This window comes from Ochrobactrum soli (assembly GCF_003664555.1).
In the GTDB taxonomy this organism is placed as follows: Bacteria; Pseudomonadota; Alphaproteobacteria; order Rhizobiales; family Rhizobiaceae; genus Brucella; species Brucella teleogrylli.
The window spans coordinates 226,651-282,994 of sequence record NZ_RCHH01000006.1; the positions used below are offsets into that span (position 1 = coordinate 226,651).

Consider the following 56,344-nt stretch of genomic DNA (forward strand, 5'->3'; position numbering starts at 1 on the left):
GGAACGGATGCTTGTCGTGATAACGCTCGTGACCGATGGCCAGAAGTCGGGCGTGGAATGTGTCCTTGTCGGCAGCGTCTTTCATAAAGCGATCTCCTTGCCGTCAAAGGCGATTTCGAACCCGTTATCCTCGACCAGCTTCCGTTCGGGGCCATCACGCCAGACCGGGTTCGTATTATTGATATGGACATATATCTTGCGTCGCACGGCCACCTTGGCGAGCGCTTTCAGGCTGCCCTCGTTGCCCGAGATGGACATATGCCCCATGCGTTGACCGGTCTTGATGCCGGTGCCGGATTTGATCATCTCGTCATCGGTGAAAAGCGTGCCGTCGAAATAAAGAATTTCGGCGCCGCTGATCCGAGCCTTGAGATCGTCGCGCAGCAGCGCACAACCCGGAATGTAATAAATCCGGTGCCTGACCGTGATGAGTTCGACCCCAACCGTCTGCTCGCCCTCAAGTGCCGTGTCCGGGTTTTCGCTTTCCATGAAGAGCGGCACTTTTCCGGGCACGGAAAACAATCGCGCCTCGATGCCGGGCACCAGCATGAAGGGCTCATTCAGCGCCACGATTTCCTGCGTTACGAAAGCCGGATCGAGCGCATTGAAAATCGGATTTGCAGCGAGAATATCGCGAATGGCAGCAGTCATCACCAGCCGGAACGGCTGCTTTTCCCGCAGCGTCAAAAGACCGGCGATGTGATCTATATCGCCATTGGTCAGGAGCACGGTCTTGATCGGACTGTCACGCAACGCTCGCGGATGCAAGGCGGGTGTGTTGATCAGTTGCTGTCGCAGGTCGGGCGATGCGTTGAGCAGCGCCCAGCTGTCGCCATCCGATGTGACGGCCAGCGAGGACTGGGTTTGCGGCATAATTCCATCCGGCAGGCCCAATCGCGCCAGACGGCAGTTTTCACAACCACAATTCCACTGAGGGAGACCGCCGCCAGCGGCGGCCCCAATCACGATTGCGCGGAACTCCGTCATGAAACTGTTCCCGCGTCTGGGGAGACAGTTCAGAACAGGATTGGTTCGTCACCGTCTGCCGGTGCATAGCGATTGATTTCCATGCCGCAGCTAACTTCGATGAACTTCGGTGCATGCCAGGACAGAGATTTCGTCATGCGGCTTCTCCTTGGTTGGACGAATGATAACATTGTACCACCTATAAACTAGGAAGAGCCGCGCCGTTTGGTAGGCCAGATCAACCCAATTTTACCACAGGCTCAGCTATGTCGATAAACGCCTTGTCCTATCTTGCGCTATCCGTTCCGCCCTTCTTGTCCTTGATCGGCGCGTTGCCGTGGATGAGATCGCGCCCGGCATAAATGCCTTCGGTCAATTCGATTGTGAGGCGATCACTGTCGCGGCGGCGAACATCTTCCATGACACGCGCGCGCTCCTCTTCATCGACGTCCAGCATTTCCAGCGCTTTTTCGCCAAGAGCCAGCGCCGATTCAAAGGTCTCGCGGATTTGATATTCGACACCCGCATTGATCAGTTCGATGGCATGTTCGCGGTCGAGGGATCTTGCCAATACCGGAACAAGCGGAAATTCCGCCTTCACCAGTTCCGCGATTTTCAGGCTGGCTTCGCGGTCGTCAACGCTGATGACGATCAGTCGCGCATGATGTGCGCCCGCAGCATGCAGTATGTCGAGGCGCGAGCCGTCGCCGAAATAGACCTTGAAGCCGAAGTCCTTCGCGTTGCGGATGGCATCGGTGTTGGTTTCAATAATGGAAATCGAACAGCTGTTTCCAAGGAGCGGCTGGCTGACGATCTGCCCGAAACGGCCAAAGCCGATCAGGAGGACGCTGGCGGACAGATTGTCCGCCGTCTCGACATCTTCCATGGAAGGCACGGGTTTTGGCATCAGCCGGTCATGCAGGATGATCATGATCGGCGTGAGCGCCATGGAGACAATGATCGTCGCCGTCAGAATCGCATTGGCCTCGGCATCGATGATGTTGACCGCCGTGGCGGCAGCATAAAGGACGAAGGCGAACTCACCGCCCTGCGCCATCAGAACGGCCCGTTCGACGGCTTCACGGTTGCTGGCGCGAAACAAGCGGGCAACCGCATAGATACCGAACATTTTCAAGAGCATATAGGCGATGACCGCAACGATGATCAACTGCCAGCTGGCCGCAATCACCGCAAGGTCGAGCGACATGCCAACGCCGAGAAAGAACAGGCCGAGCAGCACACCGCGAAATGGTTCGACATCGGCTTCAAGCTGGTGGCGGAAGGTGGATTCCGACAGCAGTACGCCAGCAAGAAATGCGCCCATCGCCATCGATAGCCCGCCGAGTTGCATGGCAAGCGCTGCACCCAGCACGACGAAAAGTGCTGCCGCCGTCATCACCTCGCGGGCTTTGGCTTTGCCGAGAATGCGGAATAACGGGTCGAGCAGATAGCGCCCTGCCAGGATCAGGCCGACGATGGAGGCAAGCCCGATGGCAATGCCGGTCAGACGGTCGGCGAGCGTCGTTTCTTCGCCGCCCGGCGCCAGAAAGGCAACGAGCGCCAGAAGCGGCACGATGGCGAGGTCTTCGAGCAGCAGAATTGCAACGATGCGGCGACCTTTCGGCAGACCCATGGCCCGCCGTTCTTCCAGCATTTGCATCACGATGGCAGTCGACGTCAGCACGAAACCGGTGCCTGCGACGAAGCTTTGCGCAACCGGATAGCCAAGCGTAAGGCCGACGATAGTGAGAAGACCGATACAGAGTGCCACCTGTGCCAGACCGAGACCGAAGATTTCACCGCGCATAGACCACAGGCGCGAGGGCTGCATCTCCAGACCGATGATGAACAGGAACATCACCACGCCGAGTTCGGCAACATGCAGGATCGCCTGCGGATCGGAAAATAGTCCAAGACCGAACGGCCCGATGATCAGCCCGGCTGCGAGATAGCCGAGCACCGAGCCGAGACCGAGTCGTTTGAACAAAGGCACTGCAATGACGGCTGCGCCCAAAAGCACGACGATGGGGATAAGATCGAAACCGCCATGATGGGCGGCTTCGGCGGCGTGGGTTGCGGTTTCAGCAGCGGCCATTGGCTATTTCCTTGCCATTGCCAGCATTTGGCTGGCAAAAATGTGGGGGAGAGCAAAGATTACAAGAAGAATCGGGTGTTCCGAAGTCAATGTATCGCTACGCTTGACGAGGAGCGAGTCTCGGCATGTTCTGCACAAAGCAAATATTGCGGGGCTATGGTCTATTGAAATTATTTTTTGTAGTCTCCATGTAGTTTGTGCCCGCTAGAGGAAGCGGGCTATGGGGAGGTCCGCCGCAAGGCGGCTTTGCGTCTGATTTGGGAGGACATATGCGTAGGTTTATTCTGGCCGTAACGTCGGTCGCTGCTTTGGCAATGATGGGAGCCGGTTCGGCGTCGGCGGAAGATTACAAGCTGCTCGCGCCGGCTGCTCCGGGCGGCGGCTGGGACCAGACGGCACGCACGATGCAGAGTGTGCTTCAGGACGAAAAGATCTCCAGCAGCGTACAGGTTATCAACGTACCGGGTGCAGGTGGCACTATCGGTCTGGCGCAGTTCGTCAATCAGAACAAGGGCGACGCCAGCCAGCTGATTGTTGGCGGTTATGTGATGGTCGGCGCAATCCTGACCAACAAATCGCCGGTAACGCTGGATCAGGTCACGCCTATTGCGCGCCTGACAGGCGAATATGAAGCCATTGTTGTTCCCGCCGCATCCGATATCCAAAATCTCGGCGATCTCGTCGCCAAGCTGAAGGCCGATCCTGGTTCCGTATCCTGGGGTGGCGGTTCGGCAGGCGGCACCGATCACATCACGGCTGGCCTTTTTGCAAAGGCGGCTGGCGTCGATCCGACCAAGGTGAACTACATCGCGTTTTCGGGCGGCGGTGAAGCTCTTGCCGCTATTCTCGGCAATCAGGTGACGGTCGGTATTTCCGGTTACGGCGAATTCGACTCGCAGATCAAGGCCGGTACGCTGCGCATCATCGGCATTTCCAGCGATCAGCGTGTGGAAGGCATTGATGCGCCCACCTTCAAGGAAGGCGGCGTGGACGTCTCCATCCAGAACTGGCGCATGGTTGCTGCCGCTCCGGGCATCACGGCTGAACAGGAAGCCGCGATCAACGCCGATGTCGAAAAGCTCGTGAAATCGGAATCCTGGCAGAAGGCGCTGAAGGATAAGGGTTGGGCCGATACCTATCTCGCCGGTCCGGCATTCAAGGAACAGCTCGCCAAGGATGTCGCGGCGACTGAGACAATCCTCAAGGAAATCGGCCTCGTCAAATGACAGGGTCTCAACAGCACGATGAGCGTCGCCCTGACAGGGCGGCGCCGGATATCGCCGCTCTTGTCATCGCTTTCATTCTGGCTGCCGTTTCGATCGCCATTGCCTGGTCCACGGCCTATGGCAACGAGGTGACGAGTTACTCGCCGGTCGGCCCGAAAACCGTTCCGTATGTCGTTGCTGCAGGATTGTTCGGCCTTGCCATATGGACAGTTATCGAAGCGCTTCGCGGTGATTTTCCCGAAAGAGAGCATCAGGAAATTGCCCCCATGGCGTGGATCATCGGCGGTCTGGCTATCCAGATGCTGACGATGAAGACAGCCGGGTTTTCGCTGGCCACCGGATTGCTGTTCGCGGCAACCGCACGCGGCTTTGGCTATCGCAAGTTCTGGATCAGCGTTCCGGCAGGCATCATCTTTGCCTTCGTGATCTGGTTCATCTTCGCGCGTGGTCTTCAGCTGTCGCTGCCATCCGGCTGGCTTGAACGTTTCGTCTAACGGCGAGGGCACATTATGGATACTGTAGCACTTCTCGCCAACGGACTGCTGGTGGCGTTGGAGCCATCGAACCTCCTCTATGCTCTGATCGGCGTGACGCTCGGCACGGCAGTCGGCGTTTTGCCGGGCATCGGCCCGGCGCTGACGGTCGCGCTTCTGCTGCCGGTTACCTACAAGCTGGACCCGTCCGGCTCGCTTATCATGTTTGCCGGTATTTATTATGGCGGCATGTATGGCGGCTCGACCACGTCAATCCTTCTCAATACGCCGGGTGAAAGCGCCTCCATCGTCACCGCGCTGGAAGGCAACAAAATGGCAAGGGCCGGGCGCGGCGGGCCAGCACTGGCCACGGCTGCCATCGGCTCATTCATTGCGGGTCTTATCGCCACGCTTGCGCTCGCCTTCGTCGCGCCGTTCGTGGTGAAATTCGCGCTATCCTTCGGCCCGTCAGAATATTTCGCGCTGATGTTGCTCGCCTTCATGACAGTCTCGGCGGCTTTCGGCGATTCCACCCTTCGCGGCCTCACATCGCTGTTCATCGGACTTGCGCTTGGCCTGATCGGTATCGATCAGCTGACCGGACAGGCGCGCCTTGTGATGGGCACGCCGAACCTGCTCGACGGCATCAATGTCACGACGCTTGCCGTGGCGCTGTTTGCTATCGGTGAAACGCTCGCGGTGGTGTCGAAGAAGCTCGGCCCCGACGATGAAGTCATTGCCGTCAAAGGCTCGGTCTGGATGACCAAAAACGACTGGAAGCGCTCTTGGATGCCATGGCTGCGCGGCACGGCCATCGGCTTCCCGATTGGGGCCATGCCTGCGGGCGGTGCCGACGTATCAAGCTTCCTGTCCTATTCGGCGGAACGCCAGTTCTCCAAACATCCGGAAGAATTCGGCAAGGGCGCAATCGAAGGTGTTGCCGGGCCAGAAGCTGCCAACAACGCTTCGGCTGCCGGAACGCTCGTGCCACTTCTGACGCTTGGTCTGCCGACCACTGCAACAGCCGCGATCATGCTGGCTGGTTTCCAACAGTTCGGCTTGCAGCCGGGACCGCTTCTGTTCGTGACCAATGCTTCGCTGGTCTGGGGACTGGTTGCGAGCTTGCTCGTCGCCAATCTGATGCTGCTGGTTTTGAACCTGCCGCTGATCGGCCTGTGGGTGAAGATGCTCACCATCCCGCGCCATTGGCTTTATGCAGGCATTCTGGTGTTTGCGACGCTTGGCACGATTGGCGCCAATGCGTCCACGTCGATGCTGCTTGGACTGCCGGTTTCCTTCGAACTTGGCCTGCTCCTGGCATTCGGCCTGCTCGGCTATGTGCTGCGGCGCTTTTCCTATCCGATTGCGCCAGTGGTCGTTGGTCTGATCCTTGGGCCGATGGCGGAAAAGAGCTTGCGTCAGGCGTTGCAGATCAGTCAGGGCAACCCGATGGCGCTCGTCCATTCCTGGGTGTCGGTCGCGCTGATCGCGCTCGCAATTGCCGCTGTCGTCGTGCCGATGATCATGCGCCAGCGCGGCAAGGGCGATCTTTTGAAGCAGATGGCCACCGACGAAGATTGATCAAAAAAGAGGCTCCGGCAGCACCGGGGCCTCTTGATAGCTCCGATTTGGTGACACGGAGTTGGACATGTAGTCATCGGGACAAGAAGCTAAAATTGATCTCATTGAAAGGGAGATCATTATGCATAAGTATTTTTTATTTATCGTATTCGGCGCTGCTTTTTTTCCGAACACCGGTGCTTACGCCAACATCCGGACCAGCCTTCATAACCCGCCTGCAATGACACATATTCACCTGGCTCGCGATGCGAGGCAAGTAAATAAGCGGTATATAGGTGGTTTTGATACGGAAGATGAATGTAAGAAAGTTTGCCGTATCACTGCAGGAGATAACTACTGGTACTGCACGCGCTATTATACTATTTGGGATTGTCGTATATGGAGCAACTAGGGAAAGTATAGGTTGATTTTGATTGCTAGTAAAGATAAAAAGCCCCGGTGTTTGGCCGGGGCTGTTCAAAACGCGGATACTTGATACTCTTTACGCGAAAATTATCCGTGAATTTCGCGGAACTGCTTTGCATTGATGCCGAGCGTCTCGAGGTCTTTCGCGGCAGGCTGATGACCAACCCGCACCGCAGCCGAAGCGCGGACAGCGCTACCAAATTGCGCGAATGCACGACCGAAACGATTGTTAAAACGGGCAAACATTTTTCATCTCCAGTCCGGACAGTTTCTTCGTCCGTGACTTTTAAATGGCGATGAAGCCGGGCGTTTTGAAGAGAGTTCCGTGCATGCCTGCCATGCAGCACGTGCATGTGGTGGCCACCGCCATCAGGCGGTGGCTTTTCCCGCTGAATATCGTTCATCGCGAAATGAGACGTTATTGCGTGGGGTTTTCTTCCACGAGCGCAGGCGTCGGGTCGGATGTAGCGACGGCGGGCGGTCCTTCGACGCCGCGCTGGCGTTCGCGGATGAATGTGAACATGCCGGAAATGACGATCAGCACAATGCCGATCAGCATCGCCATATCGATATGATCGTGGAAGACGAAATAGCCGAACAGGATCGCCCAGATCATCTGGCTATATTGCGGCGATGCAATCGCACTGGCAGGCGCGTGATGTGCCGCCAGCATGAGCAGAATATTGGCGAGTGCTGCCAGCAGGCCATATCCAGCCAGATAGACCCATTGCATCGTATCGGGTGCCTGATAGGTCGGCAGCATCAGCGCGCCGCAGATGACGATGGGGCCGATGAGCCCGCTTGTATAAAGCGAGATGCGCTTTTCCTGTTTACCCATCACGCGGAAAATGATGATGCCGACTGCGCCACCTATGCCGCCGGCGAGCGCACCGAGATGGCCAATGGACAATTCGCGGAAGCCGGGCCGCAGAACCACCAGAACACCCGCAAAGCCGATGGCGACTGCCAGCCAGCGCCGCCAGCCGACCTGTTCCTTGAGGAACACGACGGACAATATAGTGACGAATGCAGGCAACAGGAAAATCAGGGCGAAAGCTTCCGCCATTGAAAGATGTGTAAATGCGGTGACGCTGCCGACAGTCCCCATCGTGGTCGTGACCATGCGCAGAAACCACATCTTCACATTGGTGGTTCGAAACATATCGAGCCAGCTGTCGGTGGCTTTCTTGGTGAAAGGGACGGCAAGCAAACCGAGCACTGCGCCGAAAAAGGCGGTTTCGTAGGGAGACAGCGAGCCGTCAATGAATTTGACGCAGGCATCACTGATAGCGAATGCAGCATAGGAAGCAAACGCGAGGAAAATTCCGTAAAGCATGACTATGTCCGTAAAGACGGGTCCGAAACCGCGGAGGCCGAAAAGAGGGGAGGAGGCTCTTGTCGATCCTCTAATCGATTGGAGACACATTGGCAAAAGACATTTTAGTAAAACTGCTGCTGAGCCAGTATAAATCGAGAGGTGCGATTTCGCCTTTTTCAAGGCTTGGAGCTCTCGCGAAAACGCATGCCTCATTTGCAATCATATCCGTGGTGGAAATTTAGACAAACGCCTATTTCATGCTCATCCAAACGAGGAGAGAGCAAATGAACATTCGTCAGAAATTCCAGCAGTATGTATCCCGTCGCCGTGCAGTTCGTGAACTCGGTGCAATGGACGACCATCTTCTTGCCGACATCGGCGTTTCGCGTTCGCAGATTCAGAGCGCCGTATTCGGTCGATAAGTGCTTATGGAGCGTCTTTCGAAGGATCGCCCCGCAAGTACAATTGAAATAAAGTGACAAAGCGTCGGTCTCCAGTCCCGGCGCTTTTGCTTTTTCTGCCTTGCCATAGAGTATTTTAGCAATTTCTTTTGTGATCAGCGCATTCCAGCTGGCAATTCTATTCCTCCGATTCTTTAAAAATTCGAGCTTGCAGACGGGTGATATAACTGTCGCATGGCTGTTGTTTTGCCGTGGGATCCACTCTCTTTTCGCCGGTTTTTTCGAAATCCAATCGCATTTGGGACATTTCTGATCCCGTTTTGAGACAACTTTGAATTGTTTCTTGCATGGTCTCTCATATACTCAATCTCGCGGGGGCTGATGATGAAGAGCATTTCAAGGTTGAGATGTTCAGGCTTTGAGTGCTTCTTCATCGTCGCTCTCTTTTCAGAGCAATGACTATTCAAACGATTGTTACAGCGGCTTGGCCGTAATATTGTGTGAAAACATCTATACTGAGACTGGCATCCTTGCGCATCGGGCGATCAGATTGCTAACTGATCGCCCGATGACATAAAAGCTCACAAGGCGATGGGGCTCGCAAGATGATGGACCTCCTATGGCGCGGTATCCTGATTGGGATCGGCGCAACAGTGGTGATGGATATTTGGGCAATCGTACTGGCAGCTATGCCGGGACAGGCTGCTCCAAACTGGGGGCGGGTTGGTCGCTGGTTTTGGCACCTTCGCAAAGGCCAGATATTCCATGACGATATAGGCCAGGCTGCGCCCTACAAGCACGAGGTCGCGCTTGGCTGGATCGGCCATTATGGTGTCGGCATTCTCTATGGCGTGATTTTCGCTTTCTATGGCGGGGCGGCGTGGTTCGAGGACCCTGTCTTTCTGCCCGTCTGGATCTTCGGCATATTAACGGTCGCTGCCGGTTGGTTTCTGCTGCAGCCGGGGCTGGGAATCGGCTGGGCGGCATCCCGTTTGCCGAATGCGCGTCATGTCCGTATTATGAACCTCGTCGCGCATACATTTTTTGCGCTTGGCATGTATGCGACCGCGCTTTTGCTGAAAAGCGCTTTCTAATCAGCATGTTGAAGATCGCATTCGTCGCCAAGACGGGTGCTTTTTTTTGAAGCACTTTCAAATATTTCCCCGCAAATGGGGAACTGGTGTTCGGGGACAAGTCAGTCCACACTTCATCAAGTCAATAAATAGGCATTCTCAAGGCAGAATTGTGTGCAGATCGTGTAGAGAACTGTGCATTGCCTGCAATGAGGTGTATGGGGAACCAGTCCGTCCGTGCAAAATGCGGCGGCGTCTAACATTTTGGCAATCCCAAAGGGTTGCTCCATTCTGCATTCCGTGGCGGCGCAGCAAATCTGTCCGTGGCGGAATTGGCGTGGGCACCCAAGAAATGGGCCTACTTGCCTCGGAGGAACGATGCTCGAAAAGCTGTTCAAATTACGGGAACATGGCACCAACGCGCGGACGGAAATCATCGCCGGCGTAACGACCTTCCTGACCATGTCCTACATCATCTTCGTCAACCCGGATATCCTGTCCACCACGGGCATGGATAAGAGCGCGGTGTTCGTGGCGACCTGTCTTGCGGCAGCGCTCGGCTCGATCATCATGGCTCTCGTTGCCAACTGGCCGATCGGCATGGCGCCCGGCATGGGCCTCAACGCGTTCTTCGCGTTCACGGTCGTTGGAGCCATGGGCTTCAGCTGGCAGCAGGCGCTTGGTGCGGTTTTCATTTCCGGCATCATCTTCCTCCTTCTGACAGTAACGGGTATCCGCCGCTGGCTGGTTGAAGGCATCCCGCATTCGCTGCGCAGCGCCATCGCCGCCGGTATCGGCATGTTCCTGGCGTTGATCGGCCTCAAAACCGCAGGCGTCGTGGTTGGCAATGAAGCAACGCTCGTCGGACTCGGCGATCTGACCAAAGCTGGCACCCTGCTCGCTATTGCCGGTTTCTTCATCATCGCGGTTCTGGATGCGCTCAAGGTTCGTGGTTCGATCCTGATCGGCATTCTGGTGATTACGATTGCATCGATTGCGCTCGGCATCAGCCAGTTCAATGGCGTGTTCTCTGCACCGCCAAGCCTTGCGCCGACCTTCCTGCAGCTTGATGTCATGGGCGCGCTCCACACCGGCATTCTGCACGTGATCCTCGTCTTTGTTCTGGTCGAAGTTTTCGACGCCACGGGCACGCTGATCGGCGTTGCCAAGCGTGGCGGCCTGATCGAACCGGGCAAGCCGAACCGTCTCGGCCGCGCACTTTTTGCCGATAGCACGGCCATTCTCGGCGGCTCGCTGCTCGGTACCTCGTCCACGACGGCTTATGTCGAAAGCGCCTCCGGCGTGCAGGCAGGCGGTCGCACCGGTCTCACGGCGCTCGTCGTGGCGCTGCTGTTTCTTGCAGCGCTGTTCATTTCGCCGCTCGCCGGTTCGGTGCCTGCTTATGCAACCGCACCCGCGCTGATCTATGTGGCTTGCCTCATGATGCGCGAACTGACCGAGATTGAATGGAGCGACATTACGGAAGCAACGCCTGCCGCGTTGACGGCTCTGGCCATTCCGCTCACCTATTCGATCGCCAACGGTCTTGCCTTTGGCTTCATCAGCTATGTCGTGCTCAAGGCCTTCACAGGCAAGGCACGTGAGGTTCACCTCGCAACCTGGCTGGTGGCGGCACTGTTCGTGATCCGCTTCGCGTTCTTCGCAGAATAGTCTTGCAGCGCTGGGCGTCCGCGCCCGGCGCACTTCCTGACCAGAGATGAGGAGAGAGCCTTTGCAGTCGAACGATTTGAAGCTTCTGGAACGACTGATTGAAGTTCTCGAGAATGATATCATCCCGCTGACGGAAAAAGGCGTTGCCGCTGGCAACAAGATTTTCGGTGCAGCCCTGCTGCAAAAGTCCGATCTTTCGCTCGTTTTGGCAGAAACCAACAACGAGACGGAAAACCCGCTTTGGCATGGTGAAGTGCACACGCTGAAGCGCTTTTATGAAATGCCGGAAAAGGGCAGGCCGAACACCAAGGATATGGTGTTCTTTTCCACCCATGAGCCATGCTCAATGTGCCTTTCGGCCATCACCTGGAGCGGCTTCGACAATTTCTATTATCTGTTCAGCCATGAAGATTCGCGCGATGCGTTTTCAATTCCGCACGATCTGAAAATTCTCAAAGAAGTTTTCACGCTGGAACCGGGCGGCTATAATCGTGACAATGCCTTCTGGCATAGCCATTCCCTGCCGAAGCTCGTTGCAAGTTTGCCGGAGCCGGATCGTTCGCGGCTAGAAAAGCGTCTTGATGCCATTCGCGCGAAATATGATGCGATGTCCGGCGCTTATCAGGCCCACAAGGATGGTAACGCAATCCCGCTGAACTAAAAACTTTAGCGCGCGAAGGCCGATTATTTTTTACCGAAGCTTGACAGGCCGACGGGTTACGCCGCACATCGCTCGTGTTGCGTGATCCGGTTTTGTTTCAGCGAAGACTTTTTGACTTCGCATGCCGGTGCCAGCGTGTCGGCGAGCCTGTGAGGATATTGATGCTGCGTATGATTGTTATGGGCGTTTCGGGTTCCGGAAAGTCCACTGTCGGTGAGAAGATCGCTGCCGAATTGCAGCTGCCCTTTCTGGAAGGGGATTCCCTCCACCCCAAGGCCAATGTCGATAAAATGTCGGCGGGCATTCCGCTTCAGGATGAAGACCGCTGGCCGTGGCTGGACAAGATCGGCGAACAGCTTGCCGCTGCAAATGATGGCATCGTCGTTTCCTGTTCCGCTTTGAAAAAGACCTATCGCGACCGCTTACGCGCTGCTGCCGGTGCACCGGTTCTGATTATCTTCCTCGATGGAACATTCGAAGTTCTCCACGAGCATATGGGACACCGCACTGGCCATTTCATGCCGGTCGCCATGCTCGAAAGCCAGATCGCGACGTTGGAAAACCCGGTGGGCGAGCCGCTTGTTTTCCGGGCAGACGTTGCCGACCCGGTGGGGAAAATCGTGGCGGAGAGCCTTGCCTGGGTTCGCGCGCAGAAGCTCTGAGCGGTCCTATTTCAGCGGCCAGAAGAACATCAATGTCGGCACGGTTACGATCGCGATGATGATGGAAAGCGGCAGCCCAAGGCGGGAATAATCACTGAATTTGTAACCGCCCGGTCCCATGACCAGCGTGTTGCATTGATGGCCGATGGGCGTGAGGAAATCGCATCCCGCGCCGATCGCCACCGCCATCAGGAAAGCTTCAGGCCTGAAGCCAAGACCAGCGGCAAAGCTGGTTGCAATGGGTGCCATGACCAGAACCGTGGCGGCATTGTTGAGAAACGGCGTCACCATCATTGCGGCGACCAAGATCAGCGCCAGTGCACCGGCGGGTGGCAGCTGATGACCAATGGTGGCGAGGGATTCGGCGATCAGATCAGTGCCGCCTGTGGTCCTGAGTGCGTCCGATACGGGTATGAGCGCCGCGAGCATCACCAGAATAGGTCCGTCGATCTCGTCATAAACTTCGTTGAGCGGGATCACCTTAAAAAGCAGCATCGCAACCGCAGCTGCGAAAAACGCAATGGCAACCGGTACGATGCTGAAAGCGGTCGCGCCAATGGCGACAATCAGAATTGCCAGTGGTATCAGGCTCTTGCGGACATTTCCAAGCATCAGCTTGCGCCGCGCCAGAGGCAAAAGCTCGAATTCCGGCAGGAAGGTCGAAAGACTGGCCTGTCTGCCTTGCAGCACCAGCACGTCACCAAAGCGCAGGCGCACTTCGCTCAATCGTTCCGTGATGCGCTCGCCGGGACGACTGACGGCGAGGAGATTGACGTCATAGCGCGCATAAAGCTCGAGCCGTTGCGCCGAAAGATCGACAAGATGGGAATTCTTGCCGATGACGGCTTCAACCACCTCAATGTCGGTCGAGCCGCTCGTGTCTTTCGGGTCGCGATTTTCGGACAGGGTCAGCTTTCCGGCGCTGACAACCGTATCGAGCGCTTTCGGATCGCCTTCCAGCATGACGATATCGTCTTCGGCAAGGACTGTGTCGGGCAGGGGCGTGATGCGCCCTTCCTTGCGGATGATGGCTGTGACCATCGCCTCACCTTCGGCGGGACGGATCAGTTCGGATATCTGCTTGCCTACCAGTGGCGAGGATTTTGAAACACGGGCTTCGGAAGCGTAGTTCTTGATCTTGATCGCTTCGTTGAGCGAAACGTTCTCGCGGGTGCGCTGCGGCACCAGCCAGTAAAAGCACACGAGATAGACGAGGCCGACAGCGGCAAGCACAGCGCCGACCGGCGTGAAATCGAACATGGTGAAAGGCTCGCCGACCATTTCGCCGCGAATACGCGAAACGACGATATTGGGCGAGGTGCCAACTTGCGTCATCAGCCCGCCGAGCAGCGCGCCGAAGGCCATCGGCATCAGGAATGTCGAGGGCGAGACATTGGAGCGGCGGGCAAACTGAAAGGCGACAGGGATCATGATCGCCAGCGCGCCGACATTCTTCACGAAGGCGGAAAGAACCGTCACGATGGCGACCAGCACGGCCAGCTGCAATCGAACGCTGTTCATTTCGGGCAGGAACCGCTGAACGGCAAGCTGCATCAGGCCAGAGCGTGCGACGCCCGCGCTAACCACCAGCGCACTGCCGACAATGATGACGATATCGTCGCTAAACCCACTGAACGCCTGGTCATAGGGGACGACACCGACCGCGATGGCAAGCAGAAGCGCGCAAAGCGCCACGATGTCGTATCGAAACTTGCCCCAGATAAAAGCCCCCATCATGAGTACGATCACAGCGAAGGACAGTATCTGTTGATGAGTCATTCAGTACGCATTCCCAGAAATGAGAAAATTATTCCCTTTCTGTGTAACGCATAAAATTTCAAACGGAAATTGATTATTCAAGGTGATGTAAACATTGCGCATATAAGAAAAGGCGGCGTCTTGCGCTCTGGTTGCAGAGCGCAAGACTGTTTCAATCAGTCGCCGATACGGCGGCCATTCGCATCAAAAAGATGCACGTTCTGCGCTGAAGCGCCGACCTTCACGACTTCATCGATTGCATGGCCCGAGCGTCCGGCCACGCGGAAGACCAGCGGCTTGCCATCGGAAAGCGAGCCATGGATGAAGCTTTCCGCGCCAACCAGTTCAATAGCGTCAATGCGCACATCGGCGTTGAAGCCATCTGCCGGCGGTTCTCCGGCTTCGATGATTCGAATATCTTCCGGGCGCACGCCGAGCGTGAAACTGCCTGACGGGATAGTGATGGCACTGCCCGGCTGCCACAGCGTGCTTGCGCCGCCTTCCATTAGGTTCATCGACGGGGAACCAATGAAGGTTGCCACAAAGGTCGAAGCAGGCTTTTCGTAAAGCTCGATGGGCGTGCCGACCTGCTCGATATTCCCGGCATTGAGCACGACGAGGCGGTCAGCCATGGTCATGGCTTCCATCTGGTCGTGGGTCACATAAACACTGGTGGTGCCGAGCGAACGTTGCAGGCGCTTGATCTCGACGCGCATCTGAACGCGCAGTTTAGCATCGAGGTTGGAAAGCGGCTCGTCGAACAGGAATGCCGCCGGTTCGCGCACGATGGCGCGGCCCATGGCAACGCGCTGGCGCTGGCCGCCCGAAAGCTGGCGCGGCTTGCGGTCAAGAAACTGCTCGATCTCCAGCGCCTTGGCGGCCTTAGCGATCCGGCGTTCGATCTCGTCTTTCGGCGTTTTGCGGTTTCTAAGGCCATAAGCGAGGTTATCGCGCACCGACATATGCGGATAAAGCGCATAGTTCTGGAACACCATGGCGATGTCGCGTTCGGCTGGCTCGACATCGTTGACCACACGGTCGCCAATGGCAATCGTGCCGCCAGTGATGCCTTCAAGCCCTGCGATCATGCGCAATAATGTGGACTTGCCGCAGCCTGATGGGCCGACGAGAACGACGAATTCGCCATCCTGAATATCCAGTGAAACGCCTTTGATGACTTCAATGCCGGCACCATAGCTCTTGCGGACATTATCAAGAACGATTTTGCTCATTATTTTTCCGTTTCCACGAGACCTTTGACGAACCAGCGCTGCATCAGCACGACAACGAGGATCGGCGGGATGATGGCCAGAATTGCCGTTACCATGACATAGTTCCATGGGGTGGATGCGTCGGCCCAATCGACCATGCGGCGCAGGCCGATGATGATCGTGTTCATTTTCGCATCATTGGTAACGAGCAGGGGCCACAGATACTGGGTCCATCCGTAAATGAAGAGAATGACGAAAAGCGCTGCGATATTCGTCTTCGACAGCGGCAGGAGAATGTCGCGCATGAAGCGGAACGGTCCTGCATTGTCGATGCGCGCGGCTTCGACCAGTTCTCCCGGAATGGTCAGGAAGAACTGCCGGAACAGGAAGGTCGCCGTCGCCGATGCCATCAGGGGCAGTGTAAGCCCTGCATAGGTATCGATCAGGCCAAGATCGACGATGACCTTGTAGGTGGGCAGGATGCGCACTTCGACCGGCAGCATCAGCGTCACAAAAATCATCCAGAAAAAGAACATGCGCAGCGGAAAGCGGAAGAAGACAATCGCAAAGGCCGACATGAACGAGATGATGATCTTGCCGATGGCAATCGCCATCGCCACGACGAACGAGTTCCACAAGAGCCGTTCAAGGCTGACACCGACAACGCGCTCCACGCCGCCGAATATGGCTTCGTTATAGTTCTCGATGAGATTATCGCCGGGCAGGAGCGAGATAGGCGGGCGGATGATTTCCGACGAGCTCATCGTCGAGGCGATGAAGGTGTAATAAATCGGAAAGGCGACGATGATGATCCCGATGATCAGGATCAGGTGGCCGATCAGATTGGAGATTGGGCGTTTTTCGATCATGGCCGCCTCGCTCACGAATAATGCACGCGCTTCTCAACGAAGCGGAACTGGAAGGCAGTCAGGGCGATGACGATGGCCATCAGGATGACCGATTGGGCCGACGACGAGCCGAGGTTCAGATTGACGAAGCCATCATTGTAAACCTTGTAGACTAGCGTTTCCGTGGCCTTGGCAGGACCGCCGCCGGTGACGGCATGGATGATGCCGAATGTATCGAAGAAGGCATAGGTCGTGTTGACTACCAGCAGGAAGAACGAAGTCGGTGCCAGCAGTGGAAACACGATGGTCCAGAAGCGCCGCGCGCCGCGCGCGCCATCGATTGCCGCTGCTTCGATTAAGGACTTAGGAATTGCCTGCAAGCCTGCAACAAAGAACAGGAAATTGTAGGAAATCTGTTTCCACGCCGCCGCGAAAACAACGAGGCCCATAGCCTGATTGCCATCCAGAAGCGGGTCCCATGCGATGCCGTTGCGGCGCAGTATATAGGCGAGTGTACCCATCGCCGGGTTGAACATGAACAGCCACAGCATGCCAGCGACCGCAGGTGCCACGGCATAGGGCCAGATCAGCAATGTGCGATAAAAGGTCTTGCCGCGTATGACGCGGTCGGCTGCGGTCGCCAGCAACAAGGCTGCGCCCATGGCCACAAAAGCCGTCAGGACGTTGAAGACAATCGTGACCCTGAAGGAATGCAGATAGTTCGGGTCCGAGAGAACCGCGCTGAAATTTGCCAGCCCTACGAAGGTGGATTTCAGGCCGAACGCGTCTTCACGCATGAAGGACTGATAAATGGCCTGACTGGCGGGCCAGAAGAAGAACACCAGCGTCAGCGCGATTTGCGGCGCCAGCAGGAAATAGGGCAAGATCTTATTGGGGAATGTGACTTTCTGCACGGCGATTTCCTTGCAGGAAACAAAGCCGCCCACTCGATTAAGAGCAGGCGGCATTGCTTGATTTAAAACTTATTGTGCGGCTGCGATCGCATCGTTTCCACGCTTGACAGCGTTTTCTAGCGCGGTCTTCGCGTCCTGCTTGCCGCCGAGCATGGCTTCGAACTCTTCGTTCAGGATATCGCGCACCTGCGGCAGATTGACGAGGCGCACGCCCTTGGAGTTCTCGGTCGGGGCCTTGCCCATCATCTGCAGGATCGGCGTTTCGCGCCCCGGATTCTTTTCATAGAAATCCGACTTCTTGGTTTCTTCGTAAGCCGCCAGCGTCACCGGCAGATAGCCGGACTTCTCGTGCAGCTTGACCTGAATCTTGGTCTGCGACAGGAAGTTGAAGAACTGCGCAATGCCCTTGTACTGGTCGTCGCTGAGGCCAGCGAAAACCCAGAGAGCCGCACCGCCGGGAATGGTGTTCTGAGGCCCATGACCTTCATAATAGGGCAGCTGGCCGATACCGTAATTGGTGCCGGATTTGACCACATCGCCGAGACCACCGGACGATTCCGTCAGCATGGCGCATTCGCCCGAGGTGAAGAGCTGCTTTGCTTCCGAGGTGCGACCGCCATAGCGGAAAGTGCCATCCTTGGCGAGATCGGCAATCGACTGGAAATGCTGGATGTAAAGCGGGGAATTGATTTCCAGCTTCACATCGGTGCCGCCGAGGCCGTTTTCGTTGGTGCCATAGGGCACGTTGTTCCAGGCTGCGAAGTTTTCGGTCTGGATCCAGGTCAGCCAGGTCGAGGTGAAACCGCAAGCCGCAGCGCCGCTCGTCTTGATCTTTTTGGCGGCTTCAAACACTTCCGGCCAGGTCTTTGGCGGGTTGTTCTCATCCAGACCAGCCTTCTTGAAGGCATCCTTGTTGTAATAGAGGATTGGCGACGAGGAATTATACGGGAAGGACAGCATGGTGCCGTCCGGCTTGGAGTAATAAGCGACGATACCCGGCAGATATTGCGACTTGTCGAACTTGAAGCCGCCCTTTTCCAGCACTTCCGCTGCCGGAACCACGGCACCCTCTGCACCCATCATCACGCCACTGCCAGCGTCGAAGACCTGAAGAATTGCCGGCGGCTGCTTGGAACGGAACGCGGCAATGCCAGCGTTCAACGTTTCCGGATAGCTGCCTTTATAGACCGGAACAACCTTGTAATCGCTCTGGCTTTCGTTGAACTCCTTGGTGAGTTCGTTGATCATTTCGTTGTTGGCGCCGGTCATGCCGTGCCACCAGGACAACTCGGTCTGGGCAAATGCCTGCGAACCGATGCAAAGAGCAAGCGCGCCTGTAAGCGCAGAGGTCGAGATCAGACGGGTAAGCATGTTTCCTCCTCGGAGTTGAGGTTGCGTGAATATCAGGAACAGCGAAGCCTGCTCGCGATAACTCCGGAACCTGCATTATCGTTATTACGCTTATATGAATGCAATTTTTAGGGAAGGATCAACCTTCGATTTCACCTATGTCAGAGTAAACCCGAAAATAGTAGCTATCGAAAAGAAAAAAATCGAAAGCCCCGCGAAAAATTGTGAGTGGCTGTGGATTAACTGCGGAGGTTTTATGACGTTACAGGAGACGGGTGTTGCTGTCTTGAGCAAAAAATATAGGAGGCCCGGAATGCCTCCTCGATACTTTGTCTGGATTCGCAGAATTGTTTCGGTCTTATTGGCCCCAGCTGCGCTCCAGCACGTCAATCCAGTTTCCATGGGCCAGTTTGACGAGGGATGCATCGTCATAACCATGTGCCCGGAAGGTTTGGATCACACGCTGAAGGTCGGCGACGCTATGCAGGCTGTTCGAGATCGTCGTGCCGTCGAAGTCCGAACCAAGCGCGATGTGATCGATGCCGATGCGGTTGACGATATAGTCGGCATGGCGCACCAGCTCGTTCAGATCGGTATTCGGGTCGCGTTTGCCATCTTCGCGCAGAAAGCCGACGCCGAAATTCAGGCCGACAAGACCACCGGTATCGCGAATGGCGTCAAGCTGCCGGTCGGTGAGATTGCGGCTTTGCTGGCAAAGCGCATGGGCATTGGAGTGCGACGCAACCAGCGGTGCATCGGATAGAGCGGCAATATCCCAGAAGCCTTTTTCATTCATATGGGAAAGATCGACCATGACCTTCAGTTCATTGCAGGCGCGGATCAGCGCCTTGCCGTGATCGGTCAGGCCCGCCCCGATATCGGGCGATGATGGAAAACGGAAGGGAATGCCATGGGCAAAAATATTGGGGCGGCTCCAGACAGGGCCGAGCGTTCGGAGGCCGGCTGCGTGCAGCACATAAAGCGCATCGAGGCTTTCATCGAAAGCTTCCACCCCTTCAATGTGAAAAACGGAAGCAAAGATGCCCTTGGCAAAAGCGTCGCGAATGTCCGCAGCCGTCCGGCAGATGCGGACCTGCCCTTCCGACTTGCGTTCGATGTTCTGCAGAATGGACGCCATGCCCAGCGTCGCCTTCATGGCATCGGGCTGGCTTGGCGTTGGCAGATTGCCGTCGGCGTCAAGCTCACGGGCAGGAGACGGAACATAGACCGCGCATAGTCCACCGCCGAGGCCCCCCTTGCGGGCGCGGGGCAGGTCGATATGCCCGACATCTTCGCCTTCCAGGAAGCGCTTTTCAGGCGTAGGCTTGTTGGAAGACCACAGGCGCAGCAGAACATCATTGTGCCCATCGAATACCGGAATCAATTGTTCTGTCGCCATGTTGGGAGTTTTCCTTCACGCTGATCATTCAGTTCAATGGCGTAGTGGACCCGCTGAGGGCAAATTGCAAACGAGTTTTCTGCGCCATGTGTCTCACACCGTACAGTGAGGCGGTCTTGCGTGGACAAGAGAATCCCATTTATCTGCGGTCGGCTACGATCCCATGCTATGGTGCTGCGATGTTTCTTGAGACAGTGAACATTCGGCATCCGGGATTGTGGAACAGCTCGGCGGCGGGGGAATTGCGCATGCAGGGAGCGTTGAAATGCAAGAGCTGTCTGACGGAGATTTTATGCCAATGCATGCGGACTGGAACGCTGCCTCACAGGCTGCGAAGGTCTATTCGAGAAGCTGGGCGAAGGATGAGCCCGGCGGTGTGATTATCGGTTTTGATCTGGACGGGGTCAAATTCGCTTATGCGGGCGGGCTGGAAAGCCTCGCAACGGGGGTTCCCTTTACGGCCAATACGGTCGTGCGCTACGCGTCCATCACCAAGCATTTGTTCTGCGCCATGGTTCTGAGCCATAGCGATGTCATAAGCCTCGATGATCGTCTCGGTGACCATCTGCCGGAACTGCAAAGCCCGCTGGCGGATGTGAGCGTGGGCCGTGCGCTGGATATGACCGGCGGCCTGCCTGATACGCGCGAATGCCTGACACTGCTTGGTCTTTCCGTCTACACGCAGACTGAAGCAAACCAGCTTCTGGATTTTATAGCATCGCTGACGCGGCTCAATTTTGAAGCAGGCAGCGAAATTTCCTATTCCAATACCGGCTATCGGCTGGTGGAAGCCGCGCTGGAACGCAAAGGCTTAAGCTTTCGCGATTTCATAAAGGCCAAAGTTGCGGCACCGCTTGGCCTTTCAATTGATGCGCCCGATCTGTGGAACGATCCGATCAAGGGATTGGCGCCGGGTTACTTTCAGGCGGGCGACAAGTGGCAATTGAGCGCTGCTGGCTTGCATCTTTCCGCTTCGGGTTGTCTGGTCGGCAGCGGCATGGCCTTGACGATCTGGGCGCAAGCGCTTCTGGAAGGCGAGGGTGCTTACAGGGGATTGCTCGCAAAACTCTCTGCGGAACGCACCCTGTCGAACGGACGTCCGACCGGCTATGGTCTGGGCCTGCGCTGGAACGGCGTGGACGGACGGGCATTTGTCGGCCATGGCGGTTCGCATCCCGGTTACAAGAGCTATTTTCTGCTCGATCCGCTTGCGAAAAGCGGCATGGTTGTTGTGTCCAACCGGGAAGACGCCGACACTTATAGGATCGCGCGCGATTGTATGGCCGCCCTCTATAGTTTGCAGCTGCCCGATACCGATTGCACGATCCCGGACGGATTGTACGTTGCCGAAACCGGGTCGCTATGGCTGGAAATGCGCAATGGCGTCGCCAATTGCCTTGATGCCCAAGAAACGCTCTACAGCGTTGGTGATGGCTGGTTCTCGTCCCTTTCTGCGTCGTCGCCGGTCAAGCTGCGCTGGACGGGTGACGTGCTGGAAGGTGAAATCGGCTATGCCCCGTGTCGCCTGAATCCGGCATCGGTGTCGCCTGCCGGAAGAGAACTGGATGGCCACTGGCAGGCATCGGCTTATGGCGCCAGTTTCGATATCAGGGACGGGCATGTCATTTGGGGAATCGGTCCCACACGCCGCGCCATACCGCTGGAAGACATGGGCAATGGACGGGCGCTCTTCACGCTGCAAGACGGCCCGTGGACGCGGCGCGTCTGTCTGCACCAGCTCGACGGTAATCGTCTCGAACTGGTTTTGAGCCGCAGCCGCATCATGGAATATCGCCGCTGACAACGCGGTATTGTTATCGACGGCGCGGCGGAAGGGCGACCTTACCGCCGCGTCTTGCATTATGATAACCTCTTTCGAATTGATTCAGTTGTGAATGGAGTAAGCGATGCTGGAACGGATGATCGATCAAGGCGTGGGCCGCGAGCCTGCCGATATCGTGCTGAAGGGTGGCCGCTTCTTCGATCTTGTCACCGGCGAGCTGGTGGAAAGCGATATTGCAATCTGCGGGGATCGCATTGTCGGCACGTTCGGGACCTATTCCGGCAAGCAGGAAATCGACATTTCGGGGCGCATCGTCGTGCCGGGCTTTATCGATACGCATCTGCACATCGAATCCTCGCACATCACGCCGCATGAATTCGATCGCTGCGTACTGCCGCAAGGCGTGACGACGGTGATCTGCGATCCGCATGAAATCGCCAATGTTCTGGGCGCGGAGGGCATTAAGTTCTTCCTCGACAGCGCGCTGGAAACCGTGATGGATATCCGCGTTCAGCTGTCAAGCTGCGTGCCTGCCACCCATATGGAAACGGCGGGTGCGGAACTGCTGATCGGCGATCTTCTGCCCTTCGCGGATCATCCAAAGGTGATCGGTCTGGCCGAGTTCATGAATTTTCCGGGTGTTCTGGCCAAAGACCCCGAATGCATGGCCAAACTCAACGCATTTCAGGGGCGACACATCGACGGTCATGCACCACTGCTGCGCGGCAAGGACCTGAACGGCTACATTTCCGTCGGCATTCGTACCGAACATGAGGCGACAAGTGCCGAAGAAGCGCTGGAGAAGATGCGCAAGGGCATGCATGTTCTGGTCCGCGAAGGTTCGGTTTCCAAGGACCTCAAGGCGCTGATGCCGATCATCACCGAGCGCCACGCGCAGTTTCTGGCGCTTTGCACCGACGACCGCAATCCGCTCGATATCGCTGATCAGGGCCATCTCGATTATCTGATCCGCACCGCTATTGCGGGCGGCGTGTCGCCTTTGGCCATCTATCGTGCGGCCAGTGTTTCGGCGGCCCGTGCATTTGGCCTTTTTGACCGGGGGCTGGTAGCGCCGGGGCAGCGCGCCGATCTCGTGATCGTGGACAGTCTGGAAGGTTGTCATGCCGCGATCGTCCTCTCGGCAGGACGTGTGGTTTCGGAAGAGCTTTTTGCCCAGCGCAAGACAATCGCCGAAGTGGGGCGCAACAGCGTGAAGGCGCAGCGTGTCAGTGCTGCCAATTTCCGTTCGCATTCCAACAGCGGCAAGACGCGCGCCATTGGCATCATTCCCGGCAAGATCATCACCGAAAGCCTCGAATTCGAGCTGAAAGTCGGATCGAAGGGTGTTGAACCCGATCTCGAACAGGATGTTGTGAAAATCGCGGTGGTTGAGCGCCACGGCAAGAATGGCAATATCGCCACCGGTTTTGTGCATGGTTTCGGGTTGAAAGCGGGAGCCATTGCTTCAACTGTCAGCCATGACAGCCACAATATTTGTGCCGTCGGCACATCGGACGAGGATATTGCGGTCGCCGCCAACCGGCTTGGCGAGATCGAAGGCGGTTTCGTGGTGGTTCGCGATGGCAAGGTGCTGGCCGAACTACCTTTGCCCATCGCCGGACTGATGAGCGACCAGCCTTATGAGGTGGTGCGGGAGGAATTGCGCAAGCTGCGCCATGCTGCCGAAGAACTGGGCTCGGTTCTGGAAGAACCATTCCTGCAACTGGCCTTTGTCGCACTGCCGGTTATCCCACATCTGAAAATCACGGATCGCGGTCTGGTGGACGTGGACAAGTTCGAATTTGTCGGCAACTGAGCGCTAGCTCAGTTTGCTGGCAGCGCTGAATCTGTTCGAAAGGAAACCCACAAAAGCAAAAATCCCGGACGAAGCCGGGATTTTGATCGTTGCCTTGCTGGAAACTGGAGCGGGCGAAGGGATTCGAACCCTCGACCCCAACCTTGGCAAGGTTGTGCTCTACCCCTGAGCTACACCCGCTCGCGCCAGTTTCGACCTGAAAACGTTTCCGAAGGAAGTCGTTTCCATCAGGCAGGCGCTATATGGACTAAGGCATTTCGGAATGCAACAGGGAAATTACAATAAAATGTCGTTTTCCGGAGATTGTCCAAAGTTCGGTTCGGGTGGTTACAGCCGTGCATGCCATGGTCTATAAACCTGAACGGAACAATTTGAATATTGAATGGAAATGGGTGGAATCATGGCTTTGTCGCCGAAGGAGCTTCTCGACTATCTGCAAAATCTCGGTATCGAGGTGACGACCGTGGAACACCCGCCTTTGTTCACGGTTGCGGATTCTCAAGGCTTGCGTGGCGAAATTCCCGGCGGACACACCAAAAACCTGTTCCTGAAGGACAAGAAGGACAATTTCTTTCTCGTGACCGTGGAGGAAGATGCCGTGGTCGATCTGAAGTCGATCCATCAGGTGATCGGTGCGGCAAGCCGCGTTTCGTTTGGCAAACCGGAAAAGCTGCTGGAATATCTGGGTGTCATTCCGGGATCGGTGACAGTGTTCGGCGCGATCAACGACCGCGACCACAATGTTCAGGTCGTCATCGATGCGGATCTGATGAAATATGATGTCATCAACGGACACCCGCTGACCAACGAAGCCACCACCTCGATCCGGCGCGAAGACCTCATCGCCTTCCTGAAATCGACCGGTCACGAACCACGTATCCTTGCAGTATCAGAAGGTGCGAAGGCAGACGCAACGGTATAGACTACGCGTCTTGAAATCCGCCGGAACAGATACAAATTGACAAGCACGAACTGAAAAGATCGACACCGGCCTTGATGCGGGGTGCATGAACAGGGCCGGAAGATATGAGGAATATTCCATGACCAGCCAGAACAATCCTTACGCCAATACGGGCGGCCAGATGACGGCAAATGTTTCTTTCGGTTCGGCGCCGGCACCCGTGGGCGGGGCGGATCTGATCAAGGATACGACGACTGCGGCATTTCAGACCGATGTGCTGGCCGAATCGCGCCAGCAGCCGGTTCTGGTCGATTTTTGGGCTCCGTGGTGCGGGCCCTGCAAGCAGCTGACGCCGGTTATCGAAAAGGCCGTCAAGGAAGCGGGCGGCGTGGTCAAGCTTGTCAAGATGAACATCGACGATCACCCGTCCATTCCGGGCCAGCTTGGCATCCAGTCCATCCCGGCGGTTATCGCCTTCGTCAACGGCCAGCCGGTTGATGGCTTCATGGGTGCACTGCCGGAATCGAAGGTGAAGGAATTCATCGCCAAGATCGGCGGGCCAAGCGATCAGGAAAGCGCGATTGCCGAGGCGGTAACAGCCGGGCAGGAACTGCTTGAATCCGGCGATTACGTTCAGGCTGGTGAGATTTTCAGTTCCATTCTTCAAGCCGCGCCCGACAATGTCGATGCGATTGTCGGTCTGGCGTCTTGCGTTCTGGAATCGGGCGATGCCGAACAGGCACGCGAAATTCTGGCCGCCATTCCTGCCGATAAGCAGAATGCCGTATCGGTGCGCGCGCTCGAAGCCAAGCTGGCGCTTGCCGATCAGGTCAAGCTGATTGGTGACCCGGTTGAATTGGAAAAGCGTCTTCAGGCTGATCCGCAGGACTATCAGGCGCGTTTCGATCTGGCGCAGGTGCGCAATGCGCAGGGCCGTCGCGACGATGCCGCCAACGAACTGCTGGCCATCATGAAGGCCGACCGCAGCTGGAACGAGGATGGCGCGCGTAAGCAACTGCTCCAGTTCTTCGAAGCATGGGGCAATACGGACCCGGCGACGCTTTCGGCCCGCCGGAAGCTGTCTTCGCTGCTGTTTTCGTAGGCGATAAAAGCGGCGGGAAATCTGACTGTCAGGATGCTGCGCGCGTGGATTGCGCGAAGCATCCCAAAGGAGGTTGCAATGCAAGTGGGTAATGCCCGCTACAGAACGGGTTCCGACATTCCGGACCTGGTTCCGATATTTCCGCTGAAAGGTGCCCTGCTTTTGCCCGGCGGCCAACTGCCGCTGAACATATTCGAGCCGCGTTATCTGGCGATGGTGGAAAACGCGCTTGCCGGAAAGCGGATCATCGGCATGATCCAGCCGCAAATCGATGACGACGACGACGAGGGCGTCAATGAACTGGACGAAAGCCTTCGTCCGCCGCTGAGCAGCATTGGGTGTCTCGGTCGCATAACGACCTATGCGGAGACCGGCGACGGACGGCTTCTGATCACGCTTCAGGGCATTTGCCGTTTCCGTATCAAGGAGGAGGTCAATTGCCGCCAGCCTTATCGCCAGTGCCGGATCATGCCGTTTCTGGCCGATCTGGAAGAGGCGCGCGACACGGCTGATATCGACCGTGAAGCGCTGCTTCGTGCCTTCCGCGACTATCTGGAAGCGCATAATCTGGAAGCCGACTGGGAAAGCATCTCCCGCGCCGGAAATGAAACGCTCGTCAATGCGCTGTCGATCATGTCGCCCTTTGGGCCTGCCGAAAAGCAGGCATTGCTGGAGGCGCCCGACCTCAAGACGCGTGCTGCGACGCTGATCGCCATTACGGAAATGGTGCTGGCGAGAGTGAAAGACGACGATTACGGATCGCGCCTGCAATGATCCGGAGGATATGAAATGGTGAATGATAAAACTGAAACCGGCAGCATCGATGTGCGCCTTCTGGAACTGCTTGTCTGTCCGCTGACCAAAGGCGCGCTGGAATATGACGCGGAGCACAGCGAACTGATTTCGCGCAAGGCAAAGCTTGCCTATCCGGTGCGCGGCGGCATACCCATCATGCTGCCATCCGAAGCGCGGACGCTTGTGGACTGAGTGTCAGCATAGGTTATTTAATTTCTGCACAAGCCTCGATCTTTTTCATAAGTTTCATGCCTGCTGATTGTTGCCTGCCACGCAACAGGGCTCTATAACCCTCCCGGAACTTTGAAAAACAATTTCGGAAGACGCCCGGTTTTTCGTAATTGTGCATTGAAAAACAGAGGCTTGGCATTATGGCAACCAGAAAACTTCTTCTCCTGCCCGGCGATGGCATCGGTCCCGAAGCCATGGCGGAAGTCCGCAAGATCATCGCTTACCTCAATTCGGACCTTAAGCTCGGCTTTGAAACCGAAGAAGGTCTGGTTGGCGGCTGCGCTTACGACGCGCACGGTCAGGCGATTTCGGATGCCGATATGGAGAAGGCGCTGGCAGCCGATGCCACGCTGTTTGGCGCTGTTGGCGGCCCGAAGTGGGATAGCGTGCCTTATGAAGTGCGCCCGGAAGCCGGTCTTCTGCGCCTGCGCAAGGACATGCAGCTTTACGCAAACTTGCGTCCGGCCATTTGCTATCCGGCGCTCGCACATTCCTCTTCGCTGAAGCCGGAAGTGATCGAAGGCCTCGACATTCTTATCCTGCGCGAATTGACCGGCGGCGTTTACTTCGGCGAGCCGAAGGAAATCATCGACCTCGGCAACGGCCAGAAGCGCGGGATCGACACGCAGGTTTATGACACCTACGAAATCGAGCGCATCACCGATGTGGCTTTTGAGCTGGCGCGCACGCGCCGCAACAAGGTCACCTCGATGGAAAAGCGCAATGTGATGAAGTCGGGCGTGCTCTGGAATCAGGTCGTCACCGCGCGTCACAAGGAAAAGCATTCCGACGTGGAACTGGAACACATGCTGGCCGACGCTGGCGGCATGCAGCTCGTCCGCTGGCCGAAGCAGTTCGACGTCATCGTGACCGACAATCTGTTCGGTGACATGCTGTCGGACGTCGCTGCCATGCTGACCGGTTCGCTCGGCATGTTGCCGTCGGCTTCGCTTGGCGCAGTCGATGCCAAGACCGGCAAGCGCAAGGCGCTTTACGAGCCGGTCCATGGCTCCGCACCGGATATCGCTGGCAAGGGCATTGCAAACCCGATCGCCATGATCGCGTCGCTGGCCATGTGCCTGCGTTATTCGTTCAATCTGGTTGCCGAAGCCGACCGTCTGGAAGCAGCGATTGCCGGTGTTCTGGACGATGGCATCCGCACGGCGGACATCTGGTCGGAAGGCACAACCAAGGTTGGCACCACCGAAATGGGTGATGCGATCCTCGCCAAATTCAAGGCGCTTTCGGCTTAATCACCCGCTGAAGAATTGCGAAATTGGAAAGCCCGCCGGATAGTTCCGGCGGGCTTTTTCTTATTGAAATAAACGCCCGATTTGAGGCTGTAATTTCTGCATAGACGGATAAGAATGCGTGTCATGTTGTTCACGCTTCCAAACCAAGACAAACTTTACGACGCGCTGTTGGCCCGCGATGCCTCTTATGAGGGCAGGGCCTACGTCGGTGTCGTTTCCACCGGCATTTTTTGCCGCCTGACTTGCCCGGCGCGCAAGCCGCGCCGGGAAAACTGCCGTTTTTTCGCTTCGGTTGCCGAATGCATGGCGGATGGTTTTCGCGCCTGCAAAAGGTGCCATCCGTTGCAGCCTGCAGCCGAAGCGGAGCCTTCCATCAAGAGATTGCTCGATGCTCTGGAAGCCGATCCCGAACGGCGATGGAGCGAAGATGATGTCGCGCGCATGGGGCTTGATCTCTCCACCGTGCGGCGCAGCTTCCGGCGACATTTCGGCATGACATTTCTGGAAATGGCGCGGCAGGAACGTTTGCGTCACGGCTTTCAGGCATTGGCTGACGGAGGCCGGGTCATCGACGCGCAGATCGATGCGGGCTTTGAATCGCCGGAGGCGTTCCGCAGCGCCTTTGGCCGTATTCTTGGTCTTCCTCCCGCAAAACTGCGCGGCGACGGTCTGTTGCGCGCCGATTGGATCAAGTCGCCGCTCGGAACGATGATTGCCATTTGCGATGCGAAAAACCTGCATCTGCTGGAATTTGCCGACCGCAAGGCGCTCTCTTCCGAGTTGAAGAAACTCTATGCGACTTCTCGTGGAGATATCGGTATTGGTCGCTTCAACACGCATGATCTGGTCGAGCGGCAGCTGAATGCTTTCTTTGCAGGCAAGTCGCCGACCTTCGATCTGCCCATGGTCTTGCATGGCAGCGCGTTCACGCAGTCCGTGTGGCGGGAACTTCAGACGATTGGGGCAGGGGAAACACGCAGCTATAGCGAGTTGGCGCAAGCAATCGACAAGCCGCTTGCGGTGAGGGCTGTTGCGCGGGCCAATGGTGCCAATCAGATTGCCATCATCATACCGTGTCATCGCGTGATCGGCGCCGACGGATCATTGACCGGCTATGGCGGCGGTCTCTGGCGCAAGCAGAAACTGATTGAGATCGAAGCGCAATATCGCTGAAAATTCGTTGGGTGTACGCAAAAACGCCGCCCTTTCGGGGCGGCGTTTCGCATTGTCGTTATTGCCGGATTAGTCGAGCTTGTGCAGATCGACGCCCTTGGTTTCCTTCACGAAGATCATGCCGATCACGAAGGTGATGGAGGCGATGACGATCGGATACCAGAGGCCATAGTAGATGTCGCCCTTGGCCGCGCTGAGTGCGAACACGCCAGCCGGAAGCAGACCACCGAACCAGCCATTGCCGATATGGTAAGGCAGCGACATGCCGGTGTAGCGGATGCGGGTCGGGAACATTTCCACCAGGATTGCAGCGATTGGGCCATAAACCATCGTCACATAGATGACGAGGATGGTCAGGATCGCAATCGTCATGACCCAGTTCACCTTGGCAGGGTCTGCCACCATCTTGAATGCGCCTGCATTCGGAATGGTGTAGACGGCCTGATCGGTGCTGACGCCGAGACCTTCGGCTTCAGTCTGGGTCAGGAGCTTCTGCTTGACCAGATCGGCAGCAGGAACCATCGCCTTATCGCCACCGCGGACAGCATCAGCACTCAGCTGGAGTTCCGGATTGGCGGCCAGGAAGGCGTCAAGCTTGCTGTCCGGCACCTTGGCAGGATCGCGGACCAGTGGGAAGCCTGCCTTCTGGAGAGCCAGGTTCACGCCATGAGCGAGTTCAGCCTGCTTGCCGGCAGCACCTGCACCAGCCTGAACGGCATCAAAGGACGTAATCGTCGCGTCGCCGATGGTGACGGTTGCAGGCGTTCCAGCCGCAGCGGTCTGCACGACTTCGTAAGGCACCGAGCTCTTGGCGAGGAAGCTGGTCGCAACATCGCAGGAGCTGGTAAACTTGGACGTGCCGGTGGCGTTGAACTGGAAGTTACAATCGCCAGGGGCCGCGGTGACGGTTGCCTTGATGGTCTGCTCAGCCTGCGCCAGCGCCGGATTTGCGGCATTGGTCAGCGCCTTGAACAGCGGGAAGTAGGTTACAGCCGCCAGAAGCAGGCCCGCCATGATGATCGGCTTACGGCCGATCTTGTCCGACAGCCAGCCGAAGAAGACGAAGCCGCCGGTGCCGAGCAGCAGGGCGATAGCAACCATGATATTGGCCGACTGATTTTCCACCTTCAAAACGTTCTGAAGGAAGAACAATGCGTAGAACTGGCCGCAATACCAGACCACGGCCTGACCGGCGGTGAGGCCGAACAATGCGATAAGCGCGATCTTGGCATTTTTCCACTGGCCGAAAGCTTCGGATAGCGGAGCCTTCGAGGTCTTGCCTTCTTCCTTCATGCGCTTGAACGCAGGCGACTCGCTCATCTGCATGCGGATCCAGACGGAAATACCGAGCAGGAGAACCGAGACGAGGAACGGAATACGCCAGCCCCAGGCGGCAAAGGCTTCCTTGCTCATCATAGTCTGGATGCCGAGGATCACCAGCAACGACAGGAACAGGCCAAGCGTTGCAGTGGTCTGAATCCACGAGGTGAAGAAACCGCGACGGTTATTCGGCGCATGTTCTGCGACATAGGTTGCCGCGCCACCATATTCGCCACCGAGTGCGAGACCCTGAAGCATGCGCAGCACGATCAGGATGATGGGCGCCAGAATGCCGAGCGTTGCCGAACCAGGCAGAAGACCGACCAAAAAGGTCGATGCGCCCATGATGACGATGGTGACGAGAAAGGTGTATTTGCGTCCGACGAGATCGCCAAGGCGACCGAAGACGAGCGCACCGAACGGACGCACCAGAAAGCCCGCCGCAAAAGCCAGCAGGACGAAGATGTTGCGCGTTGCTTCGGGATATTCGTTGAAGAAGGCTGCGCCGATAAAGGAAGCGAGCGTTCCGTAAAGGTAAAAGTCGTACCATTCGAAGACGGTACCAAGCGACGATGCAAAGATGACTTTGCGTTCTTCGCCCGTCATTTTCTGCGTGCCGACATCGGCACTTGACGAGACTGCCATTAATCTGTCCTCCCAAACAGAGCCCTTAAAGGGCAATGCAAGACTGGGGTTCATTCGACGTACAAATGTAACCAGTCCGATGCGCCGCCTTGTATCCCAACAAGTGAGGCGCACTCCTCACCAAATTATGATGAACCTAAAAAGGAGATTCGGGCAGTAGTCTTTAGTATGAGACAAAATCGACAGCTTGACGCCCGCCGGTTTTGCTTGCGGTGCAAAAAAATACAGGGCGGAAGCGGTGGAGAATTGACTCCATTCATAAAGCGCGTAAAAGCAATGCCGAACGAAGGAGAACTCGCGTGCAACGCGTTAACGTAGCGTCAGTTTCGTCTGGAACTGCCGGCATGAATGCCGGAGCAGTACGCATGCCTTCGATTACCAAAAAACTCACGGCCATCACTAAAACGACCACGAAAACGGTCTGATTCCCTTGGCCTGCTCGCCCTCTCCCCGGGTCTGGCCCGGGGACGGAAAACCCGCGTGGCCTGCGGGGTTCCGGATCTGGAAGCGGAGAGGGACAGGAGACGAAAAATGGGTTTCAAGGTAGCAGTAGTCGGCGCCACCGGTAATGTCGGGCGCGAAATGCTCAATATTCTAGAAGAACGCGGTTTTCCAGCCGATGAAGTTGTGGCGCTCGCATCGCGTCGCAGCCAGGGCACGGAAGTATCTTACGGCGACAAGACGCTGAAGGTTCGCGCGCTCGACACTTACGATTTTTCCGACACGGACATTTGCCTGATGTCTGCTGGCGGCAATATTTCGAAGGAATGGTCGCCGAAGATCGGCAAGCAGGGCTGCGTCGTCATCGATAATTCGTCGGCCTGGCGTTACGACATGGACGTGCCGCTGATCGTGCCGGAAGTAAACCCGGATGCCATCACGGGCTTCACCAAGAAGAACATTATTGCCAACCCGAACTGCTCGACTGCGCAGCTCGTTGTTGCGCTGAAGCCGCTGCATGACGCTGCCAAGATCAAGCGCGTCGTCGTTTCGACCTACCAGTCGGTTTCCGGCGCGGGCAAGGAAGGTATGGACGAGCTGTTCGAACAGTCGCGCGCTGTGTTCGTTGCTGACCCGGTCACGGCGAAGAAGTTCACCAAGCGCATTGCGTTCAACGTGATCCCGCACATCGATGTCTTCATGGAAGACGGTTACACCAAGGAAGAATGGAAGATGGTGGCCGAAACCAAGAAGATGCTCGATCCGAAGATCAAGCTGACGGCAACCGCAGTGCGCGTTCCTGTCTTCATCGGTCATTCGGAAGCGGTGAATATCGAGTTCGAAAACCCGCTTTCGCCGGAAGAAGCCCGCGAAATCCTGCGCGAAGCGCCGGGTTGCCAGGTTATCGACAAGCGCGAAGACGGCGGCTACATCACGCCATATGAATCTGCTGGTGAAGACGCGACTTATATCAGCCGTATCCGTGAAGACATTACTGTCGAAAACGGTCTGGCCATGTGGGTCGTCTCGGACAATCTGCGCAAGGGCGCAGCGCTCAATACGATCCAGATTGCAGAACTGTTGGTCGCTCGCGGCCTGATCAAGCCAAAGGCGCTTGCTGCCTGATAGAGCTTGTTATGTAGTGAAATGCAAAAGCGCCGGGAAACCGGCGCTTTTATTTTGCGGCGAATATCTAGCGTTCCACGCTGTCGGCAAGATTGCCGCGAATGTCGAGCAGGCGGGAGCGCAAATCCTTCAGCTCATCGACGGGCTGACCGAGCGCACAGAGAATTTGATCCGGTACAGATTCAGCCGCTTCCCGTAACATAAGTCCTTCGTCCGTAAGTGTGATGCGCACTTGCCGTTCGTCCTGTGGATCGCGGCGGCGCGTGATGCGTCCTGCCGTTTCAAGCCGTTTCAGGAGTGGCGTCAGCGTCCCTGAATCGAGATGGAGCTTCGCGCCGATTTCGGAAACGGTCTGGTCGTCCTTTTCCCACAGCACCAGCATCACCAGGAACTGCGGATAGGTCAGGTCCAGTTTGCTCAAGATCGGCTGGTATGCGCGCGTCAGCGCATTTGCGGTCGAATAAATCGCAAAGCAGAGCATGTTTGAAAGTTTGAGAAAAGAGTCCTGTGTCATGCGCCAATTCCTTCGAGCGCTGTTCCAGCGCATATCCTTCATACCATAAATCATGCGCAATTGCATTGTGCATCACTTAATTGTGAGAAATGATTTTGCAAAATTAGATTGCGCACAATTTAATTTTCGATAGCTTGTCTTCGGAGACAAATTATCACCGAAGGAGAAATCGAATGGCTATTCTCTACACCACCCAGTCCACAGCAACCGGCGGACGCACGGGCAGCGCCAAGACCGCAGATGGTCGTCTTAGCGTCGTTCTCGACACGCCGAAGGAACTCGGTGGTCAGGGCGGCGAGGGCACCAATCCCGAGCAGCTTTTTGCGTCCGGCTATGCGGCCTGCTTCCTTGGCGCGCTGAAGTTTGTTGCTTCGAAGGAAAAGGTTGCCATTGCTGCCGACAGCACTGTGACAGCAACCGTTGGCATCGGCCCGCGCGAAGACGGCACCGGCTTCGGTCTCGATGTTGCGCTTGAAGTGGCGCTTCCGGGTGTCGAGAAGGCAAAGGCGCAGGAGCTGGTCAATGCGGCTCACATTGTTTGCCCTTATTCGCATGCCACGCGCGGTAATATCGACGTGCGCTTGAGCGTCGCCTGACCCAAACAAAAAGGCGCCCGATCAGGGCGCCTTTTTGAATTGATATTCGGCAGAAATTATTCTGCCTGGGCTTCGATGGCTTCCATGTCGTCATCCGACAGGCCAAAGTGATGGCCGATCTCATGGATAAGCACATGGGTGACGATATCGCCCAGCGTCTCCTGATTTTCAGACCAGTAATCCAGAATGGCGCGACGATAGAGCGTGATGCGGTTGGGACCATCGCCGGTCTGCAGGCTGAAACGCTCGCCAATGCCGCGACCTTCAAAAAGGCCGAGCAGGTCGAATGGCGTGTCCAGCCCCATATCCTCGATGATCTGGTCTTCAGGAAAATCGGCGATCTGGATGATGATGTCGCCGCACAACGCACGAAACTCCTGCGGCAGATGCGCAAGAGCTTCAATCGCGATGGATTCAACTTCGTCCAGCGAGGGCGAGAAACGTCCCGCCCAGTCGCCGCTTTGATCTTCTCGGGCCATTCCAGCCAATCGTGTCCTATTCAATTGCTCAGGCCACAGGGCTTAAAGGCCGCGTAAATTGCATTGTGTGTCATCAGGCCCAGGGACGCAGTTCGGCGCGCTTGGCTTCGAACGTGTCGATGCTCTTTGCCTTTTCCATGGTCAGGCCGATATCGTCCAGACCGTTGAGCAGGCAGTGGCGCTTGAAGTCGTCGAGATCGAAGGAAATCGTGCCGCCGTCAGGGCCATGAATTTCCTTTGCTTCGAGATCGACGGTGAGGGTGGCATTGGCACCGCGCGAGGCGTCGTCCATCAGCTTGTCGAGATCTTCCTGGCTGACCTTGATCGGCAGAATGCCGTTCTTGAAGCAGTTATTATAGAAGATGTCGGCAAACGAGGTCGAAATCACGCAACGGATACCAAAATCGAGCAGAGCCCAAGGGGCGTGCTCGCGCGAGGAGCCGCAGCCGAAATTATCGCCTGCAACCAGGATCTGGGCATTGCGATAGCCGGGCTTGTTCAGCACGAAATCAGGGTTTTCGGAACCGTCTTCATTAAAGCGCATTTCCGCAAACAGTCCCTTGCTCAGGCCCGTGCGCTTGATCGTCTTCAGGTAATCCTTCGGAATGATCATATCCGTGTCGATGTTGACGATCGGCAGGGGAGCGGCGACGCCGGTGAGCTTGGTGAACTTATCCATGTCCTGAACCTGTCGGTTGGGTATTTGCTATATTGCGAACTGGTTTACATCAGCATTGCCGAGAGTCAACGTTTCAGGCCCAAACTGCCCAATAGGTCGCAACCTGCGGCGAATTTATCGAACCATCCAGACCGTTTTGAGGCGATCCGGACGGTTCGATAGTTGATTACTGCGCATAATCCTGTCGGGAAATCCCGTCAACCTTTCTGAATCATGCGCTGTAAATGCCGCATCCGCAATTATTGGACGTTCAACGCCACACCGCCGCTCTCGCTGCCGGTCAGGCGGCGGGATTTTCCGTCACTGCCGACAACAATGGTAAAGCGCCGGCGCCGCATCGACATATTTGGCGAAACGGCGACATCGATCGCCGGGTCGAATTGCAATGTGATCCGCCACAGGTCGGGCTTGATTGTTTCCTCGACGGCTATAATACGAGCGTCGAAGGGCGTGGTGTGAAACATGCCGGAGATGCGCTGGCCGACACGGTAGGGGGCGGTGTCGTCCTGCGCGGCAACCGGTGTTGCTTCCACCTTGCCGCCCGTGGCGGCAAGCGTGTTCCAGTCACGCGTGCCTGACTGGCGGGCCACGAGATCAAGCGCCTTACCGTGGCTGATGGTGATGCCTTCCTCGCTCAAAGCCTGCCGCAAACGGCGAGCCTGATGCTTGAAGTCAATAGTGGTGTGCCCAGCGGTCAAAGCTGTGGTCATGGTTTTCGCTCCTGATTGTGAGCGGCGTTTTCATGAACGGGTGCCCGCATTGCCGTTTCTGCCGTCACGGGACAGGAACGTGTATTTCGAATGCTTTACCGTGGCTTGAAACCTGCGGGCGGCTGGCGCATTCAACCGAAGGCTGGAAAATAGGCGGGCAGGGCACGGATTTCAAGCCCCCGCTTTGAAGGGAGCTTTAACCCGCTCCCAAGGCTTGCACCGTGTCGCAGTTCCGTGCACAAATCGGCCATGAAAACAATCGCTCGTCCACGCCGTTCCGTTCTGTTCGTTCCTGCCGCCAATCCGCGCGCGCTGGAAAAATCGCTCACGCTTGCAGCCGATTGCGTGATCTACGATCTGGAAGATTCCGTTGCGCCCGAAGCAAAGCAATCAGCGCGCGAGGCGTTGGTTGCGCATTTTGCAGCGCATCCGAAACCGGCCTTTGAGCGGATCATTCGCGTCAATTCTGGCGAGACGCCATGGGGCAAGGATGATGTGGCCGCAGCGGCTGATATGGGTGCCGACGCCATTCTCCTGCCGAAGGTCGAGCGACCGCAGGACATTATCGATGCGGCCAATCGGCTTGATCGCAAGGATGCTGATCCGTCTGTCGGCGTTTGGGCGATGATTGAAACTCCGCGCGGCATTTTGAACGCGGATGAAATAGCCATGCTCGGCCATCGCTCGGCAGTGCGGCTCGCCTGTTTCGTTGTTGGTCCGAACGATATTGCACGGGAAACTGGTGTTCGCCCGCAAGCCGGGCGGCCTTATCTCGTGCCGTGGCTGATGCAGATCATTCTCGCGGCGCGAGCAGGCGGGTTTACTGTTCTCGATGGCGTGTTCAACGATTTTCGCGATTCTGTCGGCTTTGAAGCCGAGTGTTTGCAAGGGGCCGCGATGGGCTTCGACGGCAAGACGCTTATTCATCCGGGTCAGATCGAGGCCGCCAATCGCGCCTTCTCACCGACGGATGAGGAAGTGGCGCATGCACGGGCCGTTGTCGATCTGTTTGCTCAACCAGAAAATGCGGATAAGGGCGTTGTGTCACTGGATGGCCAGATGATCGAACGGCTGCATCTGGCAATGGCCGAAAAGCTGCTCGCGAAAGCATTTCCAGCAAAAGTGTGAAACGGTTTTGCGTTTGGAAATGCGTAATAAATAGAACCAACGCGGGCCTGAAATTTAACAAAGGAAGACAGACTATGAAGCTCTATCGTTTCATCACCGGACCGGATGATTCCGCATTTTGCCACCGCGTTACGGCGGCGCTCAACAAGGGCTGGCAGCTCCATGGCTCGCCGACCTATGCCTTCAATGCGGCAACCGGCGTGATGCAGTGCGGCCAGCCGGTTGTGAAGGAAGTTGATGGCGTTGACTATACGCCGGATATAAAGCTCGGCGAATATTGATGGCCGTCCGTCGCATCGTCGCCAATATAGCTGCCAGCGACCCTGCGGCGGCAAAACGCTTCTATGGCGAATTGTTGGGCCTCGACGTGGCGATGGATTTCGGCTGGATCGTGACCTATGCCACCGATGCGCAGGCGCGCGTGCAGGTGAGCATCATGCGTGAAGGTGGTTCGGGCACGCCGGTGCCCGATCTTTCCATCGAGGTGGACGACGTAGACGCCACGCTGGAGCAGGCAATCGCGATGGGGTTTCCTATCGAATACGGTCCGGCGGATGAGGATTGGGGCGTGCGCCGCTTTTTCGTACGCGATCCTTTTGGGCGGTTGGTCAATATCCTGACCCATAAGAACTGAAAAGGCCGGTTTCCCGGCCTTTTGCTTGATTAGTTCAACCCGCGCTTTTCGATCATCGCATCCGGTGTCGGCATCTTGCCGCGGAATGCTTTGTACAGATCTTCCGGGTCGCGACTGCCGCCAGCGGCATAGATGTGCTGCTCCAGCTTGGCGGCGAGTTCCGGGTTGAAAGCGTCGCCGGTTTCCTCGAAAGCCGAGAACGCATCCGCATCCAGCACTTCCGACCACATGTAGGAATAGTAACCGGCGGAGTAGCCATCGCCGGAGAACACATGGGTGAAATGCGGTGTGCGGTGGCGCATGATGATCGCATCAGGCATGGAAAGCTTTTCGAGCGTTTTTGCCTCGAAGGACAGCGGATCGGCGATCTTCTCATTACCGGTATGGAAAGCCATATCCACCAGCGCGGACGCGGTAAATTCAACCGTGTTGAAACCGGCATTGAACGAACGCGCCGCCAAAACCTTATCGAGCAGGGCTTTCGGCATTGCTTCGCCGGTGCGGTAATGCACGGCGTATTTTTCCAGAACGGCGGGTACGGTCAGCCAATGTTCGTAAAGCTGCGACGGCAGTTCCACGAAATCGCGCGATACGGCAGTGCCGGAAACGGCAGGCCACGTCACATCCGATAGAAGTCCGTGCAGCGCATGGCCGAACTCGTGGAACAGCGTGCGGGCATCATCGAGCGACAGCAGGGCGGGTTCACCGGCCTTCGGCTTGGCGAAATTCATCACATTGTAGATGATCGGCTTCTGGCCGCCGTCGAGCTTGTGGCTGGATTGCAGCGCACTCATCCAAGCGCCGGAACGCTTCGATGTCCGGGCGAAATAATCGCCGAGGAAAAGACCGCGTTCGCTGCCATCCGGGTTGAAAACCTGAAACACGCGCACGTCCGGGTGCCAGGCGGCAATGCCCTTCTTCTCTTCGAAGCGAACGCCGAACAGGCGCGTGGCCACATCGAAGCTCGCTTCGATGATCTTTTCCAGTTGCAGATAAGGCTTTAACTCGGCCTCGTCGAAGGCAAAGCGTTCGGCCCGCAACTTTTCTGCATAGAAACGCCAGTCCCATGGCGCGACTTTGTGATTGCTGCCATCGGCGGCGATCAGGCGCTCAAGCTCTGCCTGTTCTTCACCAGCCTTTGCGCGTGCCTTGTCCCAAACGGGTTCCAGCAGGTCCATGACGGCCTTTGGCGTCTTGGCCATGGTGTCGTCCAGCTTATAGGCTGCAAAATTGGCATAGCCGAGCAGATGGGCCTTGCGCTCGCGCAGTTCGACCATCTCACGCACAATCTCGCGATTGTCGGAGTCGTTGCCATTCTCGCCGCGCTTGGCCCAGGCATTGAAAGCCTGCTCGCGTAAGGCGCGGTTTTCTGAGAAGGTGAGGAATGGCTCGACGATGGAACGCGACAGCGTAACTGCATAAGCATCCGGTTTGCCGCGTTCGCTTGCTGCGCTCTGCATGGCGTTTTTCAGAAAATCCGGCAGCCCGGCGAGATCGGCTTCATCGGTGATGAACAGTGCCCAGCTCGACTCGTCTTTCAGCACATTCTGGCCGAAGCGTGCACCGAGACCGGCAAGCTTCTCGTTGATGCCAGCGAGTTCCGCCTTGCCAGCTTCATCGAGTTTCGCGCCGGACCGGACAAAACCCTTCCAGGTCTTTTCCAGAACGCGTTTGGTTTCCGTGTCGAGATCAAGCAGATCGCGATTGTCATAGAGCGCGTCGATCCGGGCGAACAAAGCCGGGTCCATCATGATGCGCGAATAATGACGCGACATTTTCGGCGCAATTTCCCGCTCCAGTGCTTGAATGGTGTCGTTGCTATGGGCGCCTGCGCGCATCCAGAAAATGGCCGACACATGGTCAAGCGCCTTGCCTGTCAGTTGCAAGGCCTTCAGCGTGTTTTCGATGGTTGCTTCGCCAGTTGCGCTGGCAATGGCTTCCACCTCGGCGAGATCGGATGCGAGCGCTGCCTCAAAGGCTGGCGCGAAATCGTCGTCTTTGAATGCGGTGAAATCCGGCAGGCCCAGCGGTCCGGTCCATTCTGTGAGCGCATGATTATAGGTGGGCTTGTCGGACATGATGAAACTCCGGATCAAATGAATTCGATGGTCAAGACTTAAGGTTTCGGTGTCGGGTGAGCAAGGGCGTTCAACCGGCTTTTACGGTTAAGGCGCCAGACGACAGCATTCGACGCCTTGCTCGCAAAAACCTCTTCAGATTACTGTGTGGGGCTTGACTTTAAGGGCGACCAAGCGCACATCACGCTGGCTGTCCGAAGTCTCTTTGCGACAGCAATCTTCAACCGGAGTTTTATTCTCTTATGCCCAGCGACAGTCACAGTCGATTGTGTCAGCCGTCAAGGTAGCCGTGTACTGATCGCTTGAGGTCAGCTTGCACGATCTGCCTTTGACGGCGGATCGACGGAAAGGCAAGCTTAATGACCGACAACAACTTCTCTCCGGAAGTGCTTGATGTTGCCGACCTCCCGGCGGCTGCGATTGCTGCACGTATCGCCGAAATGCATACGGGCGATGCCGTTGAGCTATTGAACGAGCTCGAAGATGATGACGCAATCTCCGTCTTCGGACAGCTCACCCATGAAGATGCCATCCGCCTGCTTGACCAGCCGGAACTGCATCGTACCGCCGAAATCGTAGCGGCGCTTGCGCCGGGGCTTGCGAGCCTTCTTTTGGACGGTATGTCAGCTGACCGTTCGACGGACGTGTTTCAGGAACTCGACGAGGGTGACCGTGCGCGGCTGTTCGCCATTCTGGCCCCGGAAACCAAGGCCAATCTGAAAAAACTTATGGGCTATCCGCCGAATACGGCCGGTTCGCTCATGACGACCGAATTCATCGCCGTGCCGTCGAACTGGAATGTGGCCGAGACGCTCGATCATATTCGCAAGGTAGAGCGCACGCGCGAAACCGTCTACGCGATTTACGTGGTTGATCCGAAGTCCCGCGCCCTTGAAGGCGTGGTCAGCCTGCGCCGCCTGATCATCCGCGAGCCGGAAGAACCGATTCTGTCGATTGTCCGTGACGAAGAACCGATCACCATTGCGCCACTCACCAGCCGCGAAGACGTTGCGCGCCTGTTCCGCAAGCACGATCTTCTGGCCGTCCCCGTTGTGGATGAAAGCCGCCATATCATCGGCATTGTGACGGTGGACGACGTGCTTGACGCCATCACCGAAGATGCCAGCGAAGACGCCTATCGCTTCGGCGGCATGGAGGCGCTGGACAAGCCTTATATGCGCATTGGCTTCGGCGAAATGTTGAAGAAGCGCGCTGGCTGGCTGGGCGTTCTGTTTCTTGGCGAGATGCTAACGGCGAGCGCCATGCAGCATTTCGAGATGGAGCTGGAAAAGGCGCTCGTGCTGACGCTGTTCATTCCGCTCATCATGTCGTCGGGCGGTAATTCCGGTTCGCAGGCCACCTCGCTGATTATCCGTGCGCTGGCCTTGCAGGAAGTGAAGCTCAAGGATTGGTGGCGTGTCGCGTTGCGCGAACTGCCGACCGGGCTTGCTCTCGGCAGTTTCCTCGGCCTGATCGGCATTGTCCGCATTGCCGTGTGGCAGACGATTGGCATCTATGACTATGGAGAACACTGGATTCTGGTCGCTCTGACCGTCGGCATGGCGCTCGTCTGTATCGTGATGTTCGGCTCGCTGACTGGCTCAATGCTGCCTTTTGCGTTGAAACGGCTTGGATTCGATCCGGCCAGTGCGTCAGCGCCTTTCGTGGCGACATTGGTCGATGTGACGGGTCTTGTCATTTATTTCAGCGTCGCCATTGTCATACTTTCTGGCACTTTGTTGTAGCGCTTGGTGCCGACTCCGCACGCCGACTGACAAAAAACTGACAGAATGACGGTGTAAAAGCGCCGATAAACAAGGGTTTTTCGCGAGAAATAAGGGGCAGTGTCGCGCTGCCCCTTTCTAAAACGCAAAAAAACCTGTAAGAGCGCCGCATTGTTTTTCCGCGCGGGTCTGTTGGCGCGGCTCCCAACTCATATAGAAGTGATCTCCATATGGAATTGCGTAATATCGCTATTATCGCACACGTCGATCATGGCAAAACCACACTGGTCGATGAACTGCTGAAGCAGTCTGGCTCGTTCCGCGACAACCAGCGCGTTGCAGAACGCATGATGGATTCCAACGACATCGAAAAGGAACGCGGGATCACCATTCTCGCCAAGGCGACCTCGGTTGTCTGGAAGAATACCCGCATCAACATCGTCGACACACCCGGCCACGCCGACTTCGGCGGTGAAGTTGAGCGTATCCTTTCGATGGTGGACGGCGCTATCGTTCTCGTTGACGCCGCCGAAGGCCCGATGCCGCAGACGAAGTTCGTCGTTGGCAAGGCGCTGAAGGTTGGTCTGCGTCCGATCGTTGCGATCAACAAGATCGACCGTCCGGATGGCCGTCATGAAGAAGTCATCAACGAAGTGTTCGACCTCTTCGCCAATCTCGACGCTACCGACGAACAGCTGGACTTCCCGATCCTGTACGGTTCTGGCCGTAACGGCTGGATGGCGCTGAACCCGGAAGGTCCGCAGGACGAAGGTCTGGCCCCGCTGTTTGACCTCGTGCTCAAGCACGTTCCGGCACCGAAGGTTGCTGAAGGCCCGTTCCGCATGATCGGCACGATCCTTGAAGCCGATCCGTTCCTTGGCCGCATCATCACCGGACGCATCCATTCCGGCTCGATCAAGTCGAACCAGGCCGTCAAGGTTCTCGGTCAGGACGGTTCGCTGCTCGAAACCGGTCGTATCTCGAAGATTCTCGCATTCCGCGGCATCGAACGTCAGGCCATCGACGAAGCACAGGCAGGCGACATTGTTGCCATTGCCGGTCTTTCGAAGGGCACCGTTGCAGACACGTTCTGCGATCCTTCGGTCAGCGAGCCTCTGGCAGCGCAGCCAATCGATCCGCCGACCGTGACCATGTCCTTCATCGTCAACGACAGCCCTTATGCGGGCACTGAAGGCGACAAGGTAACGAGCCGCGTTATTCGTGACCGTCTGCTCAAGGAAGCAGAAGGCAACGTTGCGCTCAAGATCGAAGAATCGAACGAAAAAGATTCGTTCTTCGTGTCGGGTCGTGGTGAATTGCAGCTCGCAGTTTTGATCGAAAACATGCGCCGCGAAGGCTTCGAACTTGGCGTTTCGCGTCCGCGCGTCGTCATGAAGGACGGCGAAAACGGCGAGAAGCTTGAGCCGATCGAAGAAGTCGTCATCGACGTCGATGAAGAATATTCGGGCACCGTTGTTCAGAAGATGTCGGAACGCAAGGCCGAAATGGTCGAGCTGCGTCCTTCGGGCGGCAACCGCGTTCGTATGGTGTTCTACGCACCGACCCGTGGTCTGATCGGCTATCAGTCGGAACTTCTGACCGATACGCGCGGCACGGCGATCATGAACCGTCTGTTCCACGATTATCAGCCATATAAGGGTGAAATCTCGGGCCGTAACAACGGCGTTCTGATTTCCAACGATCAGGGCGAAGCTGTTGCTTACGCGCTGTTCAACCTTGAAGATCGCGGCCCGATGATCATCGACGCTGGCGTCAAGGTCTATCAGGGCATGCTGATCGGCATTCATAGCCGCGACAACGATCTGGAAGTCAACGTTCTGAAGGGCAAGAAGCTCACCAACATCCGCGCCGCTGGCAAGGATGAAGCCGTGAAGCTCACCCCGCCGATCAAGATGACGCTGGAACGCGCCCTGTCATGGATTCAGGACGACGAACTGGTTGAAGTGACGCCGAAGTCGATCCGCCTTCGCAAGCTCTATCTCGATCCGAATGAGCGCAAGCGCTTTGAAAAGAGCAAGTCGAGCGCTGCATAAGTTCGACAACACAAAAGAAAACGGCGCCTTCGGGCGCCGTTTTTGTTTGCAGTTTTGTGGTGAAAAACGCCGTTAGCGCTCTCCGCGACGATAGGGCTGCATCAGCGCTTGCGGAACGCGCGCGCGCCTTGCCATGACGATCAGCGCGATAATCGACATGATGTAGGGGATCATCAGGAAAAGCTGGTAAGGAACCGCCTTCCCATAGACCGTTTGCAGGCGAAGCTGAAAAGCATCGAACAGCGCGAACAGCAATGCGCCCAGCAATGCACGGGCGGGCTTCCACGATGCGAAAACGACGAGCGCGATACACACCCAGCCGCGTCCCTGCATCATGGTCGGGAAGAACGAGTTGAACGCCGAAAGCGTCAGGAACGCGCCACCAACCGCCATCAATGCACTGCCGAACATGATCGTGAAAATGCGCACACGGATCGGGTTGATGCCTTGCGCCTCGGCGGCATGAGGACTTTCTCCGGTCATGCGAATGGCAAGGCCGAGCGGTGTGCGGAAAAGCACATAGCCAAGCAAAAGTGCCAGCGGAATGGCGATCCATGTCAACGCTGTCTGTGTGCCCAATACCTGCCCGATAAAAGGCACATCAGCGAGGAACGACGGGTTCACGGGCTGAAACGGCGTGATTGTCGGCGGCGTCGAGGAGAGCGGCACCAGCAGTCGGAACAGGAAATAGCTGAGACTTGAAGCAAACAGCGTAATGCCAAGACCGACCACATGCTGCGACAGCCCGAGCGGGACAGTCAACGCCGCGTGCAGCAGGCCGAACAGCGCGCCCGAAGCGGCAGCGGCCAGCACACCCACCCACAGATCCGCCCCGTTATAGACAGTCAGCCAGCCGATCATCGCGCCAAAGGTCATGATGCCTTCGATGCCGAGATTGAGCACGCCTGCGCGTTCGCAATAAAGCGCGCCGAGCGTGCCGAAGATCAGCGGCGTTGCGATGCGCAGGACCGAGACCCAGAGGCCAGCAGAAAGCAGGATATCCATCAACTCGTTCATCGGGCGATCCTGTATTGGGTGAAGAACAATGCGACGAGCATGGTCAGGAGCGACAGCGCCACGGTGACGTCGGCAATGAAGCTCGGAATGCCGATGGCGCGGCTCATGCCGTCTGCGCCAACGAACATGGCGGCGGCAAAGAGCGCCGAGAAGATCGCGCCGATCGGGTTTAAGTTGGCGAGCATCGCGACGATAATGCCGGAATAACCGAAGCCCGGCGAAAGGTCGGTCGTGACATAGCCCTTCACACCCATGACCTGAATGGCGCCCGCCAGACCTGCCAGACCGCCGGAGATACAGGCGACCTTGATCAGTGTGCGACCGAGGGGAACACCTGCAAAACGCGCCGCACCCGGATTGATACCGGCGGCCTTGGTTTCAAGGCCGAACACGGTGCGCTTCTGCACATAGGCAATGATCAGCGCAAGCGCGATGGCGATCAGGATGCCGATATGCAGTCGCATACCCGCCATGATTTTCGGCAGCACGGCGGCATCCGGCACCGGTTCAGACTGTGGCCAGCCAAAGGCCAGCGGGTCTTTCATCGGCCCTTCGATCATCATGGAAACGAACAGCACGGCAACGAAGTTCAAAAGCAGTGTCGTCACCACTTCATCGACGCCGAAGCGCAAGCGAAGGCCGAGCGGGATCAGTAGAAAAATCATGCCAGCAATCGCGCCGACAATCAGCAGCAGCGGAATTAGGAGCGGCGCGGGCAACTGCAATTGCGTGCCCATGGCCACCACGGCCAGCGCGCCCATATAGAACTGTCCCTCAGCACCGATATTCCAAAGCTTGGAGCGGAAGGCGACAGCGGCGGCAAGGCCGGTCAGCATCAGCGGCGTGGCGCGTGTCAGCGTCTCGCTGATCGACAGCTTGTTGCCAAATGCGCCGATGGCGATCTGGCGGAAGGATTCGACCACCGGCGCACCGGCGGCGGCTATCAGCAGGCCCGCCAGCACGAAAGCGGCCAGGACCGCAATGATCGGTGCCGTAGTCACCAACGCCATGGGCCGCGTTTCGCGTCGTTCAATACGCATCAATTCAGCCCCTTCTTGGTATTTGCCTGCCATTCGCCAGCCATCATGAGGCCCAGTCTCTGCGCATTGGCTTCTTCTGCATCGATAGGCGGGGAGAGGCGGCCCTTAACAATCGCTTGAACACGATCCGCCAAGCCAATGATTTCATCAAGATCTTCGGAAATCAGCAGAACGGCTGCGCCCTTGGCGCGCGCTTCGAGAATGCGGGTGTGGATGGCCGCGACCGCGCCTTCATCCAGTCCGCGTGTCGGCTGCGCCGCGATGAGAATGCGCGGCGCGGTCTCCAGATTGCGACCCAAAATGAGCTTTTGCATATTGCCGCCGGAAAGCAGGCGGATACGACTATCCGGTGTGCCGCCGCGCACATCGAAATCCGTGATAATACGGTCGGTGAATTCGCGTGCCGCAGTGCGATTGACCAGAATACCGTTCGAGAATTTCGGATCGCGCACGCGCTCCAGAATGGCATTTTCCCACAAGGTCAGATCGCCAATGGCGCCTTCAGCATTCCGGTCTTCGGGAATACGCCCGACACCTTCTGCCACAAAGCGGCGCGGATCGAATTTGGTCACGGTCTGCCCCAACATGATAAGCGCGCCGCTTGCCGGCTGGCTAAGGCCCGAAACCAACCGTCCGAGCGCTGCTTGCCCATTGCCGGACACACCGATAATGCCGAGCGTTTCACCGGCACGAACCTGAAAATTCAGTTCCGAAAGGCGAGCAATTCCGTCCTCCACAACCGTGACATTGCTGGCTTCCAGCAACGTTTCGCCGGGGGTTGCAGCGGCGCGGGCAGGGCGCGAAACACGTCGTCCCACCATCAGTTCGGCCAGTTCTTCCTTGGAAGTCTCAGAAGCCTTGCGCTCGGCGACAAGCTTGCCGCCGCGCAGCACGATAACCCGGTCGGCGGCGGACATGACTTCATGCAGTTTGTGCGAGATGAAGATCAGCGACAGGCCTTGGCGGGCCATTTCTTTGAGCGTCGCGAACAGGCCTTCCGCTTCCTGCGTCGTCAGAACGGCGGTCGGTTCATCGAGGATCAGCACATCCGCGTCGTTATAAAGCGCTTTCAGAATTTCGACGCGCTGCTGCTCACCGACCGAAAGATCGCCAAGCCGCGCATCAGGATCGACCTTGAGGCCAAAACGCTCTGCAATCTGCGCGATCTTGGCGCGCGCTGCACCATGCGCGGATTTGAGCTTCCAGAGGCTTTCTGTGCCGGTAATGATGTTTTCCAGAACCGTGAGGTTGGGTGCGAGGGTGAAATGCTGGTGCACCATGCCTACGCCCGCATCGATGGCTGCGCGCGGCTTGCCCTGCGGGATTTCAACGCCCTTGACGAAGACACGTCCTTCATCCGGCACATAATGGCCGAACAGGATGTTCATCAACGTGGTTTTACCCGCGCCGTTTTCGCCGAGAAAAGCGAGGATTTCGCCACGCTCCAGCTTCAGCGAAATATCGTCATTGGCTGTAAGTGCACCGAAGCGCTTGGTGATGTTTTGCAGTTCAAGAACTGTTGTCGTCATTGGTTCAACCCCGCAACGGGAAATTTATGCTGCCAGCGGCGATCCGCTTCCAGCCGCTGACCGGCATTCAGAAGTAGCCTGTCCGCGCCCATGGGCGCGATAAGCTGCACGGCTAACGGCATCCCGTTGGCATCTTCTCCGAATGGTAGAGAAAGCGCCGGGAAACCGGAAATATTGGCAAGCGCCGCATAGGGCGCAAATTCGTTCATCTTCCGCCAGTGATTGTCCACATCGCCATGGTTCATCGGAAACGAGCCCAATGGCAAGGGCGCTCTGGAAAGCATCGGGGTTATCAGCACATCAATATCGCGGAAAATCTGCCAGAGCATATGCGAAGCGCTGACAGCGCCGTTCATGGCACGATAGAGCGCGGTTGCATCAAACCCGCGTCCACGCTCTGCAACCGCGCGGGTGAGCGGTTCCAGTTTCTCCTGATCGATTGCTAGAAAGTCGATTGCGGCTGCAAGATTGACGGAAATGATGCGATCGAATGCGCGTGCGCTGGAAGCGACAAGAGGACTTAGATCCTGCGCGGGGATTTCGCGGATGGCATGGCCTTGCGCTTCCAGAAAACGGGCGGCATCGGTCACAACCTGCATACGCTCTGCTGTGACAGGATAAGCGGCAAGGTCTTCCGCGACAAAGCCGACGCGCAGACGTTCCGGCAGCTCGCCCGCGCTCATGGCCGGATCAGGCAGAAAGCCCTCGGTGTTGCCCTCGACGAGCGGAAGCAGTGTCTTCGCATCGCGGATCGAGCGACACAGCGCAAACTCGCTGGCGATACCGGCGAGATAATTGCCGAAATGCGGTCCGGCGGGCATCGCGCCACGGCTCGGCTTCAGGCCGATCAGACCGCAGGTAGCGGCAGGTACGCGAATGGAGCCGCCTGCATCCGTTGCGTGGGCGATGCTGACAATCCCGGCTGCGACGGCTGCCGCCGCGCCACCGGATGAGCCAGCGGGAGAAAGTGTTCCATCGAATGGATGGCGAGCCAGTGGGCCGCTTTCCGGTTCGCTGGCGAGTGCAAGGCCGAATTCCGGCACGGTGGTCGTGCCGAAGAAATTGAGGCCCGCTTTGCGCAGGCGTCTGCCAAGCTCGGAATCCATTTGCGGCGAAGCGTTTTCGAAGGCACGCGAGCCAAGCCGGATCGGCAGACCGGCGCAAGGGCCGCCCAAATCCTTGAACAGCGATGGGATGCCCGCAAACGGAGCTTTGTCGGCGTGCGCGTCAAACGCCGTTGCGTTGGTGCGGCCAAGTTCAGGATCGAGATATGCAATGGCGCCCAGAGGGCGCCATTTTTCTGCGGCTTCAAGGGCGGCATCCATGGCCTCTCGCGCACTTAAAACGCCTCCGGCAATCGCTTGCGCGAGTGCTGTTGCGTCCTGATGCTTGCTGTCGAATGCCACTTCTGCCGCCCTGTTTGCTGCTGTCTTACTTGGGCTCAGCCGCGTTCGGCTTGTACTCGAACTTGCCAGCCTTGATCTCGGCGCGTCGCGCTTCCATCTTGGCTTCGGCTTCTGCCGGTGCGACGCCCTTGACGTAGACGATGTCGTTGCCGCCTTCCTTCATGAGGCTGAATGGCGTGTAATCCTTACCGGTCGGCTGGGCGGCTTTCACATCTGCAATCGCTGCATTAAGGATTGGGCGGAAGTACCACATTGCATTTGCAAAAATGGTGTCCGGATAGCGCGGTGTATAGTCGATCAGCGAACCGATTGCCTTGATGCCGCGTTCCTTGGCGGCGTCGGCGGTGCCGATGCGTTCGCCGAACAGAATGTCTGCGCCGGAATCGATCTGGGCAAGACCGGCTTCACGCGCCTTCGGCGGATCGAAGAAGGTGCCGATGAAGGATGCAATGAATTTCGCATCCGGGCGGGTTTCCTTCACGCCATCCTGGAAGGCGTTCATCAGCATGTTGACTTCCGGGATCGGCACAGCGCCGACCGAACCGAAAGTGCCCGACTTGCTCATCGCGCCTGCCAGCATGCCTGCAAGATAGGCTGCTTCGAAATTCCAGGTGCCGAACACGCCGAAATTGTCGCCCTGCGGCTTGCCGGAGGAACCCATGACAAAAGTGGTCTGCGGATAATCGCCAGCAACCTGACGCGCTTCGCGTTCGACGGCATAGGATTCGCCGACGATCAGCTTGATGCCCTGTTCGGCATATTCGCGCATGGCGCGGGGATAGTCGCTCGCCGAAACGCCTTCGGAGAAGACATATTCGATGACGCCTTCGTCATTGGCCTGCTTCAGTGCTTCGTGCAGGCGGGAGTTCCAGGCGTTTTCAACCGGCGAGGCGTGAATGCCTGCAACCTTCAGCTTTTCATCCGCTGCGAAAACACGCGTGGAAATCGCAGTTGCGCCCAGTGCCGCAGACATCGCAAGAATGTCGCGGCGGGTGAAGTTCGATAATTTGGCCATTTGGACCCCTCTTAAGGTGGTGTTTGTGCGTGCTTTCCATGCGCGACGGATTGCCCTGCACCCTGATCAGGAGGAGCATAAGCAATGTCTCGTATTTCCGACTAATCTGCCTTTAATTCAAGCGCTTTTATCGGTCGCTTGAAAAACAGGCACCGGTTTGTTGCTGCGTCGTGTTTGTTCAGCCGATGGGTGCGTAATCGGCGCCATCAATCGAAGACGGACGGCCTTCGAGATTGAGCGCACTGACACGCTGCGGCGTTTCAGCAATGATCTTGCCTCGCTTCACGACCGTCAGGCGGTTGGCCTTGAGGCGCAGCGCTTCCAGCGGGTCACGCGCCTGCAACACGACGAAGTCTGCATTGCAGCCCTTTTCAAGACCATAGCCTTCCAGACCGAGCGCCTTGGCCGAATTGACGGTCAGCGCGTCGAAGACCTGTTTTTTGCCTTCGATGGACGTCATCTGCGCCACATGGACCGCCATATGCCCCACTTCCAGCATGTCGCCGGAGCCCATCGAGTACCATGGGTCCATAACACAATCATGACCGAAGGCGACATTAACGCCAGCAGCCATCAGTTCCGGCACGCGGGTCATGCCGCGACGCTTTGGATAGGTGTCGGCGCGTCCTTGCAATGTGATATTGATGAGCGGGTTCGGAATAGCGTTCATCTGCGCTTCCGCAATCAGCGGAATGAGCTTGGAAACATAGTAATTGTCCATGGAATGCATGGATGTGAGGTGCGAGCCCGATACGCGACCCTGAAGCCCGAAACGCACGGTCTGGGCGGCCAGCGTTTCCACATGACGCGACATTGGATCATCGGTTTCGTCGCAATGAATATCGACCGGCAGGCCACGCTCGGCGGCAATCCGGCAGAGCTCTTCCAGCGATGCAGCGCCATCGGCCATGGTGCGCTCGAAATGCGGGATGCCACCGACAATGTCGAGGCCCATATCGAGCGAGCGGTTGACGAGATCGACCGCGCCCGGCGAACGATAATAACCGTCCTGTGGGAAGGCAACGAGTTGCAAATCTATATACGGCTTTACCTTTTCGCGCACCTCGATCATCGCTTCCGCCGTCAGCAGACGCGGATCGCTGACATCGACATGGCTGCGAATGGCCAGCAGGCCCTGGCTGACGGCCAGATCGCAATAGCGCAAGGCGCGTTCGACCATGGCTTCAACGGTCAGCATGGGCTTCAGTTCACCCCAGAGCGCGATCCCTTCCAGAAGCGTACCGGAACGGTTGAGACGCGGCAGGCCAAGCGACAGCGTTGCGTCCATGTGGAAATGCGGATCGACAAAAGGTGGTGTTACGAGGCGGTTGGAAGCGTCGATTTCCTTGGCAGCCTGATGCTCGCCCTTCGATGGAACGATATCGGTAATCTTGCCGTCCTTGACCAGAATGTCCTGCTTCTCGCGACCGTCAGGGAGATTAGCGTTTCTCACAATCAAATCGAACATCGGCAGGCCTCTTAAGTCATTGCAGGAAGATCAAGGCTGTTAGAAAACAGCACATTTCTAAAATGCCTTATACCCTCCGCGCCGTAGGCGCAATGGCGGGCAATGGGTAAGGGGTCGTCATCTACACAGGAACATGATAGGCCGCAAAATCATAGTTGCAGGATTGCCATGTTCACGATCAGTCGCGTTGAAACCTATAGTCAGGAAATCAAGAAAAGTCGGTTTCTGGCAATTGCCGCGCCGGTTGCGAGCGAGCAGGCGGCGAAGGATTTCCTGAGCGAACATTCGGACCTTGCGGCCAGTCACAATTGCTGGGCCTGGCGTATGGGGCAGAACTATCGTTTCAGCGACGACGGTGAGCCAAGCGGCACGGCGGGCAAGCCGATCCTGCAAGCCATCGACGGTCAACAGCTCAACAATATTGCGGTGGTGGTGATCCGTTGGTTCGGCGGCATTCTGCTCGGTAGCGGTGGCTTGATGCGCGCCTATGGCGGCACGGCGGCGACCTGCCTGCGACAGGCGGAAAAGACCGAGGTGATCCCGATGATCGGCTTTGCCTTTGCCTGCGATTTTTCCGACCACGCGCTGTTGAAAGCGCGGCTGACCGCTGTGGATCATGTCGCGATTGCGCAGGAGAATTTTACGGCAAACGGCGTGGAAATAACCGGCGCAATGCCTATTGCCGCGCAGGATGACCTGTCGCGGCTCGTGACGGATCTGACACGCGGCAAATCCGTCATCAAGTTCGACGATTAGATATTGCCGCCTTTGGATGAATATTGCTGGCGCTTGTTTTCATACATCAGGAGATCGGCGCGTTTGGCGACGGCTTCGAGCGTTTCTCCCGGCGTGGTGGTTGCCGTGCCGATGGACAGGTTGAGCTGCAATTGGGAATAGTACTGATTGTTGATTTCAACCAGCCGCTTGATGTCTTCCACCATGGCTTCCGCGCCGCGCTCATCCACATAAGGCAGCACAATTGCAAATTCGTCGCCGCCGATCCGCGCGGCATGGCCGGGCAGCTTGACGGCTTCGTTCAGAACTTCGCCGATACGGCGCAGCAATCCGTCGCCTGACGCATGTCCCCAAAGGTCATTGGCAGACTTGAGGCCATTTAGATCGATGATGATGATGGAAACAGGCAGGTGGCCCTTCCGCTCCAGCCGGTTGAGCTCATCCACATAAAAGGCGCGGTTGTGCAGCTTGGTCAGCACGTCGTGCTTGCCGAGATATTCCAGATAGGCTTCGGCCTTTTTGCGTGCGGTGATGTCCGTCAGCGCCACCTGCACCAGCGACCAGTCATTTTCATGGCCGGGCAGGACCGAGAACTGCAACAGAACGTGGCGTTCAGTGCCATCGAGTGCGTAGTTGATCACTTCGCGACGCTGGAACAGAATGCCATTCCACAGGTCGATCAGCTGTTCGCGGAAATGCGCTTCCATTTCTCCGCGCAGAATCTGCGGCAGGGATTGCAGCAATGTCTGCTTGTCGGGCGCGAGGAAAAGCTCCAGCGTCTCGTTGTTGATTTCCAGCACGCGGATTTCGCTCATGCACTGGCGCACGAATTCCGGGTGCACATCGGTGAACACGCGGAAATCGATAATGCCGCGCTCTCGCACATCGTCCATCAGTTCCTTGATGCGGCTGAAATCCTCAACCCACAGCGAAACCGGCGAATGCTCGAACAGGCCTTGCGCATGACGCTTGTGGCGATCCTGCTCGCGCATCGCGTTTTCGCGTGCGGTTACGTCTTCAATCGACAGGAGAACACGATCCCAGCTTTGTTCGTGACCGGGCAGGATACGGCCCTTCAGCTGAATATCGATGCGCCGGCCTTCTAGCGAATAGTTGATCGTGTTGCTGTAGAACGTGTCGGAGCCGTTCCAGAGCTGCACCATCTCGTCGATATGCGGTTCCAGCATATCGTCGCGGAAAACGCGCTCCAGATTGGTGACGAGGTGATTGATATCCTTCGCCTCGAACAGCGAAAGCGTCTTGCGGTTAACCGCGAGAACCCGGATGTGACTCGTGCAGATGCGAAGACGGCTCGTGTCTTCCATCAGAAAAGTCTTAAGGTCAGTGATGCCTTCCGACCGCCATGTATCGAACTGCTTGCGAAGACCGCTATAGTCTTCAAGCCAAAGAGAAATAGGAGCCAGATCGAAGATGCTGGCTTTGTCGTTCACGGCCGTCTCGATGTTCATTAGGTTCCCGCTTTTAACACCACCCTATTGCGAGGCGGCAATAAAATATCAGGGGCGCCTTATATTATGAAAGTGTTGAATAGACCAGCGGCTTTGAAGTCACAGCGATGCAATATTTATAACACTAAATAAGAAAATGCTGTTTCTTTGTGAGCCGGACGGCTTTGCCTTTTAGCTATCTGCACGAAAGACATAGGCTTTGTGTGCAGCGCTTATTGAAATTCGCCATTGCCATCACCATTCTGGCTTTTGCACATTATTCCACGCCAAATGTGGTTCATTTTCCTTGCGAACGAAGCAAAATTTTACGAGGTGTCTGGTATGAAAACCTGGAAGTGGTTGCATGAAACGAATTGAGTTGATGATTGAGAACATCATTCTGGCCTCGCGTTGGCTGTTGGTGGTTTTCTATCTGGGTTTGGCCATTGCCTTGGCCATTTATGCCGTATCTTTTGCGGGTAAGCTTTTCGACTTCGCCAGCAAGGCCACGTCGCTGAACGACACCGATACGATCCTGAAAATATTGGGGCTGATCGATGCGGCGCTGATTGCCAGCCTCGTGGTGATGGTGATCATTTCCGGCTATGAAAATTTTGTCAGCCGCTTCGATCAGGCGGGCGACGAGGTGCACTGGTTGGGCACGATTGATGCCGGTTCGCTCAAGATCAAGGTCGCGTCGACGATTGTAGCCATCTCGTCGATCCATCTTTTGCAGATATTCCTGAATGCCACGACCTATACGTCGAACCAGCTTATGTGGTTCACGATCATACATCTGGCCTTCGTCGTGTCTGCGCTGTTTCTTGCCTATATCGACAAGCTCACAGCCAAGGATAAGAACAAGGGCAAGGCCAAAGGCAAGATCGAACCGAATATCTGATAGGCCTTCCCGGCATCAATATAGATCAAAAAAGCCCGGCACTGCCGGGCTTTTTATTTTTCTGGATGCTAATAAAGGGAATTTGATCGCAATCAATGAAATCAAGCCGCTGGCGTGGGTTGATAGCGCCGGGACGTGTTCCATATCGCCTATGGGATGCGTTGCATTGCCATTCATCAAATCACTCAGGAAAGGATGAATCATGTCGGCTAACACCAAGGTTGCGCTCGTCACCGGTGCGGCACAGGGCATCGGTCGGGGCATCGCCCTTCGGCTGGCCAAGGACGGTTTTGATGTCGCACTGGTCGATCTCAAGGCGGACAAACTCAATGCTGTCAAAAAAGAGGTGGAAGCCTTGGGCCGCAAGGCGTCCACATTCTCAGCCGATGTCAGCAAACGCGACGATGTCTATGCCGCTATCGACCATGCGGAAAAGGAACTGGGCGGTTTCGACGTGATCGTCAACAATGCGGGTATTGCGCAGGTTCAGCCGATTGCGGATGTGAAGCCGGAAGAGGTCGAGCGTATTTTCCGCATCAATGTCGATGGTGTGCTCTGGGGCATTCAGGCGGCTGCCGCGAAGTTCAAGGCGCGCAACCAGAAGGGCAAGATCATCAATGCTTCGTCCATTGCCGGTCATGATGGTTTTGCAATGCTCGGTGTTTACTCCGCCACGAAATTCGCCGTGCGTGCGCTGACGCAGGCCGCAGCCAAGGAATATGCAAGCGCGGGCATTACCGTGAACGCCTATTGCCCCGGCATCGTGGGCACCGACATGTGGGTGGAAATCGACGAGCGTTTCGCCGAGATTACCGGCGCGCCGAAAGGTGAAACCTACAAGAAATATGTCGACGGCATTGCGCTTGGTCGCGCGCAGACGCCGGACGATGTGGCATCTCTCGTCTCTTTCCTGGCGAGTCCGGATTCCGACTACATCACCGGTCAGGCCATCCTGACCGATGGCGGTATCGTCTACCGTTGATCCTACGGAGAGCGGGAAGATACCCCGCGCTTTCGCACGTGGGGTATCTGTCATTTATCCGGAAGCACCCTGTGTTAAACTGACCTCCTTGAAAGAGGAGAGCGCTGCCCATGACACGTTTGACGGCAAAAGACTTCCCGCAGGAACTGCTTGAGCTTTACGACTTTTACGCGCATGGCAAGATCACCAAACGCCAGTTTCTCGACCGGGCCGCAAAGTTCGCCGTCGGCACGATGACGGCAACCGCTATATTGGCATCGCTCAGCCCGGATTACGCCATGGCGCAGCAGGTTGAGTTTACCGATCCTGATATTCTGGCCGAATACATCACCTATCCATCACCGGAGGGCACCGGTCAGGTACGCGCCTATCTTGTCCGTCCTGCGAAGGTGCAGGGCAAGGTTCCGGCGGTCGTGGTGGTGCACGAGAACCGCGGCCTCAACCCTTATATCGAGGATGTCGCGCGCCGTGTGGCCAAGGCCGGTTTCATCGCATTGGCACCGGATGGTCTTACGTCGGTCGGCGGCTATCCCGGCAATGACGAAAAGGGCCGCGAATTGCAGCAGCAGGTCGACCCGACCAAGCTGATGAACGACTTCTTCGCTGCCGTCGATTTCATGATGAAAAGCGATCTGACCACCGGCAAGGTCGGGATCACCGGCTTCTGCTATGGTGGTGGCGTTGCCAATGCGGCAGCAGTCGCCTTTCCCGAACTGGCCGCTGCCGTGCCGTTTTATGGTCGGCAGGCACCCAAAGACGAGGTTTCGCGCATCAAGGCGCCAATCTTGCTTCATTATGCCGAGTTGGACACGCGTATCAACGAAGGCTGGCCGGCCTATGAAGAAGCGCTGAAAAAGAACGGCAAGACCTACGAGGCCTATATCTATCCGGGCGTCAATCACGGCTTCCACAATGATTCCACCCCACGCTATGACGAGGCCGCCGCCAAGCTCGCCTGGGACAGAACAATCGCCTGGTTTAGGCGCTATCTGGCGTGATCAGGCCTTGGATTTAACCGCCTTGACGACATGTACGATGCCGACAATGACGGCCCCGATCAGGATGGCGAGCACTGCTTGCAGGAAAGACGTTGCGATCCACTCCAGAACGCCGCCGAAGCTGCTGCCTTCGGTCGGCAGATGGGCGACGATGTTGTGAATGAATTCCTCGACGCTGTGAACGCCGATCGATGCCAGACCGTGAACGATGATGCTGCCGCCAACCCAGAGCATGGCGACGGTGCCTACGGTGCTGAGCACCTTGAGCACGATGGGCATACCCGCAACCAGACCCTTGCCGAACCGCTTACCAAAACCGGTATGGGCATTGCGGGCAAGCGCGACACCCATGTCATCGAGCTTGACGATAAAGCCGACAACGCCATAAACGGCGAAGGTGATCAGGACGGCGACACAAACAAGGATCGCCGCCTGCGTATAGACATTCGAAGGCGGCAGACCGGCAAGCGTGAGTGCCATGATCTCCGCTGACAGGATGAAGTCGGTTCGGATGGCCCCGCTCACAGTTGTCGCTTCAATTTCCTTCGCGGTGGTGGCCTTTGTTTCCGCTTGTTCCTCATCCTTATGCGGCACGAAAAACTCGACCAGCTT

The 56,344-nt window shown here is 56.9% G+C and carries 55 protein-coding genes and 1 tRNA gene (2 of these 56 running past the window's edge); 28 read left to right on the forward strand and 28 right to left on the reverse strand.

Going from position 1 to position 56,344, the window contains the following annotated elements; translation table 11 throughout:
• The 4 genes from pqqC to D8666_RS12835 form a co-directional block, all read right to left on the reverse strand.
• Nucleotides 1-85, reverse strand: the 5' portion of a protein-coding gene (pqqC, locus tag D8666_RS12820) for a pyrroloquinoline-quinone synthase PqqC (protein WP_109367266.1). Its footprint begins 698 nt before the window's first position; the window shows 85 of its 783 coding nt (coding positions 1-85); it begins with the start codon at nt 83-85; the stop codon falls past the left edge of the window.
• On the reverse strand, nt 82-987 hold the full coding sequence (pqqB, locus tag D8666_RS12825; protein WP_121538271.1) for a pyrroloquinoline quinone biosynthesis protein PqqB: 906 nt from the start codon (nt 985-987) through the stop codon (nt 82-84). The genes pqqC and pqqB overlap by 4 nt, the downstream gene beginning before the upstream one ends.
• Before the next feature lie 29 nt (nt 988-1,016).
• The gene (gene pqqA / locus D8666_RS12830; protein ID WP_078337071.1) at nt 1,017-1,112 is read right to left on the reverse strand and encodes a pyrroloquinoline quinone precursor peptide PqqA; all 96 of its coding nucleotides are present in this window, start codon (nt 1,110-1,112) and stop codon (nt 1,017-1,019) included.
• Nucleotides 1,113-1,252: 140 nt separating this feature from the next.
• Entirely contained in the window at nt 1,253-3,061 is a 1,809-nt protein-coding gene (locus tag D8666_RS12835) for a monovalent cation:proton antiporter-2 (CPA2) family protein (protein ID WP_109367268.1), read from the reverse strand.
• A gap of 269 nt (nt 3,062-3,330) precedes the next feature.
• On the opposite strand from D8666_RS12835, the gene D8666_RS12840 reads away from it, so the two are divergent.
• From D8666_RS12840 to D8666_RS23975, 4 genes are all read left to right on the forward strand, one after another.
• Nucleotides 3,331-4,287, forward strand: a complete 957-nt coding sequence (locus tag D8666_RS12840; RefSeq protein ID WP_121538273.1) for a Bug family tripartite tricarboxylate transporter substrate binding protein — start codon at nt 3,331-3,333, stop codon at nt 4,285-4,287.
• Nucleotides 4,284-4,781 (forward strand): tripartite tricarboxylate transporter TctB family protein, encoded by a 498-nt coding sequence (locus tag D8666_RS12845; RefSeq protein WP_109367270.1) that lies wholly within the window; start codon nt 4,284-4,286, stop codon nt 4,779-4,781. The genes D8666_RS12840 and D8666_RS12845 overlap by 4 nt, the downstream gene beginning before the upstream one ends.
• A gap of 15 nt (nt 4,782-4,796) precedes the next feature.
• Nucleotides 4,797-6,341 (forward strand): tripartite tricarboxylate transporter permease, encoded by a 1,545-nt coding sequence (locus D8666_RS12850; protein WP_121538275.1) that lies wholly within the window; start codon nt 4,797-4,799, stop codon nt 6,339-6,341.
• A 121-nt stretch (nt 6,342-6,462) separates the two neighbouring features.
• Entirely contained in the window at nt 6,463-6,732 is a 270-nt protein-coding gene (locus D8666_RS23975; RefSeq protein ID WP_124915848.1) for a hypothetical protein, read from the forward strand.
• 101 nt (nt 6,733-6,833) lie between these two features.
• On the opposite strand, the gene D8666_RS24225 is transcribed toward D8666_RS23975, so the two are convergent.
• Together D8666_RS24225 and D8666_RS12855 are read right to left on the reverse strand one after the other, a co-directional pair.
• Complete coding sequence (locus D8666_RS24225; RefSeq protein WP_167836079.1) at nt 6,834-6,992, reverse strand: hypothetical protein; 159 nt, start codon at nt 6,990-6,992, stop codon at nt 6,834-6,836.
• A 172-nt stretch (nt 6,993-7,164) separates the two neighbouring features.
• Nucleotides 7,165-8,082, reverse strand: a complete 918-nt coding sequence (locus D8666_RS12855) for a DMT family transporter (protein ID WP_121538277.1) — start codon at nt 8,080-8,082, stop codon at nt 7,165-7,167.
• A 266-nt stretch (nt 8,083-8,348) separates the two neighbouring features.
• On the opposite strand from D8666_RS12855, the gene D8666_RS12860 reads away from it, so the two are divergent.
• The 5 genes from D8666_RS12860 to D8666_RS12880 all read left to right on the forward strand — a co-directional run bounded on the left by D8666_RS12860 (nt 8,349) and on the right by D8666_RS12880 (nt 12,532).
• A complete protein-coding gene (locus D8666_RS12860) occupies nt 8,349-8,486 on the forward strand; it encodes a DUF1127 domain-containing protein (protein WP_078336882.1) in 138 nt (45 codons plus the stop codon).
• A gap of 584 nt (nt 8,487-9,070) precedes the next feature.
• Complete coding sequence (locus D8666_RS12865; protein ID WP_167836080.1) at nt 9,071-9,559, forward strand: DUF2938 domain-containing protein; 489 nt, start codon at nt 9,071-9,073, stop codon at nt 9,557-9,559.
• 357 nt (nt 9,560-9,916) lie between these two features.
• Nucleotides 9,917-11,209: an NCS2 family permease gene (locus tag D8666_RS12870; RefSeq protein ID WP_121538279.1), complete on the forward strand. Its 1,293-nt coding sequence runs from the start codon at nt 9,917-9,919 to the stop codon at nt 11,207-11,209.
• 46 nt (nt 11,210-11,255) lie between these two features.
• On the forward strand, nt 11,256-11,870 hold the full coding sequence (locus D8666_RS12875; protein ID WP_371830815.1) for a deaminase: 615 nt from the start codon (nt 11,256-11,258) through the stop codon (nt 11,868-11,870).
• Between the two features lie 161 nt (nt 11,871-12,031).
• Entirely contained in the window at nt 12,032-12,532 is a 501-nt protein-coding gene (locus tag D8666_RS12880; protein ID WP_109367276.1) for a gluconokinase, read from the forward strand.
• Between the two features lie 6 nt (nt 12,533-12,538).
• On the opposite strand, the gene D8666_RS12885 is transcribed toward D8666_RS12880, so the two are convergent.
• The 6 genes from D8666_RS12885 to D8666_RS12910 all read right to left on the reverse strand — a co-directional run bounded on the left by D8666_RS12885 (nt 12,539) and on the right by D8666_RS12910 (nt 20,012).
• Nucleotides 12,539-14,311, reverse strand: a complete 1,773-nt coding sequence (locus D8666_RS12885; protein WP_109367277.1) for an SLC13 family permease — start codon at nt 14,309-14,311, stop codon at nt 12,539-12,541.
• A 155-nt stretch (nt 14,312-14,466) separates the two neighbouring features.
• A complete protein-coding gene (locus D8666_RS12890) occupies nt 14,467-15,522 on the reverse strand; it encodes a sn-glycerol-3-phosphate import ATP-binding protein UgpC (RefSeq protein ID WP_109367278.1) in 1,056 nt (351 codons plus the stop codon).
• The gene (ugpE, locus tag D8666_RS12895) at nt 15,522-16,370 is read right to left on the reverse strand and encodes a sn-glycerol-3-phosphate ABC transporter permease UgpE (protein WP_121538360.1); all 849 of its coding nucleotides are present in this window, start codon (nt 16,368-16,370) and stop codon (nt 15,522-15,524) included. Before ugpE ends, D8666_RS12890 begins: the two co-directional genes overlap by 1 nt.
• Nucleotides 16,371-16,381: 11 nt before the next feature.
• Nucleotides 16,382-17,263 (reverse strand): sn-glycerol-3-phosphate ABC transporter permease UgpA, encoded by an 882-nt coding sequence (ugpA, locus tag D8666_RS12900; RefSeq protein ID WP_109367974.1) that lies wholly within the window; start codon nt 17,261-17,263, stop codon nt 16,382-16,384.
• Nucleotides 17,264-17,332: 69 nt separating this feature from the next.
• Nucleotides 17,333-18,634 carry a sn-glycerol-3-phosphate ABC transporter substrate-binding protein UgpB gene (ugpB, locus tag D8666_RS12905; RefSeq protein WP_167836081.1) on the reverse strand — a complete coding sequence of 434 codons (1,302 nt, stop codon included), beginning with the start codon at nt 18,632-18,634 and terminating at the stop codon, nt 17,333-17,335.
• 337 nt (nt 18,635-18,971) lie between these two features.
• Nucleotides 18,972-20,012 (reverse strand): dipeptidase, encoded by a 1,041-nt coding sequence (locus D8666_RS12910; protein WP_109367279.1) that lies wholly within the window; start codon nt 20,010-20,012, stop codon nt 18,972-18,974.
• 292 nt (nt 20,013-20,304) lie between these two features.
• On the opposite strand from D8666_RS12910, the gene D8666_RS12915 reads away from it, so the two are divergent.
• Nucleotides 20,305-21,813, forward strand: a complete 1,509-nt coding sequence (locus D8666_RS12915) for a serine hydrolase domain-containing protein (protein ID WP_109367280.1) — start codon at nt 20,305-20,307, stop codon at nt 21,811-21,813.
• A gap of 106 nt (nt 21,814-21,919) precedes the next feature.
• Complete coding sequence (gene ade / locus D8666_RS12920) at nt 21,920-23,611, forward strand: adenine deaminase (protein ID WP_109367281.1); 1,692 nt, start codon at nt 21,920-21,922, stop codon at nt 23,609-23,611.
• Nucleotides 23,612-23,716: 105 nt separating this feature from the next.
• Here the strand turns inward: ade and D8666_RS12925 are convergent.
• A tRNA-Gly gene (locus D8666_RS12925) sits at nt 23,717-23,791 on the reverse strand.
• 220 nt (nt 23,792-24,011) lie between these two features.
• On the opposite strand from D8666_RS12925, the gene D8666_RS12930 reads away from it, so the two are divergent.
• From D8666_RS12930 to D8666_RS12955, 6 genes are all read left to right on the forward strand, one after another.
• Nucleotides 24,012-24,533, forward strand: coding sequence for a prolyl-tRNA synthetase associated domain-containing protein (locus tag D8666_RS12930; RefSeq protein ID WP_109367976.1), 522 nt, complete (start codon nt 24,012-24,014; stop codon nt 24,531-24,533).
• 118 nt (nt 24,534-24,651) lie between these two features.
• A complete protein-coding gene (gene trxA, locus D8666_RS12935; protein ID WP_109367282.1) occupies nt 24,652-25,614 on the forward strand; it encodes a thioredoxin in 963 nt (320 codons plus the stop codon).
• 78 nt (nt 25,615-25,692) lie between these two features.
• Nucleotides 25,693-26,388 (forward strand): LON peptidase substrate-binding domain-containing protein, encoded by a 696-nt coding sequence (locus D8666_RS12940; RefSeq protein ID WP_109367977.1) that lies wholly within the window; start codon nt 25,693-25,695, stop codon nt 26,386-26,388.
• An 18-nt stretch (nt 26,389-26,406) separates the two neighbouring features.
• On the forward strand, nt 26,407-26,601 hold the full coding sequence (locus D8666_RS12945; RefSeq protein ID WP_109367978.1) for a Trm112 family protein: 195 nt from the start codon (nt 26,407-26,409) through the stop codon (nt 26,599-26,601).
• Between the two features lie 179 nt (nt 26,602-26,780).
• On the forward strand, nt 26,781-27,893 hold the full coding sequence (leuB, locus tag D8666_RS12950; RefSeq protein WP_078336896.1) for a 3-isopropylmalate dehydrogenase: 1,113 nt from the start codon (nt 26,781-26,783) through the stop codon (nt 27,891-27,893).
• A 123-nt stretch (nt 27,894-28,016) separates the two neighbouring features.
• A complete protein-coding gene (locus D8666_RS12955; protein ID WP_109367979.1) occupies nt 28,017-29,066 on the forward strand; it encodes a bifunctional transcriptional activator/DNA repair enzyme AdaA in 1,050 nt (349 codons plus the stop codon).
• Nucleotides 29,067-29,135: 69 nt separating this feature from the next.
• Here the strand turns inward: D8666_RS12955 and D8666_RS12960 are convergent, their stop codons facing one another.
• Nucleotides 29,136-31,031, reverse strand: coding sequence for an MFS transporter (locus D8666_RS12960; RefSeq protein WP_109367283.1), 1,896 nt, complete (start codon nt 31,029-31,031; stop codon nt 29,136-29,138).
• Nucleotides 31,032-31,562: 531 nt separating this feature from the next.
• Between D8666_RS12960 and D8666_RS12965 the strand changes: the two genes are divergently transcribed.
• A complete protein-coding gene (locus D8666_RS12965) occupies nt 31,563-32,597 on the forward strand; it encodes an aspartate-semialdehyde dehydrogenase (protein WP_109367284.1) in 1,035 nt (344 codons plus the stop codon).
• Between the two features lie 67 nt (nt 32,598-32,664).
• Here D8666_RS12965 and ohrR read toward each other — a convergent pair whose 3' ends face one another.
• Complete coding sequence (gene ohrR / locus D8666_RS12970) at nt 32,665-33,111, reverse strand: transcriptional regulator OhrR (RefSeq protein WP_121538362.1); 447 nt, start codon at nt 33,109-33,111, stop codon at nt 32,665-32,667.
• A gap of 173 nt (nt 33,112-33,284) precedes the next feature.
• Between ohrR and D8666_RS12975 the strand changes: the two genes are divergently transcribed.
• Nucleotides 33,285-33,707 (forward strand): organic hydroperoxide resistance protein, encoded by a 423-nt coding sequence (locus D8666_RS12975; RefSeq protein WP_109367285.1) that lies wholly within the window; start codon nt 33,285-33,287, stop codon nt 33,705-33,707.
• Nucleotides 33,708-33,763: 56 nt separating this feature from the next.
• On the opposite strand, the gene D8666_RS12980 is transcribed toward D8666_RS12975, so the two are convergent.
• The 3 genes from D8666_RS12980 to D8666_RS12990 form a co-directional block, all read right to left on the reverse strand.
• Nucleotides 33,764-34,186 (reverse strand): metallopeptidase family protein, encoded by a 423-nt coding sequence (locus D8666_RS12980; RefSeq protein WP_109367286.1) that lies wholly within the window; start codon nt 34,184-34,186, stop codon nt 33,764-33,766.
• A gap of 73 nt (nt 34,187-34,259) precedes the next feature.
• Nucleotides 34,260-34,865, reverse strand: a complete 606-nt coding sequence (gene leuD / locus D8666_RS12985) for a 3-isopropylmalate dehydratase small subunit (RefSeq protein ID WP_109367287.1) — start codon at nt 34,863-34,865, stop codon at nt 34,260-34,262.
• A 239-nt stretch (nt 34,866-35,104) separates the two neighbouring features.
• The gene (locus tag D8666_RS12990; protein ID WP_109367288.1) at nt 35,105-35,575 is read right to left on the reverse strand and encodes a glyoxalase superfamily protein; all 471 of its coding nucleotides are present in this window, start codon (nt 35,573-35,575) and stop codon (nt 35,105-35,107) included.
• A gap of 249 nt (nt 35,576-35,824) precedes the next feature.
• Here D8666_RS12990 and D8666_RS12995 point away from each other — a divergent pair, with 249 nt between their 5' ends.
• The 3 genes from D8666_RS12995 (at nt 35,825) to D8666_RS13005 (ending at nt 37,337) form a co-directional block, all read left to right on the forward strand.
• Nucleotides 35,825-36,703 (forward strand): HpcH/HpaI aldolase/citrate lyase family protein, encoded by an 879-nt coding sequence (locus tag D8666_RS12995; RefSeq protein ID WP_109367289.1) that lies wholly within the window; start codon nt 35,825-35,827, stop codon nt 36,701-36,703.
• A gap of 74 nt (nt 36,704-36,777) precedes the next feature.
• Nucleotides 36,778-36,984 carry a DUF1737 domain-containing protein gene (locus D8666_RS13000; RefSeq protein WP_109367290.1) on the forward strand — a complete coding sequence of 69 codons (207 nt, stop codon included), beginning with the start codon at nt 36,778-36,780 and terminating at the stop codon, nt 36,982-36,984.
• Nucleotides 36,984-37,337, forward strand: a complete 354-nt coding sequence (locus D8666_RS13005) for a VOC family protein (protein ID WP_109367291.1) — start codon at nt 36,984-36,986, stop codon at nt 37,335-37,337. Before D8666_RS13000 ends, D8666_RS13005 begins: the two co-directional genes overlap by 1 nt.
• Nucleotides 37,338-37,366: 29 nt before the next feature.
• Here D8666_RS13005 and D8666_RS13010 read toward each other — a convergent pair whose 3' ends face one another.
• Complete coding sequence (locus D8666_RS13010; protein ID WP_109367292.1) at nt 37,367-39,415, reverse strand: M3 family metallopeptidase; 2,049 nt, start codon at nt 39,413-39,415, stop codon at nt 37,367-37,369.
• 359 nt (nt 39,416-39,774) lie between these two features.
• On the opposite strand from D8666_RS13010, the gene mgtE reads away from it, so the two are divergent.
• Together mgtE and typA are read left to right on the forward strand one after the other, a co-directional pair.
• A complete protein-coding gene (mgtE, locus tag D8666_RS13015; RefSeq protein WP_109367293.1) occupies nt 39,775-41,160 on the forward strand; it encodes a magnesium transporter in 1,386 nt (461 codons plus the stop codon).
• A gap of 209 nt (nt 41,161-41,369) precedes the next feature.
• Nucleotides 41,370-43,193 carry a translational GTPase TypA gene (gene typA, locus D8666_RS13020; protein WP_109367294.1) on the forward strand — a complete coding sequence of 608 codons (1,824 nt, stop codon included), beginning with the start codon at nt 41,370-41,372 and terminating at the stop codon, nt 43,191-43,193.
• 72 nt (nt 43,194-43,265) lie between these two features.
• Here the strand turns inward: typA and D8666_RS13025 are convergent, their stop codons facing one another.
• From D8666_RS13025 to D8666_RS13050, 6 genes are all read right to left on the reverse strand, one after another.
• The gene (locus D8666_RS13025) at nt 43,266-44,210 is read right to left on the reverse strand and encodes an ABC transporter permease (protein ID WP_109367295.1); all 945 of its coding nucleotides are present in this window, start codon (nt 44,208-44,210) and stop codon (nt 43,266-43,268) included.
• Entirely contained in the window at nt 44,207-45,250 is a 1,044-nt protein-coding gene (locus D8666_RS13030) for an ABC transporter permease (protein ID WP_109367296.1), read from the reverse strand. The genes D8666_RS13025 and D8666_RS13030 overlap by 4 nt, the downstream gene beginning before the upstream one ends.
• A complete protein-coding gene (locus D8666_RS13035) occupies nt 45,250-46,779 on the reverse strand; it encodes an ABC transporter ATP-binding protein (protein ID WP_109367297.1) in 1,530 nt (509 codons plus the stop codon). The genes D8666_RS13030 and D8666_RS13035 overlap by 1 nt, the downstream gene beginning before the upstream one ends.
• The gene (locus tag D8666_RS13040) at nt 46,776-48,185 is read right to left on the reverse strand and encodes an amidase (protein WP_235858954.1); all 1,410 of its coding nucleotides are present in this window, start codon (nt 48,183-48,185) and stop codon (nt 46,776-46,778) included. The genes D8666_RS13035 and D8666_RS13040 overlap by 4 nt, the downstream gene beginning before the upstream one ends.
• Nucleotides 48,186-48,210: 25 nt before the next feature.
• The gene (locus D8666_RS13045; protein WP_121538283.1) at nt 48,211-49,200 is read right to left on the reverse strand and encodes a BMP family protein; all 990 of its coding nucleotides are present in this window, start codon (nt 49,198-49,200) and stop codon (nt 48,211-48,213) included.
• 178 nt (nt 49,201-49,378) lie between these two features.
• Nucleotides 49,379-50,668 (reverse strand): amidohydrolase family protein, encoded by a 1,290-nt coding sequence (locus D8666_RS13050; RefSeq protein WP_121538285.1) that lies wholly within the window; start codon nt 50,666-50,668, stop codon nt 49,379-49,381.
• 168 nt (nt 50,669-50,836) lie between these two features.
• Here D8666_RS13050 and D8666_RS13055 point away from each other — a divergent pair, with 168 nt between their 5' ends.
• Entirely contained in the window at nt 50,837-51,424 is a 588-nt protein-coding gene (locus D8666_RS13055; RefSeq protein WP_121538287.1) for an IMPACT family protein, read from the forward strand.
• On the opposite strand, the gene D8666_RS13060 is transcribed toward D8666_RS13055, so the two are convergent.
• Nucleotides 51,421-52,872, reverse strand: coding sequence for a sensor domain-containing diguanylate cyclase (locus D8666_RS13060; RefSeq protein WP_121538289.1), 1,452 nt, complete (start codon nt 52,870-52,872; stop codon nt 51,421-51,423). The two genes, D8666_RS13055 and D8666_RS13060, sit on opposite strands and share 4 nt — an antisense overlap.
• A 343-nt stretch (nt 52,873-53,215) precedes the next feature.
• On the opposite strand from D8666_RS13060, the gene D8666_RS13065 reads away from it, so the two are divergent.
• The gene (locus D8666_RS13065; protein WP_121538291.1) at nt 53,216-53,752 is read left to right on the forward strand and encodes a TIGR00645 family protein; all 537 of its coding nucleotides are present in this window, start codon (nt 53,216-53,218) and stop codon (nt 53,750-53,752) included.
• Nucleotides 53,753-53,767: 15 nt separating this feature from the next.
• On the opposite strand, the gene D8666_RS23985 is transcribed toward D8666_RS13065, so the two are convergent.
• Nucleotides 53,768-53,956 carry a hypothetical protein gene (locus D8666_RS23985; protein ID WP_140023824.1) on the reverse strand — a complete coding sequence of 63 codons (189 nt, stop codon included), beginning with the start codon at nt 53,954-53,956 and terminating at the stop codon, nt 53,768-53,770.
• On the opposite strand from D8666_RS23985, the gene D8666_RS13070 reads away from it, so the two are divergent.
• Together D8666_RS13070 and yghX are read left to right on the forward strand one after the other, a co-directional pair.
• Nucleotides 53,955-54,734 carry an acetoin reductase gene (locus D8666_RS13070; RefSeq protein ID WP_121538293.1) on the forward strand — a complete coding sequence of 260 codons (780 nt, stop codon included), beginning with the start codon at nt 53,955-53,957 and terminating at the stop codon, nt 54,732-54,734. The two genes, D8666_RS23985 and D8666_RS13070, sit on opposite strands and share 2 nt — an antisense overlap.
• Nucleotides 54,735-54,844: 110 nt before the next feature.
• The gene (yghX, locus tag D8666_RS13075) at nt 54,845-55,732 is read left to right on the forward strand and encodes a YghX family hydrolase (RefSeq protein ID WP_121538294.1); all 888 of its coding nucleotides are present in this window, start codon (nt 54,845-54,847) and stop codon (nt 55,730-55,732) included.
• Here the strand turns inward: yghX and D8666_RS13080 are convergent, their stop codons facing one another.
• Nucleotides 55,733-56,344: the 3' portion of a DUF808 domain-containing protein gene (locus D8666_RS13080; RefSeq protein WP_109367305.1), read on the reverse strand. The gene runs 333 nt beyond the window's last position; the window shows 612 of its 945 coding nt (coding positions 334-945); its start codon lies off the right edge, out of view — the gene reads right to left on this strand; its stop codon occupies nt 55,733-55,735.

Excerpts from the sequence above, each read along its gene's own strand:
- D8666_RS12835 (WP_109367268.1), bottom strand. The coding sequence starts at position 3,061 with ATGGCCGCTGCTGAAACCGCAACCCACGCCGCCGAAGCCGCCCATCAT.
- D8666_RS12965 (WP_109367284.1), top strand. The coding sequence starts at position 31,563 with ATGGGTTTCAAGGTAGCAGTAGTCGGCGCCACCGGTAATGTCGGGCGC.
- D8666_RS13045 (WP_121538283.1), bottom strand. The coding sequence starts at position 49,200 with ATGGCCAAATTATCGAACTTCACCCGCCGCGACATTCTTGCGATGTCT.
- D8666_RS12930 (WP_109367976.1), top strand. The coding sequence starts at position 24,012 with ATGGCTTTGTCGCCGAAGGAGCTTCTCGACTATCTGCAAAATCTCGGT.
- ugpB (WP_167836081.1), bottom strand. The coding sequence starts at position 18,634 with ATGCTTACCCGTCTGATCTCGACCTCTGCGCTTACAGGCGCGCTTGCT.
- D8666_RS12860 (WP_078336882.1), top strand. The coding sequence starts at position 8,349 with ATGAACATTCGTCAGAAATTCCAGCAGTATGTATCCCGTCGCCGTGCA.
- D8666_RS12975 (WP_109367285.1), top strand. The coding sequence starts at position 33,285 with ATGGCTATTCTCTACACCACCCAGTCCACAGCAACCGGCGGACGCACG.
- D8666_RS12960 (WP_109367283.1), bottom strand. The coding sequence starts at position 31,031 with ATGGCAGTCTCGTCAAGTGCCGATGTCGGCACGCAGAAAATGACGGGC.
- leuB (WP_078336896.1), top strand. The coding sequence starts at position 26,781 with ATGGCAACCAGAAAACTTCTTCTCCTGCCCGGCGATGGCATCGGTCCC.
- D8666_RS23985 (WP_140023824.1), bottom strand. The coding sequence starts at position 53,956 with ATGATTCATCCTTTCCTGAGTGATTTGATGAATGGCAATGCAACGCAT.
- D8666_RS13000 (WP_109367290.1), top strand. The coding sequence starts at position 36,778 with ATGAAGCTCTATCGTTTCATCACCGGACCGGATGATTCCGCATTTTGC.
- D8666_RS13050 (WP_121538285.1), bottom strand. The coding sequence starts at position 50,668 with ATGTTCGATTTGATTGTGAGAAACGCTAATCTCCCTGACGGTCGCGAG.
- D8666_RS23975 (WP_124915848.1), top strand. The coding sequence starts at position 6,463 with ATGCATAAGTATTTTTTATTTATCGTATTCGGCGCTGCTTTTTTTCCG.
- D8666_RS12875 (WP_371830815.1), top strand. The coding sequence starts at position 11,256 with ATGAGGAGAGAGCCTTTGCAGTCGAACGATTTGAAGCTTCTGGAACGA.
- D8666_RS12910 (WP_109367279.1), bottom strand. The coding sequence starts at position 20,012 with ATGGCGACAGAACAATTGATTCCGGTATTCGATGGGCACAATGATGTT.
- D8666_RS12995 (WP_109367289.1), top strand. The coding sequence starts at position 35,825 with ATGAAAACAATCGCTCGTCCACGCCGTTCCGTTCTGTTCGTTCCTGCC.
- typA (WP_109367294.1), top strand. The coding sequence starts at position 41,370 with ATGGAATTGCGTAATATCGCTATTATCGCACACGTCGATCATGGCAAA.
- D8666_RS13035 (WP_109367297.1), bottom strand. The coding sequence starts at position 46,779 with ATGACGACAACAGTTCTTGAACTGCAAAACATCACCAAGCGCTTCGGT.
- D8666_RS13030 (WP_109367296.1), bottom strand. The coding sequence starts at position 45,250 with ATGCGTATTGAACGACGCGAAACGCGGCCCATGGCGTTGGTGACTACG.
- yghX (WP_121538294.1), top strand. The coding sequence starts at position 54,845 with ATGACACGTTTGACGGCAAAAGACTTCCCGCAGGAACTGCTTGAGCTT.
- D8666_RS12980 (WP_109367286.1), bottom strand. The coding sequence starts at position 34,186 with ATGGCCCGAGAAGATCAAAGCGGCGACTGGGCGGGACGTTTCTCGCCC.
- D8666_RS12840 (WP_121538273.1), top strand. The coding sequence starts at position 3,331 with ATGCGTAGGTTTATTCTGGCCGTAACGTCGGTCGCTGCTTTGGCAATG.
- mgtE (WP_109367293.1), top strand. The coding sequence starts at position 39,775 with ATGACCGACAACAACTTCTCTCCGGAAGTGCTTGATGTTGCCGACCTC.
- ohrR (WP_121538362.1), bottom strand. The coding sequence starts at position 33,111 with ATGACACAGGACTCTTTTCTCAAACTTTCAAACATGCTCTGCTTTGCG.
- D8666_RS12845 (WP_109367270.1), top strand. The coding sequence starts at position 4,284 with ATGACAGGGTCTCAACAGCACGATGAGCGTCGCCCTGACAGGGCGGCG.
- D8666_RS12855 (WP_121538277.1), bottom strand. The coding sequence starts at position 8,082 with ATGCTTTACGGAATTTTCCTCGCGTTTGCTTCCTATGCTGCATTCGCT.
- D8666_RS12940 (WP_109367977.1), top strand. The coding sequence starts at position 25,693 with ATGCAAGTGGGTAATGCCCGCTACAGAACGGGTTCCGACATTCCGGAC.
- D8666_RS12990 (WP_109367288.1), bottom strand. The coding sequence starts at position 35,575 with ATGACCACAGCTTTGACCGCTGGGCACACCACTATTGACTTCAAGCAT.
- D8666_RS13055 (WP_121538287.1), top strand. The coding sequence starts at position 50,837 with ATGTTCACGATCAGTCGCGTTGAAACCTATAGTCAGGAAATCAAGAAA.
- leuD (WP_109367287.1), bottom strand. The coding sequence starts at position 34,865 with ATGGATAAGTTCACCAAGCTCACCGGCGTCGCCGCTCCCCTGCCGATC.
- D8666_RS13065 (WP_121538291.1), top strand. The coding sequence starts at position 53,216 with ATGAAACGAATTGAGTTGATGATTGAGAACATCATTCTGGCCTCGCGT.
- ugpE (WP_121538360.1), bottom strand. The coding sequence starts at position 16,370 with ATGATCGAAAAACGCCCAATCTCCAATCTGATCGGCCACCTGATCCTG.
- D8666_RS24225 (WP_167836079.1), bottom strand. The coding sequence starts at position 6,992 with ATGTTTGCCCGTTTTAACAATCGTTTCGGTCGTGCATTCGCGCAATTT.
- D8666_RS12955 (WP_109367979.1), top strand. The coding sequence starts at position 28,017 with ATGTTGTTCACGCTTCCAAACCAAGACAAACTTTACGACGCGCTGTTG.
- D8666_RS12885 (WP_109367277.1), bottom strand. The coding sequence starts at position 14,311 with ATGACTCATCAACAGATACTGTCCTTCGCTGTGATCGTACTCATGATG.
- pqqB (WP_121538271.1), bottom strand. The coding sequence starts at position 987 with ATGACGGAGTTCCGCGCAATCGTGATTGGGGCCGCCGCTGGCGGCGGT.
- D8666_RS12850 (WP_121538275.1), top strand. The coding sequence starts at position 4,797 with ATGGATACTGTAGCACTTCTCGCCAACGGACTGCTGGTGGCGTTGGAG.
- D8666_RS13010 (WP_109367292.1), bottom strand. The coding sequence starts at position 39,415 with ATGTCCGACAAGCCCACCTATAATCATGCGCTCACAGAATGGACCGGA.
- D8666_RS12865 (WP_167836080.1), top strand. The coding sequence starts at position 9,071 with ATGATGGACCTCCTATGGCGCGGTATCCTGATTGGGATCGGCGCAACA.
- D8666_RS12870 (WP_121538279.1), top strand. The coding sequence starts at position 9,917 with ATGCTCGAAAAGCTGTTCAAATTACGGGAACATGGCACCAACGCGCGG.
- D8666_RS13025 (WP_109367295.1), bottom strand. The coding sequence starts at position 44,210 with ATGAACGAGTTGATGGATATCCTGCTTTCTGCTGGCCTCTGGGTCTCG.
- D8666_RS12880 (WP_109367276.1), top strand. The coding sequence starts at position 12,032 with ATGCTGCGTATGATTGTTATGGGCGTTTCGGGTTCCGGAAAGTCCACT.
- D8666_RS13005 (WP_109367291.1), top strand. The coding sequence starts at position 36,984 with ATGGCCGTCCGTCGCATCGTCGCCAATATAGCTGCCAGCGACCCTGCG.
- D8666_RS12890 (WP_109367278.1), bottom strand. The coding sequence starts at position 15,522 with ATGAGCAAAATCGTTCTTGATAATGTCCGCAAGAGCTATGGTGCCGGC.
- D8666_RS13070 (WP_121538293.1), top strand. The coding sequence starts at position 53,955 with ATGTCGGCTAACACCAAGGTTGCGCTCGTCACCGGTGCGGCACAGGGC.
- ade (WP_109367281.1), top strand. The coding sequence starts at position 21,920 with ATGCTGGAACGGATGATCGATCAAGGCGTGGGCCGCGAGCCTGCCGAT.
- D8666_RS12915 (WP_109367280.1), top strand. The coding sequence starts at position 20,305 with ATGCCAATGCATGCGGACTGGAACGCTGCCTCACAGGCTGCGAAGGTC.
- trxA (WP_109367282.1), top strand. The coding sequence starts at position 24,652 with ATGACCAGCCAGAACAATCCTTACGCCAATACGGGCGGCCAGATGACG.
- D8666_RS13060 (WP_121538289.1), bottom strand. The coding sequence starts at position 52,872 with ATGAACATCGAGACGGCCGTGAACGACAAAGCCAGCATCTTCGATCTG.